This is a genomic window from Nostoc sp. LEGE 12454, assembly GCF_056620565.1.
On sequence record NZ_JBWQXL010000003.1, the window covers coordinates 287320 to 344990 of the forward strand.

Sequence of the window (57671 nt, forward strand, 5' to 3'; positions counted from 1 at the left end):
ACCGCAGCCAAAGTTGAAATCGCAAATACAGGAATATCTAACTGTTGCCCTAAAGTACGAGCAGTAACAACACCAATTCGAGTTCCTGTAAAGCCGCCGGGGCCTTTTGCAACTGCGATAAAGGACAAATCTGCCCAAGTTTGTGGTTTAATAAATTCAATTAAATATTGATGCACTAAGCTAGATAAATCACGCCCCAAATTCCAAATTTGAGAGCGAGTTTCACCTGCAAAATTACTAATTGCCAAACCTAATTCAGGAGTGGTGGTGTGTAGTGCTAAAGCGGATTTATTTATTGCAAGGTCTTCTAGTTCCGTTGTCAAAGTTACTTAAAATATCTATTTTTATAGAGTTAACGTGATTTATTAAGCATATAACATAGCGGTTCTTAATTGAAAAACTACTGAGTAATAATCAGTCAAACGGTCTTGTTACAAGGTTTGTGAGAGCCAATGCTGTTGACTTTCTAATAGCGATCGCTGATGGAAAAAATCTCATTACAGCAGAGATCGTGTATTGTAACCATATCTGTTGTAGGGGCGCAAGACTTTGCGCCCCTAGCGCGTGGTCTATTTACCTGAAAATAACTGTAAGATACACCAATCATTTTCTATCAAGTCGGCACTAATTCACCAGGACGCAACTTCGACCACTTACCTGTTTCTCGTTTAAAGCTCAGACAACCAACAACATCCCATTCCATTTCAATCACATCATCTTTAGTCCGAATATTGACATTGATAGAAGGTTCATTGGGATCAAAATCTGGGGTTTCAGTCAAGTGAGGCTGTTGGTGCTGCCCTTCTACGGCATGATAGGTAACACAGCTGTCTACATAGTGGCAATTCACGCAAATACACATAATAGAACCAACTCCAGGGGCCTTTATTGTTAATCTAACGTAAGCCCAACTGTTATTCATGAGTTGCTGGGTTGATTTTTATTACAATGCACGAATCAATTCCTTCTACCCTCGCTCCCGAAAATTGGCCTTTCAGCTTGGAATTCTTGCCACAACCCGCTTACATGGTAGGTGGCGCTGTCCGAGATGCGATCCTTGGCAGAACTCGCGAATATCTGGATCTAGATTTTGTTATACCATCCGAGGCGGTAAAGGTAGCGAGAGCGATCGCTCATCATTACAAAGCTGGTTTTGTGTTACTCGATGCAAAACGACAAATTGCGCGTGTGGTTTTTCCCCACGCCACGGCTGATTTTGCCCAACAGGAAGGAAATAGTTTAGAAGTTGATTTGCACAGACGGGACTTTACGGTAAATGCGATCGCTTATAATCCCCATACGCAAGAAATTATCGATCCTCTGCAAGGTTATATAGACTTACAACAGGGCATTTTGCGAATGGTATCACCCGCAAACCTAGAAGATGACCCTTTGCGGTTAATGCGAGGTTATCGCCAAGCCGCCCAACTAGGTTTTACTATTGAGCCAGCTACCCAAGCCGCAATTCGTTCTTTGGCATCACATCTTAGCAAAGTTGCAGCCGAAAGAGTTAGGGTAGAAATTGGCTATCTACTGGCAAATTCTCAAGGTACTCCTTGGATTACAATGGCTTGGGAAGATGGTTTACTTGCCCCTTTCTTCAAAAATGCCACCCGTGAAAGCTTGCTCAAACTAGCAGCAGTTGACACAGCTGCCGCCTTACTCACAGAAAATTGGCAACAACTAGGCGTACAACTGCAACAATATGTCCGCGATAGTATTAAAACTACTTGGCTAGGTATTGCCAAACTTGCTTGTCTCGTCAATCCAGATCCAGAATTAGCAGAAATAGAGCTACAGGAACTAACTTATAGCCGTGCCGAAATCCGCGGTGTAACTACTGCTTTGAAACTGTTACCGCAATTTCAAGTAGTTGAGATGTCGTTGCGAGAACAATACTTTTTGTTTCATGATGCAGATATTGTGTTCCCCACTACGGCAGTGCTAGCTGTAGCAATTAATAATTTGGTAGAGGCAATATCTGGTGACAAGCCACTACACACAGCAGTGGAAACTAAAGCAATGAGCTACCAAGTCTTAGCACCTTTGATCGACCGCTACCTTAACCCTGATGATGCGATCGCTCATCCCACTCCTCTAGTAAGCGGCAAGGAGTTGATTACAACATTAGATATTCCAGCTTCGCCAATTATCGGTCAACTGCTAACTGAAATTGGGGTAGCACAAGCTGAGGGGAAAGTTTCAACTCCAACAGAGGCGATCGCTTATGCACGTCAGTTACTTGATGGTTAAATATACTTAATTAATTTATGGTAATGTAACAAAGGCGATGCCTACGTAATTTGGGCACTCTTGGCTAAGGCTGGTAAATCTGCAACTTTAAGTACCTTAAGTATCCCTTACTTACCATAAAATACCGATCTTTATAGCCAATCCTTGCAATCACATGCATCACTTATGCTAATATTTGCTTGATGTTATGACTGCTTTGCGATGTTATTTCCTAAAATTTAGCGCTGATGGACAACCGAACGAACTATATATTAACCTATTCATTTTTATGCTTTAGTTGGTCGTTCGTACATTCAATTAAACACTTGCTATAAACAAAGACTTTCAGGTTTTCCTAATGGGTGGAGTTTTTATAAATAGCTTTTCTTGGATAGGACTAACTGCTTATGAATGAACAGCCTTTAATTTTGGTTGTAGAACAGAGTTTACATGATTTAGAGCTACTTAATTCTCATTTAGGAATATTAAATTTTTCATGTATTTGTACCAAACAAGGGGTGAGGGCTGTGATGTTAGCACAAACTCATCAACCAGATTTAATTCTGCTAGATATGAAGCTATCTAATTTGAGTGCGAACCAAGTTATTGACGATCTCAAACATGACTCAAAAACTGCTACCATTCCAATCATTGCGGTCACACCTATAACAACGGTACAAGACGATCGCTCCACAATGCTCACAGCGTTTGATGATTGCATTACTAAACCCTATGATTTTAATCAATTAGAAGTGGTAATCAATCGCCACATCAGTCAGCTAATTTCCTAATATTTATCTTGGGAATAGGTTCGGGATTACGAACTTCAGGTAATTCTTTGAGAATTACAACAATCCCAGTACGACCTGTTATTAAATTTGTGTTTGTCATCAGGTAGAGGACAGGTTGACCAATAATTTCCTCAATCAAATTTTTTAAATCTGGTTTAATTATTTTTTCTAAATATAATCGTACTTGTTCAGCTAAAGTATCATAACCTCCTTTCAGTAAAGTTTGTTCAGCTTGGGTAACAGAGTTTTCTATAGAAATTACGATTTCTGTATCAAAAAAATGACAAATGATTTGGCTAGGAGACTTTCCTAACCTATCATTATATAAATTTATGATTCGCTGTGATATTTCTGTTTCTAATTGTCCGATAGTCGGTTGTATCATTAGTACCTACTATGTAATATTTATCGTTATAATCGGGAAATTAAAGTATCCAACATTATAGTAGATGATTATAGAATAGCTAAAAAAACTATTCACTATTTTATATAAAGTTAATGTATCAATGTGATGTATTTAGTATGTATTTATTTAAGAATATATGAAGTAAAATTTGTTAACTCACGATTTGTGCAGTGTTAGGTTAATAACTGGATTTGATCGTCATTTGATCGGGGTAATTAGCTTATTTTGTATTACATAAGCTTAGGCGTAGCCCACCGTGCCTGTATCTCACAACCCAGTACTTAATTAGCCATGTTTATTAAAATGGTCATCAATAACAGAGGCATATAGTACCACCTCGGAATGTAATGTACATTACAAGATTCTCTATACCTTCCGGTGCAGCTAGTAAGCAGATAAATTTAGGTTCTAGTAAAGAGTATATTAGCAACTAAGATAATTTGTGAAAAATCGATACAACATATTCGGCATTAATTCTTAGAAGCCGATCGCATTCTGTATGGGCAAAGCAACTGTGATTCTGTAATGTCATAACGCTTAGTAATTACTGGTAAATACCAAAGTGGCTCAACTGTGGCTTTGGTAATAACCAAATTACCCCCTGGTTTCATAATCTTGCCATCTACCTGCAAACAACCTTTGTCTACTGCATATTGCAGTTCTGGTATATTGATGTCGCCAAAGGGAGCTGCTAGCTACCTTAGTCAGTTTTATTTTTATGACTCTAAATATCTAGTGTGGTATTAGTCATATTGTTGAACACAATAAATCACACATAAATTTCATAATCAGCAATTAATCACGGTTAATTTAAAGATGACTTTAAAAATGATTTAATCGATGTATTTTGTGAGAAAGTTAATACAAAGGTATATTCACTGATCTCAAATTCATGGATTCTTTATTTATCAATTCCTTACTTGAAGAGTTGAAAAACCCGGATGCCACAGTGCGCGACAAGGCAACCAGAAAAATCTGGCGGATCTGGTTTCAGCAAAAGGGAATCTATGGGCTGGAAATAATTGACCGCAGTCAAAAGCTACTAGATGCAGGTGAAATTGCTGAAGCGGAAACAGCGCTGACAGCATTAATTAAAGACCAGCCAGATTTTGCCGAAGCTTGGAATCGTCGAGCTTTCCTCTATTACAGTATTGGTGATTATCAAAAATCTCTGGCTGATTGTCAGATGGTTGTACAGATAAATCCAATACATTTTGGGGCGCTTCATGGTATGGGCTTATGTTATGCAGCAATAGGAGAGTATAGTCAAGCTATCCGAGCTTTTCAACGTGCTTTAGAAATTCAGCCCTATTCCCTAGTGAATCAAAAGTTGATTCTAGAATGTACATTTAGATTCAGCTACAACGGCAGATAGGAGAGAACATCATACTGTTTTATGAATCTGTTATCATCCTCATCAACAACAATTCATCGCCTTACTCACCATAGTTTTATTCAATACGCTTCTAGCTGAATTAATAGCAGCGTTATTGCTGCTTGTACTAACAGCAACCAACTGTCAACTAACAATTCTCGGTTGAATAAAGTTAACTTTAGTACAAACTAGATAGCAGAAGCAGAACATGGTGGATTTTACTAAACGATGTCTACGATGGTTTACGCCCTTGCCACTGGTATTTACAAAGACTACGGTTTAGATGTAACTATCAAGGAGGAGTGGTCTCTAGGTTCTCAGTGGTACTCAATTGTTGATGGGGATACAGTAGATTTCTTTATGAGTTATGGTATGGATGCCGTGAATGCCATAGCCACAGTTTCAGCAGTTTTCAAGAAAGACCCCTGGCGTCTGATTGCACATCCCAACTCAGCAATTAACATTTTTGCCGATCTTATCTTTTTTACTCTGTTAAGCTAAAGGTTTTTCTAACTATAGTAATCCTAAATGAGTTGTCAAAATCGAGAGACTAAGAGGATATAGAGGTTTTGTATTATGTTGTTTACAATCCCAACGCCGGAGAAAACCACCTTTAGAAGTTTATCGCTTTGTAAATGGTGAATATGTATTGCAACCAGGAAATTTCGTTTGGTTATCAGAGATAGGTTTACCAATTGGTTATGAATGAGGAACCTATCAGGGAATTACGCGGGATTGGTTGTATTGGTATGACAAAGAATGAGTCAGATATTTAACACTAGAAGAACGAGCGATCGCTGCTGAAGAACGCACTCAAAGACTGGCAGAAGAATTACGAAGATTGGGGATAGATCCAGATTCTTTGAGTTGAGCGTAAATATAGGGCGATTACAGTTGATTTAGGTTGTGTTTGGCGAATACAAGCGTGCTTCGTTAATCTTATATTTGAGAAGTAGGATCTTAGCAGTTACTTTTACTAATGGCATTTAATTTTCTTAAAATACACGCATTGCATTATTTATCTAAATTACAATTTTCTAAGAAACACTATATTTTTAAAGTGATTTATAATGGCACATCCTAATATTTATCAAAGAAGGACTTATGTCAAAATATTACTAGATAAAGGTGTATATATCGATTTCAAAATGAAACTAGAAATTGGTATTATTTTTGCTTGTAGTCATAGTGCAATAACAGCCGATATTTTAGCTCTCACTAGAAATCCAAATTTGCCTACACCGCATGTCTCACAAAATATGAGAAAGAAAATTCGCCAACGTGATGGTATTTTATGCCAATATTGTGGAACTAAATCCTTACATAAAGAATATGTGGTCGAACATGTTATACCTGCCTCAAGAGGTGGAGTAGCAAAGCCTTATAATCTTGTAATAGCTTGCCAGTCCTGTAATAGTATAAAAGGAAAATCTGTTTGGATACCAAATAACATTGAGGCAATTACAAAAGATTATTCTGAATGGCGTATATATATTATGGAACTTGCTACAAACTATCAAAAAATTATATAAGTTCAACAATAAAAAACTTAAATATTTAAAAGATTAATATAAACTTTTTGACGGTAAAAATTAATATAATAATTATCTAACTATTTTAACTTTTCCCTGACATAAGCACGAAATGATTTGAGCAAAGCAATTTCTCTCATACTTTTACTTTGCTCAATAAATCTGCTTATCTCGCTCACTGATACTAGAGGAAAGGCAATACTAAAATTACACTTAACATATTGCCCCTCTATCAATTGATAAAATTTTAAATTTTGTCCATCATATCTCCAAAGTTCAGTTACACCCAACGCTGAATAAATTCCCAATTTGTTAACTGAACTACTGGTAATGTCAATCTCAATTGCTAAGTCAGGCGGCGGATCATTTTCTAAATCTAAAGTTTGCTTACCCCTAATAGCTAGTTCATTCTGGATATAGTAGCAAGTATCTGGTTCTATTCCCCGCTTTGATATTTTCCGCTTCAATGTTGTTGAACCAGCACTTCTAATTTCAATTCCTAATTCTTCAGCTAAGACTAGAATAAATCGGTCAAACTGAATTTTGGGGTTTTCGTGTTCAAAAAGTGGAGTCATGATTTCTAAAACACCGCAGTCATAAGCAAAGCGAGAACCTCTATCTTCACCTGTATCTCTCAGCAAGGCTTCAAAGGTTTCCCAGCTAATGTTCTGTAGCACTGTTCTTTGTTCAGCAGCCGTTGACTTGACAAGCATATTACAATACTTCTTCTGTCAGGATGTTAGATAAAATACCGATAATTTTACCTATGTCATTAATATAATATTCGCTCAAGTCAATTTCAACCATTTGACCAATGAGCTTCAAAACTTTAGTTTCTCCTATAAATAATCCAGATAATTAAATTGTGCCAAATATTAGCAATATATCTTGCTGATAATTGGCACAATTACTATCTGAATATTTTGTAAATTTAAGCAAGTAAACCCGCAAAAAAGTCCAGAGTTTCTTTCAGTGCTTTGATGAAAATATCAATTTCCTCGCGGGTGTTGTAGAAAGATAGACTTGCTCGTGCGGTTGCAGCAAGACCTAAGTAACGGTGTAATGGTTGTGTGCAGTGGTGTCCAGAACGGATGGCAACGCCTTCTTGATCTAATAATGTAGATAAGTCGTTAGCGTGAACTTCTCCGGCTGTGAACGACGCAAGAGCGGCTCTACCTTCACCTTTTGCATTTGGTTTGGGGCCGTAAATTCTAATTTGGGGAATTTGCTCTAATTGTTGGAACAAATAAGCTGTTAATTCTGCTTCGTAGGCGTGGATTTTATCCATACCGATACTGCTAAGATAATCTATCGCAGCACCAAGTGCGATCGCTTCTCCAATTGCAGGTGTACCAGCTTCAAATTTATGCGGTAATTCTGCGTATGTGGAATGGTCTAAATACACCTCTGCAATCATCTCACCACCACCAAAAAATGGTGGCATTGATTCTAGCAATTCCAACTTGCCATACAGAAATCCTATCCCAGTTGGAGCGCACATTTTATGACCAGAAGCTACCAACCAGTCACAATCTATTTTCTGTACATCGACAGGGAAGTGGGGAACACTTTGGCAAGCATCAACTAAGAATTTAGCACCGTAGCTGTGAGCGATCGCACCAATTTCTTCAACTGGATTAATGCAACCTAAAGCATTAGAAATATGCACCACCGACACTAACTTTGTTTTTTCGCAAATCAGCTTTTTAAACTGTTCCAAATCAAAAGTTTCTTCTGGTGTTAATTCTACAAATTTCAGTACTGCGCCCGTTTTTTGCGACACCAATTGCCAAGGCACAATATTACTGTGGTGTTCCATCACCGACAGAATAATTTCATCCCCAGGCTGCAAATTATTCATTCCCCAGCTATAAGCGACTAGGTTAATCGCTTCACTTGCGTTGCGGGTGTAGACGATTTCCTGACGCGATGCAGCATTGATGAATTTGGTAACTTTATCTCTAGCACCTTCATAAGCATCAGTAGCTTTAGCACTCAGAGAATGAGCGCCTCGATGGACGTTAGCATTATATTGCTCGTAATAATCCCGTAGGGTATTTAATACGAACAAAGGCTTTTGTGATGTCGCAGCATTATCGAGATAAACCAAGGGTTTCTCGTTGACTTCCTGATGCAATATCGGGAAGTCAGCGCGAACTTTATCAGCAAGGGTTTTGGTAGGAGTAAAAGTCATTGGTAGATTAGTTATTACTCATTAGTCATTAGTCATTTGTCACTCGTACTGAGCGAAGCCGAAGTATTACTCATTAGTCAGGGACTTGAGATTATTCACTGTGTTTAAAAGGATTTCTCGCAGAGAGGGAATCGGTATTTGGTTGATAACTTCAGCAGCGAAGGCGTTAATTAACAACTTCCGAGCATCGTTTTCATCAATTCCCCGACTTTGCAAATAGAATATTTCGTCATCTTCTAATTGGCTAACGGTAGCACCGTGAGCGCATTTCACATTATCTGCAGTAATTTCCAATTGGGGTTTGGTATCAACTCTGGCTTTAGACGATAGCAGTAAATTGCGATTCAACTGGGATGCATTTGTTAACTGCGCTAATTTGGGTACAAAAACTTTACCATTGAACACCGCATGAGCGCGATCGCCTACAATACATTTATGCAATTGGTCACTTGTACCGTGAGGATAGTTGAGTGCGATCGCACTGTGAGTATCAGACAACTGCTTACCAGAAATTATCGTCAACCCATTGAGAGTAGTTTGTGTCTGCTCGCCAGTTTGCAAAATCTCCAAATTATGCCGCGACAACTTAGCACCTAAAGTTATGGCATGACAAGTATATCGGCTATCACGAGCCTGTGCGATCGCAGTTTTCCCAATATGAAAAGCCTCTGCACCTTCTTGCTCAACCCTAGTGTGACTCACTTGGGCATTGTCACCAACCCAAACTTCCGTAACCGCGTTAGTTAAGTAAACTTCTTCCTTCGCGCCCTTCGCGCCTTCGCGGTTCGTATACTCCTCAACCAACGTCACTTGCGAACCACTTTCCGCCACCACCAAACAACGCGGCTGCGAAATCATCGCCGTTTCCCCCGCAACCGAAATAAACACCAAATGAATTGGCGTTTCAACTACCACATTCTTCTTCACCCACACCACAGCTGCATCAGTTATCCCAGCCGTATTGAGAGCAGTAAAAACCTCCTGCGCTCCCTCAGCTTGAGCTAAATACTGCTGTACAGCTTGATGCTCAACCGCAGACAAACCAGCCAAATTACTCACCACAATTCCAGATGGTAAATCTGAAACTGCGGATAACTCCGGCGCAAAAACGCCGTTGACAAATACCAAACGACTATTAGCTGCTTCTGGCAAAATATCCAATTCTACAGACGCGACAGACGCGACAGACGCGACAGACGCGAAATTTCGCGTCTCTACATTAAATTGCACCTTTCGTAGAGACGACAAATCAGTAAATCGCCATTCTTCCTCGCGGGTAGTCGGGATAATCGAGTGACGTACCCAATTCGCAGCACTTTGGCGTAATTCCTGCAACCAACCTTCTGTTTTAGTTGCTGTTACTTGATTTAACAACCCAGTCAGATAATCATCTCTATCTAACATTGATGTCAAACTGACTGCATTTGAATTAGGTATTGGACTAGGAGATACTTGAATATTCATTACACACCCACCTCAGCAGCCGCAAATTCTTCTAGCACCCAGTCATAACCGCGAGACTCTAATTCCAGCGCCAGTTCTTTACCACCACTTGTAATAATCTGCCCTTGTGCCATTACATGCACAAAATCAGGCACAATATAATCGAGTAATCGCTGATAGTGAGTAATCAAAATTGTCGAATTATCTGGACTTGCCAGTTGATTTACCCCATTCGCCACAATTCGGAGCGCGTCAATATCCAAACCCGAATCTGTTTCATCCAGAATTCCTAACTTTGGTTCCAGCAACGCCATTTGCAGAATTTCATTCCGCTTCTTCTCGCCACCAGAAAACCCTTCATTCAAACTCCGACTGAGAAAACTGGGATTCATCTTCACCACATCCAGCTTTTCCTCAATCAAATCGTCAAAATCAAAAGCGTCTATTTCCTCTAAACCTTGCGCCTTGCGCCGGGAATTGTACGCCACCCGCAAGAAATCCAAATTGCTCACACCCGGAATTTCTAACGGATACTGAAACGCCAAAAATACACCACTTCTGGCGCGTTCCTCCGGCTCCAACTCCAACAAATTTTGCCCCTGGAAAATTACCTCACCGCCAGTCACCTCATACGCCGGATGCCCAGCCAACACCTTAGAAAAAGTACTCTTACCAGAACCATTCGGCCCCATGATCGCATGAATTTCACCCGATCGCACCTCCAGATTCACACCTTTCAAAATCGGTGTCCCATCAACATTAGCCGTCAGATTCCGTACTGACAGCACAACTTCACTATTTTCAATAATCATCTTCTCTCCCTTCTCTCTTCGCGCCCTTTGCGGTTCGTCATTATTCCAAAAGATAAACACAGAACGCGGATGTCTCTGTGTTTATCCTTGCTGCCATTTATCCAACACTGCCTTCCAACTTCAAACTCAACAACTTATCAGCTTCCACAGCAAACTCCATCGGTAGCTGATTGAAAACATCCTTACAGAAGCCGCTAATCATCATCGAAATAGCATCTTCTGAAGAAATACCTCGTTGAGCAAAGTAAAATAACTGATCTTCCCCAATCTTAGAAGTAGAAGCTTCATGCTCCACCTTCGCACCGTTATTTTGCACTTGAATATAAGGGAAAGTGTTGGCATGGGCATTATCCCCAATCAGCATTGAGTCACACTGAGAATAATTTCTCGCCCCTTTTGCCGTCGGGTTAACTTTCACCAAACCCCGGTAACTATTACTAGAATTACCTGCGGAGATTCCTTTAGAAATAATTGTACTGCGGGTATTCTTACCTACGTGAATCATCTTACTACCCGTATCAGCTTGCTGCTGATGATTTGTCAGCGCCACCGAGTAAAACTCACCCACAGAGTTATCACCCACCAACACACAGCTAGGATATTTCCAAGTAATTGCTGAACCTGTTTCTACTTGAGTCCAGGAAATCTTGGAATTTACACCCTGACACAAACCGCGCTTGGTGACAAAGTTGTAAATACCGCCTTTACCGTTGGCATCGCCAGCGTACCAGTTTTGCACAGTGGAGTATTTAATTTCGGCGTTGTCGAGGGCAACGAGTTCCACAACTGCGGCGTGCAATTGGTTGCTGTCATACATCGGTGCGGTGCAACCTTCGAGGTAAGAAACATAACTACCTTCTTCGGCGACAATCAAAGTCCGCTCAAATTGTCCCGTATCACCAGAGTTGATGCGGAAGTAGGTAGACAGTTCCATTGGGCATTTTACGCCTTTAGGAATATAGACAAAAGAACCATCGCTAAATACGGCGGCGTTCAAGGCGGCAAAATAATTGTCAGCTATAGGAACAACGCTACCCAAATATTTTTTGATCAGTTCTGGGTGTTCTTGTAACGCTTCCGAAAACGAACAGAAAATAACGCCATCTTCCGCTAGCTTTTCTTTAAATGTAGTGGCGACAGAAACGCTATCGAAAATTGCATCAACAGCGACATTTGCCAACCGCTTCTGTTCAGATAGAGAAATGCCTAACTTCTCAAAGGTTTCTAAAAGGGTTGGATCGACTTCATCCAAGCTGTTTAGTTTTTCTTTCTTGCGTTTTGGCGCTGAGTAATAAATGATATCCTGATAATTAATTGGCGGATACTTGACATTCGGCCAAGTTGGTTCCGTCATTTTTTGCCACTGGCGATAAGCTCTGAGGCGGAAGTCCAGCATGAACTGCGGCTCGTTCTTCTTAGATGAGATCAAGCGAACAACGTCCTCGTCTAGTCCACGCGGAATAGTGTCGGCTTCAATATCTGTAATAAAGCCGTACTTGTAGGGTTGGTTGACTAAGGTTTTGACAGTGGCACTCATCAGTAATAATCTCTCGTGTTCTGAACTCTTTTAGGATGGGAGACGGGCTGCGGCTAACCGATTTCCATCTCCCGTTACGGAATGGTTACACGCCTGCTAGAATAGTGGTGGAGAGTAAAACAACAGCTATGTTGTTTAATCTATCTTCATTTTACGCTAAATTAACAACAACAATGTTGTCTAAGTCAAACAATTTTGGGTTTTAGATTTGCAATTTTAGATTCAAAAAGACTACAAAGGTGCTTGGCTCAAGGATTTTAGATTGACAATAGCGTAGCGGGGCATATACCAGAAAACTTTTTTAATCCAAAATCGTTCGACTGAGCGAAGTCGAAGTCCAAAATCCAAAATCGGCACAGTCAAATTTTCCAAGAAATTAATTTTTGGGGCGTTCGCTGAACGTCTCGCACCACATGAAGATGGCGACTACCCACCAGTCCTCAACCAAGCAAGATATCCTAGAATATCTGCACAAACACGAAAAAGCAACGGCTTTGGAGCTAGCTGAAGTTTTAGACGTTACCCCTCAAGCGATTCGTCGCCATCTCAAAGATTTGGAGACGGAGGAGCTAGTTTTGTATTCGACATCAGTGCAGGCGGCGGGGATGGGGCGGCCGCAGCATCTTTATCAACTGAGTCGTCAGGGACGCGATCGCTTGCATCGAACAATGAGCGATCGCTTTGGTGATGCAAGCGGAAATTTTGCGGTTTCGTTGCTAGACACCTTAGCCGAAACGGTAGGACACGACCAATTTAAATCGATTTTAGAGAAACAGTGGCAGCGCAAAGCCAAAGAATACCGCGATCGCGTCGGTAACGGTTCGCTGCGAGAACGTGTAGCCAACTTAGTAGAGTTGAGAAAAGCAGAAGGCTTCATGGCAGAGTATCACGCTGTTGATGTGAATGACAGCTTTGAGAGCGATCGCTTTATCTTAATGGAGCATAACTGCGCCATTTCCAACGTTGCCGAGTCTTTCCCCAGCATTTGTGGTCACGAATTAGAAATGTTTGCAGCCGTCTTACCCGATTGTACCGTAGAACGCACCCACTGGATTATTGATGGCGAACACCGTTGTGGCTATTTGGTACAAGCTCGTCATTAGTCATTAGTTATTTGTCATTTGTCCTTTTTTTAATAACTAATGCTCAATGCCCAATACTTCTCTACGAGAGGCTACGCCAACGACTTCGCTCAGTACAAGTGTCCAATGCCCAATGCCCAACTAACTTTGAGATAGCATTTCATTTTTTCATTTATGGATGTATCACCACAGCAACCATCAACACAATTTTTAACCCTGGAAGAGTCAGCAAAAGTAGATGCGGCGTTGTTGTCTTCCCCAGAAAAGTTTTTAACAAGACTGACAATTTCATCACTGAAGCTTTTGAAGCATATTGCCCAAGAGTATGGTGTCGCTATTGAAGATTTGACAGCGCAGCAAGTAATTGCCTGGTTTGAAAAAGATGGAAAAATTCGTCGTGAGCAGGGAATTGAAGGTTCATATCTGAAATGGTGATCTGCGGTAGTAAAGTTTTCGTTACATTTATTTAGAAAAAAATAACTATACAAAATATCGCGCTTTTAAAGAACAGAAATGTTTTTTAGAAGCGTGATATTCACAGATAAGATATGTTGACAATTTTGCCTAAAGTCCAATATTGAATCTAGAACCTTTTAAGCACCCGACGATGAGTCTATTTATTTTTGTGACTTTGCCGGCCGGCCTCAGCATGTTGTTCTCGTGTACCTCCTTGAGTACCCTTCTCTTCACTATCGCCATCATCACTATCTTGATTCCGACCGCCGCTGTGAGAACTCTTGCCTCCCTCACGACCGATTTCAGCCATGTGTTCTCTATCCTGACTTACAGCTTTACCACCTTTGTGTCCAGCCTCACGAGCTTCTTCAGATGTAAAATTTTTTACTTTTTTAGCAAGCGAAAACCTGGTCTAGGTTTTCTATTTCATCAATTAATTGACCTTTTTAAATTAGCTAATCAAATATTCGATATTCACGACTCTTTGGAAAGAAACATTCAATACTGATACTTAACTTTGGATATACAACTAAAGGTATCAGTAAAGAGTAATTTTACGATATAAGAATTAATCGGACACTAGAAACGCCAACCTTAAATAATAAATAAAAAGCACCTTGAAAAAGGTGCTTATATTTGAAAATAAATAACATTTTATTTGTCAAACAATTAATTATTTAAGCATTGTAAGTGTTGGTACGAGGACTACGAGCGCCAGTTACAGCTCCAATCATTGAGGCTATTAAACCCAACAAAGAACCAAACACAAACCACCACAATCCCGAACGCAAATTAGCTGCCGCTTCACGAGTTTGTTGGGCACTTATGTTCGCTTGTGGTACATTAACACCACCTTGCTGTTGTACCTGGTTTATGACTTCTCCTGCGTTAGAAGCAGCAACGCCAAAAGCACCAGTTACTCCACTTGCTAAAAGCCATGAGCTAACTGCCAAAGTCGTTGCCCAAAGAATTGCGCCGTTAAGAAGAGCTGTATTGCGGTTCATCGGCCCACAAGCACGGGCTGTTACCCAACCACCAGTAAATAGGGAAATTAGTAAAGCGATAGTTGACCAAAGCCCCGCATTACCCGCAGCGTTAGGAGCAATTGTTCTGGGCGCACCTGAACTTTCAACTGTGCCTGCCGCAACCGCAGCAATGATAGAACTCAAAATTAATTGTGTAGCCAAAGAAACCAACAAACCAGCAATAATTGGCCCCCAGCGAACACGGTCGTGATATTCGGCTACTCGACCTGTTGCCACAGTATCAGTAGATATAACGTCATTGCCTGTCCGATTTACGTATGACATCGTTTATGTTCTCCAGTGCTGTTTCAGCAAAGTTTTTGCTCAGGTATATTCATCTTTATGCTTCAAATTAAATAACTAAATGTTCTATTTTCATCTCTATCGATAGAAAGATTTAATGAGTCTATCTTTAGTCAGAAAAAATAGATTTGCTTTCACAACTTTTAATATAATTTAGTACTTATTTATGCATTAAAAATTTTTTCTAAATTTTCCATATAAATAAATAAAAATTCTTAACTTAAGATTGCAAATATTAGCTAGCTATCATCTATTAGATAGCTATCATAGACCAGCTTTAGTTATGTATGAACTAGACTTAATCTAATTAAAACTTTGTAATGATTGTCAAAAGCAAAAATCATCAAAAACTAACGTATCCTCACAGCAGTGCCTGTGGCAGTAATCAGCAAAAGCACTCCTGACTGGTCAATATTTATTGTGCCAGTATCAATTTCAATCCCAATTACAGCATTTGCTCCTAAACGTTGTGCGCGTTGTTCTAATTCCTCTAGTGCCTTGCGTTGACCCTGCTCAAATAAACGCTCATAGCTACCGGTGCGTCCACCGATAATATCTCGAATACCAGCTAAAAAATCCCGCAAGAAATTGCTGCCGTACACGACTTCTGCTGTCACAATGCCTAGATATGACTCAATCACGGCTCCTTGAATTACATCAGTGGTAGTTATAATCATAAATTAACCTCCTATATGGAATATATCTTGATATCTATTATTAAAGTATTTTGATAAATATTTTAATAATTGTAACTATTATTACATAATACAGGTTTGAGAAACATCCTCTCATACAATTTTAGATTGCGCTTTGGGATTAGTGTTGTCCTAAACAGATTAATGTAACATTTTACAGTTTAAATTTATCTTATCTTTGAATGACCAAAAAAGGATGTAAATGCCTGGATGATCGCTTCTCAAAGGGTAGTATCAAGGATTAAAAATGTCATAAAATTGGATACAGAGTCAGCAAACTCTGAAATGAAATAAAAATAGAAATAAATGTCAAGCCTATAAGCTTGCTGTATCAGAATCTATGATTAAGTCAGATTCCTGTTGAGTTTTTCTGGGTAACACGTATAACTACTGATTAAAAAATGTGTAGTTTTGCTATAGTACTGGTTTATATGTAGAGTATCTTCACCTGCCTTCGATCGCTGACACTTCATCCTTCAGTAAAAACTCTGTTATGTAGTGCTAAATGTAAACGAAAAGAAAATGAACTATTAACATCTGAATCAATACGAAGAAATACAGTTTTCAAAAGCCCATATTTTTGTTTTAATGTACAAGAAAAAAGTCCTCTAAAATTTCAGGAAATTTACTGTGTACAAACCAACATCATTCGTGTTTAGTGTGGTGTTACTAGGATGTTTTACTTTCACCATACCTTCAGTAGCTCAGGCTCAGGTATTAGTGGCGCAAGCCAAAAACCCAGAGCTAAAGCAATTACTGGAGGAAGGACGGAGGTTAGTGAATGCTGGGGATTATGGTGGTGCGATCGCTGTTTATCAGCAAGCAGCTAGTATAGATCCGAAGAATGCTAAAATCCATTCAGGTATTGGGTATTTATACGCTCAACAGGGAAATTACCAGGCAGCATTAGCAGCTTATCGTAAAGCGATCGGTATCAACCCAAACAATAGTGATTTTTACTACGCTGTGGGTTACATCAAAGCCAATTTGGGCGACACACGTGGGGCAAAGGAAGGTTATCGTCGTGCAATACAGCTGAACCGTAACAACGTCAACGCCTATTTAGGATTGGCTGTAACCCAATCCCGTATGGGAGACTATAATGCTGCTACCTGGGCATACCAACAAGCAATCGATTTAGATAAAAACAACGCCCAGACTTATGAGTTGATGGGTTCGATGTATAAACAGCGACGACAAGCCAAACAAGCAAACAGCTTGCTTCAGAAAGCTCGTGACTTGTACAAACGGCGCAATGACTCAGATGGCGTAGAGAGGGTAGAAGCTATGCTGCGGCAGTTAGGAGGATGAGGTTAATCTAACTGGCGTCCCGTTAATTCCACAAAAATATCTTCCAGATTAGAGGGACGCACCATCATTCCGGTTTTATCGGGCTGTTCATTCAAATAGATATTTGCTGCTTCCAAGGATGGGAAAAACAGATATTCCCAATTACGAGCGCCATCACTTCCGACATTAGATACACCTAATTGTTTCATCACCAAACCTTCACCGTGAGCAGAACGCAGCTGTTGTAAAGTTCCCAAAGAAATCAGCTTACCGCTATCCATAATACCGATGCGTCCTGGCTTGGTAGAACCAAAGGCATCGCACAAAAATTCGACCTCATCCATATAATGGGTCGTCAGTAGCATCGTCATCCCTTGTTTATTTAAATCCCGAATAATTTCCCAGAGGCGTCGCCTAGTCTGGGGGTCTAGTCCCACCGTTGGTTCATCTAAAAACAAAATTTGCGGTTGATGCAATAAGGCTCTCGCAATCTGCAACCGTCGTTTCATACCCCCAGACAGGGTTTTTACCAAATCATCACGTTTTTCTGCTAGCTCAACATACTCTAGCCATTGATTAATCAATTTTTGTCGCTGCGGGTTACTAATGTGATGTAGTCTCCCGTGCAATTCCATATTTTCCCAGACGGTTAAATCGTTATCTACACTGACTTGTTGCAAGACAACGCCAATACTCTGTTTTGCCAACGTTGCTTGGCTTGTCACATCATATCCACCTACTTCTATGCGTCCTTGGGACGGTTTCGTGAGTGTAGTCAGCATCCGAATTGTGGTTGATTTACCCGCACCGTTTGGGCCAAGTAGAGCAAATATTTCCCCCGCTTCAATTTGGAATGACAGGTCATTGACTACAGGTACATTGTTGTAAAACTTGTAGACATTTTCTAGAAAGACAGCAGCAGTCACGTCGCTTCGCTCCGAATTAAAAATTAAAAATTAAAAATTAACCAGTTCATAAATAAATTTAGTTGCTCTGTATCCTTTTCTGTTCGGTCATGAATAAATTTGCTCACACCAGTTCATAATCAAGACTACCATTCTGATTACATCAAACTAAATATATTTTATTAACCCTTAGATAACTCAATCTTTACTCGTTGTGATAACAAGGTGTGGTAAACACTTATCCTGTAATACTTTAGTTTAAGGTTGCTGTTATTTAGTATGGAATCTCATCACCCATTGAAGCTAAATCGGCGTCAGTTTTTGCTACATTCAGCTATCACGGCTGGTGGAATTATTTCCACAAATTTTGTCGCTAAATCACCAGTTTTTGGCGAAGCACCTGCAATTATCACCTCTGATCAAATGCGTCCTGGCATACCTTATGGTGTAGCAAGTGGAGATATATCTAACGATAGCATTGTGATTTGGAGTCGGAGCGATCGCCCCGCCAAAATGATTGTAGAATATTCTACCAGCGAATCTTTTCGCAATGTGCAGCGAGTTGTCGGGCCTAATGCTTTAAAGAATAGCGACTTTACAGCACGACTTTATCTGAAGAATCTACCACCAGACCAAAAATTATTTTATCGGGTGATTTTCCAAGATTTAGATTATCAACGCACCTACAGCGCTCCTTTTTATGGTACTTTCCGAACTCCCCCCAAATCTGGACGAGATATATTCTTTGTTTGGGGTGGCGACACTGCCGGTCAAGGATGGGGGATTAATCCTGATTTCGGTGGGATGAAAATTTACGAAACTATGCGCCAACTTCATCCCGATTTTTTCATCCATTCTGGCGATAATATTTATGCTGATGGCCCGATTCAATCAGAAGTAACTTTAGACGACGGCACTATTTGGAAAAATATCACCACACCAGAAAAATCAAAAATAGCAGAAACTCTCACAGAATATCGCGGTAACTATATCTACAATTTGCTTGATGAAAATATCAAGCGTTTCAATGCTGAAGTTCCCATATTGGCACAGTGGGACGACCACGAAACAAGAAACAATTGGTATCCTGGGCAAATTATCCTCAACGATGACCGTTATACAGTTAAGGATGTTAACTTACTAGCTCAAAGGGCAAGACAAGCCTTTTTAGAATATCTGCCTATTGGATATGAAAGCAATAATCCAGATAAAGCGAAAATTTATCGCTCTTTCAACTATGGCCCATTATTAGACATTTTCATGCTGGATGAGCGCACCTACCGGGGGCCAAATTCCCCCAATAATCAGCCAGTAGCAAGTAAAGAAACAGACTTTTTGAGCAAAAAACAAGTACAATGGTTGAAAAGGCAATTACTGTCATCAAAAGCAACATGGAAAGTGATTGCTAGTGATATGCCTTTGGGACTGCTAGTTAAAGACGGTACCACTGATTTTGAAGCTTGGGCTAATGGAGATGGACCAGCTTTAGGAAGAGAATTAGAACTTGCCGATTTACTACGATTTATCAAAAATAAGAATATCCAGAATGTTGTTTGGTTAACTGCTGATGTACATTATGCAGCAGCTCACTATTACGACCCCGCCAAAGCACAGTTTACCGACTTTAAGCCTTTTTGGGAGTTTGTCGCTGGGCCGCTTAACTCTGGTACATTTGGGCCAAACGAATTAGAGAATACCTTTGGGCCACAATTAGTATTTCAAAGCCTTCCTCCAGCTACAAAAGCAAATCGACCGCCTAGTGAAGGTTTACAATTTTTTGGAGGAGTTAAAATTGATGGAAATACAAAGGTGATGACGGTAACATTGCATAACTTGGCTGGGAAGACTGTTTACAGTGTAGATTTACCGCCAGAAAAATAAATCGCGAAAATCATAGGGAGATGTAGCCAGTTAGATAGAGTAATTACGCAATTTTTTACTTTGTCTGCTGGCTTTGCTGTTTTTTGGGTGGGATATTGAAGGATGAAAAAATTGTGCGATACCTGCGGTGGGCTTTGCCAACGCCACTGTTAGGAGCTAAATTTAAGTAAGTAGAGTTTTGGAGTTGGTCATGCTTAAGCAACTCATTCTGGAAAATTGGAAAAGTTTCCGTTATGCGGAGCTTCCACTTGACCCATTGACTGTTCTGATTGGTACAAATGCAAGTGGTAAATCTAATGTAGTTGAAGCTTTGGAGTTTTTACAAAGAATCGCTAGAGGTGAGAATATTGAAGCAGCTTTAGCCGGAGATAAAATACTTTCATCTATTCGTGGTGGTGTAGAGTGGGCTGCATTTAAACCAGAAAAAGGATTTACATTAAAAGCGTTGGTTGCAGGCGAAGATGAAAAAACTGATTATTTATATGTTATAAAAATTCAAACGATACCTGAAACTAGAGTTATAGAAGAATATATCGAACCTCAAATATTAAGTAAAAGTTTTGTAAATAATTATTCAAATAAAATTAGCACTAAAAGTTTACATTTTCAAACTAGAAGTGGATTAAAAGAATTGAACCCTCCTATTAATATAGATGAAATGATAAATTTTAAAAAATATTTAGACATAAATAATATTTCTACAGATATATCCATTTCAAATGAAGAATTTCCAAACATATATAATGAATATATAACTTTAAATCAAAAAGTTAAAGATTGTGTAATTTCTAAGTTAGAAAACATATTAATTCTCAATCCCGTACCTTCAAAAATGCGTGATTACTCCCGCCTATCTGACGATTTTGAAAGTGATGCATCTAATATTGCGGGTGTGCTAGCAACATTACCTGATGAGCGGAAAACAGAAGTAGAATCAACGCTATCTAACTACGTCAAAGATTTACCAGAACGTGATATTCAAAAAGTATGGGCAGAAAAAGTGGGTAGATTTGGCACTGATGCAATGCTCTATTGTCAAGAAAAATGGAAACCTGATCAAGATCCAACCCCGATTGATGCTCGAACTATGTCTGATGGAACTTTACGCTTTCTAGCAATTATCACAGCACTACTTACTCGGCCAGAAGGTAGTCAAATAGTAATTGAAGAAATAGATAACGGGCTTCATCCCTCGCGTGCAGGATTGTTGGTAAGAATACTGCGAGAGATTGGTCAGAAAAGAAAAATTGATATATTACTTACCACTCATAACCCAGCTTTACTTGATGCTTTAGGCCCAGAGATAGTTCCTTTTGTGGTTGTCGCACACCGCGATAAAGAAACTGGAGAAAGTAAGCTTACTCTTTTAGAAGATATTGATAATTTTTCTAAGCTCTTTGCATCATATTCTTTGGGCGATATGACAACTAAGGGTGCAATTGAAAGAAGCCTTTCTCATAATGAATAGTTACTAATATGAGAAAGGTGCTACTAATCGATACATCGCTTTTATGCGTTTGGTTACAAGTTCCAGGTAGAGAAACTGCTGGTAATAATGATTGGGATTATCAGCGTGTAAATCATAAAATTGAGGCAGAAATTGCCAAATCAACAACGCTGGTACTTCCTTTAGCTGCTGTTATAGAAACAGGTAATCACATTGCACAGGCTAAAACAGCAAATTCAGAAAGTAAACGTATTGCAGCTCAAAAATTTGCCGAAATTATGACTTATGCAGCTGATGAAACTACACCTTGGGCTAAGTTCCGTGAGCAAATTGTTCTTTGGGAAGAGGAAGAATTAAAAAACTTAGCCGCTAAATTCCCCAATCAAGCTGTAGAAAAGACTTCTATGGGTGATGCTAGTATTGTCATCTTGGGTTGGCACTATCACCAAAAGGGTTTCCATGTAGAATTTTTAACTGATGATGACAAGCTAAAATCTCAAGAACCACCGCCACCGCAGCCACCTACACGGCGAAGCAGTCGAACAAAAAGGTAAAATATCCTTGAGCGATTACTAGTTACCCAAAATAGAGATTTTTTAACTAACTTGTCAGGAATTAAGTTCGACAGGAATTGTAATAACAAACTCGGTTCCTTCTTTTACGGTAGATATACATTGCAGTTGACCACAATGTTTTTCTACAACAATTTGATAGCTAATGGATAGTCCCAATCCAGTACCTTTACCGACGGGTTTAGTAGTGAAGAATGGGTCAAATAATCGCTTTTGTATATCCTTGGGAATTCCAGTACCATTATCGGCAATGCGAATAACTACTTGCCGATTGTCTGTGACTGCAGTTAAAAATTCTAGTTCCATTTCTGCGATCGCAGCTTCAATTTCTGTCACTGGTGCAGGATAATGGTGTTGGTATAAGCTAATTAATTGTAGTAAATATTGAGTGTAGTTGAGTGCATAAACTAGGTTGCCAGCGATAAAGTTTACAGGGTTATTGATTTCGTGTGCAATGCCAGCAACGAGTTGTCCCAAAGCTGCCATTTTTTCATTTTGAATTAATCGCGCATAGTTATTCTTAAGGGTACGAAAACCTACTTTAGTGATTCTAGATTGTTCTTCTACTTTCTCTAGTTGAGCTAATGTTAAAATATGAATTTGGGAATAAGCTAAAAGTAAATGATGGAAATCGAGTAGCTTATAACTACCTAACTGAGTTGCTATTAAAATCGGCTCATATACAAATTGAGGCTCTCGCTGCAATGCTACCTTATTTGCTTCTACAATCAGCGTATCCTCAGAAATGATACACACATCTGGCTGAAGAAAGTTAATCAGATTGATTACAGGTCGTTTAGAAAATAGTGGAAAACTATAGGGACGACTCATGTGTTCAAAAAATCTTTGTCGAGAAATCATCCCCAGATAGTCATGATTTTTCACCAGGATAATACCTGGTAGTAAAGGTTCTTGCTTAAAGAGTGTATTCAAATCATTTGCTGGACTATCTGCTTCGACGTAAACAAACCAAAGTGGTAATTCTTGCAAAGTAGACTCTAATCGCAAGTTCAGATTATTAGCATTCGTCATGGTATGTATAGATAACATACTTTAAATCCTTAACCTTGAGTTAACATTTCTGATAACACCCCGAATCAGCATCGCGATAATTGCAAAGTTAATCAAACTTATATTTCCCTGATTCCTGCTGAAAATCACAGTTATGCTGTAAAACTGCTGATGTTAGCGCATCCGATTATTTTCTATACTGGAAAATTGATACTAATTAAAATCCCCTGTTACCTATTCGCTAAACCTTGTGACGTTATAATTCTTGTTTATTTAAAATATTTAAAATTATTTTGGGATGCGCTCTTACCAATGGTTAATAAAGAACTTAAACCTCAGTTATAAGCAACACTAAAACTGCATCAATGGCAGTCAGCAACATTGCTCCTGAAGTGAAAGAGAAAGTAATTAAAAAGGATTTTGGAAATTTGGTTATCTCTCAGACTGCTGCTTACAGTTACAGGCTACTGTTGAGAGAAGTAAAGCATTCTCTTGTACAATCAACGACTAATAGCTCCCCTAGATGGGGAGTTATTTGATATAGCAATCCTATTTGAGTTGTGAAAAATATAGATTAGAAAACGAACCGCCAAGGACGCCATCGCGTAGCGTCTCGTTAGAGAAGGACGCAAAGGAAAGAAAGAAGAAAGAGAAATATAATTTTCACGAATGATTTAGGACTGCTATATCAGTTAGCTAGCTAAAATGAAATTGGTACATTTTTAAATGCGGCTGTATCTGGCACAAAAATGTCCAAATTATTGATACCATCGGGAACTCTTAGCCAGATATAAGCATCTGCGGAGGCTTGTGGGCGTACCTGAAACAAAGAAACGCTTCCTGTTGAGCGATTAAGAGCAACTCCTTTGTAGGTTACGCTAGTGTCAGGATTGCGGGCTGTTGTACTAGCCACCGAGATAATATCGCTACCAACAACTCCGTCTGTGGCAAGGCGACGAATCCGCATTTGCAGATTTACCACATCACGGTTTCCAGTTTCGGGATCTTTAATTCGTTTTGCTGAAAGTAACTCAACTTCTGCCTTTTTGCCAAAAGCAGGCTGCACAAATTGGCCAGGACTAATTGCTGATGTTGTAGCACTAGCTGGGGATGGTGAGGCTGTTGCTTGTGGAGAAGTTGTAGCTGTCAGACTTGGCACTTGAGCGGGAATGGTGTTACTGGCTGTACTAGTAGCATTTAGTGTCTGCCGCAACGTAAAAACTTCATAAGCTACATAGCCGCTACATCCCAAAGCCAAAGTAGAGAGTAATACAGCTACACCAGATAAAAATGTACTCACACCATTGCCTCGATTTCGTATTTCTGTATATGCAGGTTGACTTGGGTTTCTATTTTGTAGTCCCATAATTTATGTTTGTGCGTAGGCGCAGCCCGTCGTAGACATCGCCCATCTATGAAACATGTGAACATCTTCCTTATACTAATTAAGTAACTTTACTGAGCCAATTCTTCTGTCTCCGGAAGGAAATTGTTTGCAAGGTAAAAATATCTGTCTTTGGGATAAGGAAAATTGGTGAGACTTAAGACTTTAAATCAACCACTGGGTGTTTTATTAATATTTTTGACTAGCCAGATAGGATTTAGTTCTATTGCGAAAGCACAAACCCCAGTTGCACCAACAACTACCACAAAATCAATTTGCTCTAGCCAACTGGCAACAGCTATAGATGCTGTAATCAATCGTCCTTTATTTAGTCGGGTGCGCTGGGGAATTTTGGTACAATCCCTGTCACCCGGACAAACTCTTTACAGTCGAGATGCTCAGAAATATTTTACTCCTGCGTCTAACCTCAAATTGCTGACAACAGCAGCTGCGTTGCAGGAATTAGGTGCTAATTTTCGGATTCGCACCTCTATTTATCAGAATGGCAATGGTATTTTACGTGTTGTCGGCAGGGGAGATCCTAGTTTAAGTGATACAGAACTGCAAAAATTGGCACAGCAGTTAAAACAGAAAGGTATTACTCAAATTCAGCAGTTGAGTGCTGATGATAGTTATATTCAAGGTGATATTGTTAATCCCACCTGGCAATGGGAAGATGTGCAGTCAAGTGATGGCGTACCAGTCAGCAGCTTTATTCTGAATAAAAATATTTTTAGCTTCAAACTTGTACCACAGGCTGTAGGTAAATCTTTGCAAGTGCTGTGGCTCGATGCTGGCGAAGCGAAACAGTGGCGGATAATTAATCAGTCAATAACCGTTCCTCAAAATCAACCGAGCTACGTCAATGTCACCCGTGAATTATCAGGAACAGTATTACGAATTCAAGGACAACTGACAACGAATTCTGAAGAATCTTTAATAGATTTGCCTGTAGTTGACCCTAATTATTATTTCTTACGACGTTTCCGTACTGCTTTAGCAACAGAAAAAATTAACTTGGGACAAACATTAGTAGCAAATGGTGGTGTGAATCAACAGGAAATAGCATTTGTAGAGTCGCCACCTTTAGCTGAATTATTAGCAGAAACTAATTTAAATAGTAATAATCTTTATGCTGAAGCATTGCTGAGAGCATTAGCTGTGAAAAAACTCAGAGTGAAAACTCAGACTAGTGCTGATGTCGGTTTAGAAGTTGTCAAAGCAAGTTTAACTAAATTGGGGGTCGATCCAGCTAATTACATTTTGGTCGATGGTTCAGGTTTATCACGTCGTGACTTAGTGACACCAGAAGCTTTTGTCCAAACTCTGCGGGGAATGGCAAAAACCCCAACTGCATATATATATCGTGCATCTTTACCGGTGGCTGGTAAAAGTGGAACTCTGAAAAGCCGCTTTCAAGGTACGCCTGCTGAGGGCATTGTGCAAGCAAAAACAGGTACGTTAACGGGTGTAGTTTCTCTATCTGGATATATAAATGCACCGAAATATGAGCCGCTAGTTTTTAGTATTATCGTCAATCAGTCAAATCAGTCTGCAACAGTTATACGGCAGGCAATTGATGAGGTTGTTGTGTTGTTAACACAGTTGCAGCATTGTTAATATTATACTTTTCACTCCTAACTTGTTTCATGCCAGCCAAAATCTTACCACCGCCCTTAAAACCTGGAGACTTACTACGAGTAATTGCCCCTAGTGGTGCTTTGCGAGAATTTGAGGAATTTAAACAGAGTCTAGAAATTTGGCGATCGCGTGGTTATCAATTAAAAGTCAGTCCCCAGATAGATGACAAATGGGGTTATCTAGCTGGGACAGACGAAAATCGCCGTCAACAGCTAGCAGCAGCATGGCAAGATCCTGATTGTCGTGGTATTCTCTGTGCCAGAGGTGGTTTTGGCAGCACCCGCATTTTAGAAAGTTGGAATTGGCCAAACTCAGGGCCTCCCAAGTGGCTTATAGGCTTTTCTGATATCACAGCTTTATTATGGAGCCTTTATACAGCAGGGATTTCCGGCGTCCACGGCCCTGTAATGACAACTTTGGCAGATGAATCAGATTGGTCTATTAAGCGATTATTCGATTGGGTAGAAGGTGGTTCTTTCACCCCTCTCAAAGGTTGCGGTTGGGGTGGTGGTGTGGTTACTGGTACTTTATTGCCAGGTAATCTCACGGTGGCTACTCACCTTTTGGGTACACCAATATTGCCACATCTTGATGGTGTAATTCTGGCCTTTGAAGATGTTACGGAAGCACCTTATCGCATCGATAGGATGCTAACACAGTGGCGTTTGAGTGGTGCTTTGTCACAAGTCTGCGGTATTGCGTTGGGTGGTTTTACTCGCTGTGAAGCGCCACCAACTATATCTAGTTTTAGCGTAGAAGAAGTATTGCGCGATCGCTTGGGTGATTTGGGGATTCCCATTGTCTCTGATTTACCTTTTGGCCATGATAATCCCAATGCAGCCTTACCAGTGGGTGTAGAGGTAACTTTAGATGGAGATGCGGGAATATTAGCGATTGCGCCATAATTTCCCGCAAATATTTTTATCACAAAAAGTTTGGATGGTACATAAAATCAAATAATATCCAAGTTAAAGGACATTACTACTATTCATTTTTTCAAGATTTTTTGAAACCATTCTTCTAGGCGATCGCCCATAGCTTGTAGAGAGTATAAAGTTTCTGCTCGTTGACGACAGGCACGACGGTCAATTTCATTTAGGCGGTAAATGGCTTCTACTAAACCTTTGACACTATCTGGCTCAACCAAAAAGCCAGTTTCGCCATCTTTGACAATTTCTGCCAACCCACCGCGAGAATAGGCAATCAATGGCACTCCACAAGCAAGCGCTTCCAGTGTCACGGTAGGATAAGCATCTATCCATCGGGGAGTTGCTAAGAATGCCCGGCACTTACCTAATTGTTTTTGTAGCTCATTTGTCTGTAAAAATCCGATGTATTCAATTGGCGCATCGGGGTATTCTTGACAAATTTGCTCCCAGTAAGCTTCATTTTGTCGCAGTCCAAAGATTTTTAGGGGAATGCCTGTGATTTTTGCTGCTGCAACTGCATCTTCTAGCCCTTTTTCAGGTGCTATCCGGCCTGCCCATGCCAAAACTGAACTTGGTTCATTACAAAACTGATAAGCAGATATATCTACACAATTAGATAGATAGGTAAATTGCTCTGGAAATCTAAAAGTAGATGCTTGAATTTTACCTTGAACAGCAACAGTTCCAGGGAAATTATTTACTAGCTTTTCGATCATCTGATCTATCGCATCTGTCAAAGAACTCATACTTATGAAATGCGCGATCGGACGATTAAAAAATGGTGTTAAATACAATGGCAGCCAATCATAAGCAAAGTTAAGAATCAAATCATAATCTTCTTGAACTTGGCGAGCATAATCCCACATATTCGCCAAAACAGAATTATTTGGTATGTAAACTGGGTCAGTACGGGATTGAGTTTGTCCTGGTATTTGAAGTTCTCCAGGGATTTCTTTGATAGACAATGAACCCATAGCTGACCCAAGCGGTGCTACAACCTCGACTTTATGCCCTCGCCGCAGTAATTCTTGAGCGTAATTAAATAAGATTAACTCCACTCCCCCACCTAATCCTGTACCTAGCGCACCAACTGGAGTAGACATAAACAATAATTTATGGTACATTTTCGTCGTTAATCTATTTTCAGATCATTTTTTCACGTGAACAACGTCCTTATTGGGTTTCGCTGTGGCTCCACCCAAAAGAAATGAAATTAAATTCAACTTTGTTTACGGTAGCAGCGGGTTGTAATTAGGTAAGGATGAAAAACCTCTAAGAAGTGACTGTGAAGTGTATGAAAAAATGTTTCTACTACTTTAGGATCGTCTAAATGAAAAGGATATTCTTGGTTAAAACCTTTAAAGAAATACCAATTCAGTATCATCTTACCTTCAAAATTCAAAGCTTGATAAAATTGTAATAACTGCTGGCTAGGATCTAACAAATGCTCTAAAACATCAAAGCATAAAATCGTATCAAATTTCTCTTTTTCAGGCATTTCAAGCGCAAAAACTATTTTTTTGTCCAGTCCCAATTTTTCAGATCGATACTGAACAAAATCACGATTTATCGGATTAATATCATAATAGATTACTTGCTCAACTTGTGGGCAAAGAGCAGCTCCAAGGGCATGAGTTCCTATTCCACCACCAAAATCTAAGACTCGACCTTGGGCAGAATCTGCAATCAACCGCAACATATCTCCAATATACTCATGACTTGACAGATGCCAAGCCCCCAATTCAAATAAGTAAAGTTCTCCTACTTTATCACGATAGAAAGCACTTGCTTCTTGCCAATTAAAATCTTTGTGTCCTAATGTTTTTATTTCTTCTTGTTCTGCTGCTAACTTTGTCTCTACGGTTTCTGGATCTAGATGTAGAAAATCTTGTAGATGATGCTTGAAGTGAAATGAATTGTCTAAAAAGCCGCTTAAGAAATAAGGCGTGGTAGAGCTTACCATAAAATTTATGTCGCAATGGAATAAACGTATTATACTATACAATAAATGTCTATCAATTTAACTTATTAGCACTCGTGAAGATTGGGATAAAATGTAGTATATTGTTTGTTGCAGCAATTTTTTTAAAATGGAGATAAGAGAAATTTTTTAATTAAAATCCCCTTAGTTGCTGGAGATTATATTCCTAGACCTCCCTTATCAAATTCTATTTGAACTTTGATGCAAAAGGATAAATATTTTTTATAGAAGATTCGGAATTAAATAGATATTTTTAGCTATAAAGATGTTAATTCACTCATAAATAAAATAAATATAGATATCTTCAATACCCTTTATGAGGGTATTGTTTTTAATTGCATGATTCAGGTGGATGACTACGGTCATCGGGATGGTTCTCAAAAAGCCTTACATGATTTTGAATGTTTGAGAGTGGAGCAGTTTAATGCTCATAGAATTGACTACACGGCAGTATGGTTTAAGCAGGGTGAAGCGATAGATGCCCAACAAATCTAAAAATTGACATGAAAGTTACCCTCTTCCAATCCCAAATTCAAAAATTTCCTCGCCAGTTGACCAATTCTGCTTGGCGGCTTTCGCTGATGGGAATTATTCTGAGTATATTTTTCTTATTCTTATATGGTTGTCAGGGGACAGTCCAGAAGAATGACGGAGTAATTCATCTGAGTTTATGGCAATCAATCAATCCCCCTACTAATCGGGATGTGTTTAACAAACTAGTAGCTAAATTTAATCAGACTCATACTGATGTTCAGGTGCAATCTATCTTCATAGGCCAACCCCAATTGCCAAAAATACTAACAGCAGTTGTGGGCAATGCGCCTCCAGATATTCTGTCATTCAATCCTCAATTGACAGGTCAGTTTATGGAACTAGGGGCAATTCGACCTTTAGAAGAATGGCTGGACAAATTGCCATTAAAGTCAGAAATTAGCCCCAACCTATGGGAAGAATTAAAATTAGATGATCGTATTTGGTCAATACCACTTTACACGAGCAATCTAGGCATTTTTTACCGACCTAAACTTTTCCAAGCTGCGGGAATTACGCAAATTCCTAAGACTTGGGAAGAGTTGAGGGAAGTTGCCAAAAAGTTGACTATAGACCGCAATGGCGACAATCGACCTGAACAATACGGAATGTTGCTGCCTTTAGGAAAAGAAGAATGGACTGTCTTTAGTTGGTTTCCTTTTTTATTGAGCGCTGGTGGAGAGATTGTAACAAATAACCGCCCAAATTTGACGAATGCAGCTGCGATCGCAGCCCTACAATTTTGGCAAAACCTGTTAAAAGATGGTTCAGTAGCCCTTTCTTCCCCAGAGCGAGGTTATGAAGAAGACGCTTTTATTTCAGGCCGCGTTGCAATGCAAATCACAGGCCCTTGGACTTATATCATGAAGTCCAATGTTGACTTTAAAGTATTCCCCATACCTACAAGTGTGAAACCTGCTACGGTGACAGCCACTGGAGATATATATTTGATGAAGACTACACCAGAAAGGGAGCAAGCCGCACTCAAATTTTTAGAGTATGTTTTAAGTGAAGAATTCCAAACAGAATGGAGTATAGGGACGGGTTTTTTACCAGTTAACATTAAATCAGCCAAAAGTCAGGCTTATCAAGAATTCCTCCAGCAAAAACCTGTCTTGAAAGTCTTTATTGACCAAATGTCTGTATCAGGTTCTCGACCAATCATTCCTGGCTATAGTCGCTTGTCTGACAGTTTAGGTCGAGCCATCGAAGCCACCATGCTAGGGACATCCCCAGAAATAGCACTCAAAAAAGCTCAAGCAAACCTCGATTCAATTTGGGATTCCCTACAATCCAGATGAAATCTAAAATCCTAACTAAGGCTTCCTTTTTACTTAGCCTTGCAAAAATTAGGTTTCAAACTCGATGGTTAATTATGATTAGGGACTTCCAGTTAAAAAAATATCCGATTGTAGGAGCGCAAGGCTTTGCGCCCCTACAAATATACAAATAATTTGGGATAATTTATTTTTTGCAAGTCCCTTAACTAGAAATTCCACTCCGGCGATGTGAATTTCTTTTCAAGGTACATAAGCCAATTGCTGGTATAATTCCCAAAATTAGTGCTGTAAATCCTTGTCCACTCCAATACAAAATAAAAGTACGGTTAGCTTCTGGAATCAAATTTTGCACAATAAAAAGCAACCAAACCAAAATAGCGATCGAAAAGAAAGAGATTGAGGGTACAAAATTCCACCACCAAATGTCTGCTGTATATCGCCTCAATACCAGCCATTGGCAAATTCCTAGCCAAATTCCAGAAATTATATATGCGATCGCAGACAAAAATCCGAAAATAAAAGTATCTTCAGAAGAAGATGAGGCAATGGTTGAAATGTAGTTAATCCAGGCTGTAGAAACACCATTGGCAATCAACCAACCTACACTAGTAGCAAATAGCCACTGCCAACCCGGTAAATATCGGTAAAGGACAAAGGCTTGGTCAGCAGCGAAAATCACGGCAAATATAACATTACTAAGACTTCTAACCAAAATGCTCCATGTTTGTGGTTGGATAGCAACCCCAGGGGAGAGACTTTGGAGAATAATTTTCTCTAAAGCGATACTAGCAACACCACCCACAACCCATCCGATCAGGGTCATTAAGGTAAACTGAATAAAGAATCTCTGTCGCTGCGATCGCGGAATCAAATACTTTCCTGGATTAGGCTCGTTATTAGTAGATGCAACACGATCGGGACTGTTAGAGTCAGTTTGCATAAGAAGTCAGGGGAGTGAGAGAATAGGGAGATCGCAAAGATAGGGGAGCAGCGGGAAAATAACTAATGCCCAATGCTCAATTAAATATTGATTCTTGTTTTACTCTATTTCTCAATCACCAGTCCCTATTTTCCATTCCCCACTCGCCACTTCCTCAAGGCGAGAATACTATGTCAATAATAACAGCCTATTCTCAATAGAATTTCATTACCTATTCTTCTTGCTAAAGATTCAGGGATAGCCCATCGTAGACATCTGTTTGAGTCTGGGAAACTAAACCAAACGATAAATGGTGATTTTTTGTTGCTTCTTGACCTTGGTTGCGATCGAGAGTAATTTAGATGGCTTTGTCCTGCCCACTACTTATTGCACAATATCCTTCACTTAATCTTTAAAGATATTTTAGTATATACACCGTATCTTTTCTGAGTTATAAAAATCAAAATAGGATTACAAGGCATCAAGATAAACTTACATCTTCGAGCTTGTCATACCCAACAAACGTCATATATAAAGGCCTAATAATCTTTGTAATTTTCTTTTAATTTGTTGGAGTCAGGAAACCGGTTTTTCATAGCTAGGTTTCAATAAAAGTTCAGTCTTAATTATCTTTGTGTTCTTCAAGGTTTATTACTAGAATGTTGCAAAAAATCTCCTTAGCTTTACTCGGAATAACTGCTGTAGTCATGAGTGCGAATCCAGCTAGTGCCGTAACTCTGCAAGTCAACAGTGGCCCGTTTTCTAGCTACGCTGATGCCAAAACTGTCACCTTTGATGATGGCACAGCACACGATCCTAATGGATTTGTTACTTACTCTAATGTTACTAGTAACATTGTTCAAGGTAGTGTATCTAGTCAATACGCCTCACCTTATGGAGATAACACAAAATTTCTAACAATTGCTCCAGTAGGTAGTAATGTTGCAGGCGACAGTGGTTTTGTCAATATTAAGTTCAAAGAAGCTGTTAATTACTTCGGTTTTTATGCAGGTTCATTAGATGATTACAACTTTGTCGACATTTACAAAGGCGATCAGTTATTAAAGACTTTTAGTGGTGCAGATGTGCCAACTGCTATAGCTAATGGTAGTTGGACTAGTACTCAAGCTAATATGTTTGTCAATCTTGTAGCTGATACAGGAGAAACATTTGACCGAGTTGTGATGCGCTCAAATGGTGTTGCCTTTGAAACAGATAACCACGCCTATAGACTAGCCAGCGTTCCTGAACCTAGTGGGATGTTAGGTGTGTTAGCAATAGGTGCTTGTGGTATGATGTCACTCTTCAAACGCTCACAACATAAAGCGATATTGAAAGGATAAATTTATCCACAACCCAGTTTAAAACCTTTAAGGATGTGTCTCTATACTATGCGTAGAGACACATTTGTTATTTGTTATGCAGTTTTCCTCATACGTTGCCTTGATGCAGAAGTGACAGGTGTATTTCTACGTGGAACTCAAAGCAATAATTTCATGGGATAAGCCAAAAAAACAATAAATGGTAGCGCTTGCTGGCATTAATACTGTAGTCAAGCCAACTGATAACTCATATTTAAAATATTATAAATATTATTATGCCCTGCTGTTCACCTTTTCCTGAAAACCTGCTGAAAAAGCGTAATCCCAGAATGATAAGCTAAACAGTGGCATAAAAGTTGTGACTTAGGATGAAGTGATAAATGGGTGTTTATTCAACGACTCCTCATCTCTTACGGGCTGCTCGTGGTGAAGTAGTAGATCGTCCCCCTGTATGGATGATGCGACAAGCGGGACGATATATGAAGGCATATCGAGACTTAAGAGAAAAGTATCCTTCGTTTCGCGATCGCTCGGAAATCCCAGAAGTAGCAATTGAAGTTTCTTTGCAACCCTGGAGAGCTTTCCAACCAGACGGAGTAATTTTGTTTTCTGATATTGTCACCCCATTACCTGGTTTGGGCATTGACATGGATATTGCCGAAGGTAAAGGGCCAATCATTCACTCGCCCCTCCGCACTCAAGAACAAATCGATGCTCTGCATCCTTTAGAACCAGAAGCAGCTCTACCATTTATCAAAACAATTTTGCAAGCGCTGCGTTCGGAAGTAGGCGATAAGTCAACGGTGTTAGGCTTTGTGGGTGCGCCGTGGACATTAGCAGCTTATGCAGTGGAAGGAAAAGGTTCTAAAACCTACTCCATCATCAAAAACATGGCATTTTCAGACCCGGTGATACTGCATCAATTATTAGCTAAATTAGCTGATGCGATCGCCATCTATGCCCGCTACCAAATTGACTGTGGCGCTCAAGTTGTGCAAATGTTCGATTCTTGGGCGGGTCAATTGAGTCCTCAAGATTATGACACCTTTGCTCTCCCCTATCAGCAGCGGGTTTTCCAGCAAGTCAAGCAAACCCATCCCGATACACCTTTGATTTTGCTAGTTAGCGGTAGTGCGGGTGTGTTGGAAAGAATGGGACAATCTGGCGCTGATATTGTCAGTGTAGACTGGGCAGTGGATATGGCAGACGCAAGAGCCAGATTGGGTAAACAAATGAAAGTTCAAGGAAATCTTGACCCAGGCGTGCTATTCGGCTCTAAACAGTTTATCCGCGATCGCATTCTCGATACGGTTCGCAAAGCTGGTAATTGGGGTCACATTCTCAATCTCGGTCATGGTGTCTTACCAGAAACTCCCGAAGAAAATGTCGCTTTCTTCTTTGAAACCGCAAAGGAATTGAATCTTGCAGGAGTTAAGGGTTAGGAGTCATACAATTTTAGATTTTAGATTTTAGATTTTAGATTTTTCCTGCAATCTAAAATCCAAAATTCAAAATCTAAAATTTCCAGAGTTATCAGTTGCGATTCGGAACTTTTAACTTTATTCTTAACTCTTTAGTTGTAACTCCTAACGTTTGATAAATTCTCTATGAGCCAGAAACGGATTTTAGTGACTGGTGCAAGTGGTTGTGTAGGTCATTATTTAACAGAAGCCTTAATCAAGGAAACAGATCGCGAACTGTATCTGCTAGTCAGGAACCCAAATAAACTGCAAGTCGATATTAAGGCACGTTCGGGTATCAACGTTTTGCAAGGTGATATGCAAAATATTCGCCAATTTGCCGATTTGCTATCCACAATTGATACGGCGGTACTCACAGCCACAGCTTGGGGTGGTGATGAGACATTTGATATTAATGTTGTCAAGACTATAGAGTTGCTCGAACTGCTAGATCCAGAACGTTGCCAACAGGTGATTTATTTTTCGACAGCTAGCGTTTTGGATCGCTACAATCAACCATTAAAAGAAGCCGGGGAAATTGGGACAGATTACATTCGTTCCAAATATGACTGCTTACAGAAAAAAGAAAAATTAGCGATCGCACCCAAAATTACCACAGTTTTTCCGACTGTAGTATTGGGCGGTGATGCGAATAAACCCTATTCTGCTGTCACTTCTGGTATTACAGAAGTGACGAAATATATCAATTTGATTCGCTTTTTAGAAGCAGATGGCAGTTTTCATTTTATCCACGCACGAGACATTGCCACTGTTGTGCAATATTTAATCGATCGTCCTGCTGAAAACGATCAACCACGTCGGCTTGTTTTAGGTCAAGCACCTTTAACAGCTAATCAAGCAGTTAAAGAAGTTTGTGCTTATTTGGGCAAAAAGATTTACTTTCGCATTCCCATATCTATAGCATTGGCTAATTTGATTATTGTTCTGTTCCGCATTCGCATGGCTGCTTGGGATCGGTTTTGCATGAACTATCGGCATTTTACTTATGAAAAATTCATCAATCCCGATAGTTTCGGCTTGCCAAATTATTGTGCAACCATGAGTGATGTTTTGAAAATTAGTGGTGTTGAAAAGGCTAAAAATTGATTATAATCTGTGGCTTTTGGCAACGCTTGAAAAATATTAGCAGAAAATTATCCTAATCTCGTAGAGAGCAATGGCGTCATTGGGTATGGGTGAAGAATGGAAAATTACCTCTTTCCTCTCTGCTCCCCAGTCCCTTGATTTGAGTTAAAAATATCAATGGTAAAATAAAACAACTTTAATAAAAAGTCAATAACTCTTTATTTTCGTTAGAGTGGGATAACAATCAAAGTGTGAGGATTGATACTACATGCGAATCTTGTTAGTGTATCCAATATTTCCCAAAACCTTTTGGTCTTATGAAAAAATCCTAGAGTTAGTCGATCGCAAGGTTTTATTACCACCTCTGGGTTTAGTAACAGTAGCGGCGATTCTGCCCCAAGAATGGGAATTCAAACTGGTAGATCGCAACATCCGTGCAGCAACAGAAGCAGAATGGGCATGGGCAGATGTGGTAATCCTCTCTGCGATGATTGTCCAGAAACAAGATTTACTTGACCAAATTCAGGAAGCAAAAAAACGTGGCAAACTAGTTGCAGTTGGCGGCCCCTACCCCACCTCTGTACCTCATGAAGTTGAAAATGTTGGCGCAGATTTTCTGATTCTGGATGAAGGGGAAATCACGCTGCCTATGTTTATTGAGGCAATAAAAAGGGGAGACACATCTGGCACTTTCCGCGCCACAGAAAAACCTGATGTCACCAGCACACCAATACCCCGTTTTGATTTATTAGAACTGAACGCTTATGACATGATGTCGGTACAGTTTTCGCGTGGTTGTCCCTTCCAGTGCGAATTTTGCGACATTATTGTTCTCTACGGGCGCAAACCGCGTACCAAAACCCCAGCGCAATTGTTAGCAGAGTTAGATTACCTCTATGAATTGGGTTGGCGGCGGGGTGTGTTCATGGTGGATGACAACTTTATTGGCAACAAGCGAAATGTAAAATTGTTGCTCAAAGAGTTAAAAGTCTGGATGGCAGAACACAAGTATCCCTTCCGGTTTGACACTGAAGCTTCTATTGACTTAGCCCAAGACTCAGAAATGTTGGAGTTGATGGTTGAGTGCGGTTTCTCGGCGGTGTTTTTGGGAATCGAAACGCCGGATGAGGATAGTTTGCAAATGACCAAGAAGTTTCAAAATACTCGCAGTTCTCTAACTGAGGCAGTGGAAACCATCATCAAAGCGGGATTGCGCCCAATGGCTGGGTTTATTATCGGCTTTGATGGCGAAAAAGCCGGCGCAGGCGATCGCATTGTCCGTTTTGCAGAACAAGCAGCAATTCCCTCAACGACTTTTGCAATGTTACAAGCGTTACCTAACACTGCGCTTTGGCATCGCCTGAAAAAGGAAGGACGATTACGGGAAAATCAAGATGGCAACATCAACCAAACAACATTGATGAACTTCCTGCCCACTCGTCCCCTGGAAGAACTTGCGCGAGAATATATTGAAGCGTTTTGTACTTTATACGACCCAATACAGTACTTAGATCGCACCTATCGCTGTTTCTTGATGATGGGTTTGCCGAGTTGGAAAGCCCCAGCAAAAATGCCAGAGTGGATAGTTATAAAAGCGTTGCTAATTGTGATTTGGCGACAAGGAATCAAACGGGAAACCCGCTGGAAATTCTGGCATCATTTGTTCAGCATTCTCAAGCATAACCCTGGAGTTATTGAACATTACATCGCTGCTTGTGCCCATAACGAGCATTTTCTAGAGTATCGCCAAATTGTGCGCGATCAAATTGAAAGTCAGCTAGCTGAGTATTTGGCACAAGGTGCAGAAACGCCTTATGTGCTAGTTAAGGAAAAAGCTGAGGAAAAAGCTGAAGCAGTAGTTAGTTAAGGGTGGTAAATTGCAAACCGCAAATCCCCGATTTCTTTGATAAATCGGGGATTTTGTTCTAATACCATTTCTTTGTGAGGCTGCGCCAAACCCTTTTAACCTCTTCTTTCTTTGTGTCCAACTCTTACGAGACGCTGCGCGAATGCGCCCTTCTCCCAAGGGGAGACGCTAACGCGAATGCGGTTCGTTTTTTTATTTTGCTTTTCCAATCCCAGTGATTTGAAAAATTAACTCTGCCGCTTTACTCATTAACGAAGTGTTAATTTCAAGTTGATAATTCCCCTGTTTTAAAACCTCTATCACAACTTTACTGAAATCTGCGTTACCTTTCCTCGCACCTAAACCATTAATTGCACATTCAATTTGCCTCACACCACAACTTAAAGCAATGAGTGAATTATCTACCGCCATACCCAAATCATCATGACAGTGTACTGAAACTACAACTTCGTTAATATTGGGTACTCGATTAAAAATCATTTGCAGAAGTTGCGAAAACTCTTCTGGCGATGCCAAACCTAAGCTATCAGGAATACTAACAGTCGTAGCACCACTCTTTATGGCAGTTTCAATAGATTTACACAAAAAATCTGGCTCACTTCTGGGAGCATCAAAAGCGCTCCATTCTACATCATCACAGTAATTGCGTGCCAGAGAAACACTCTCTTTGATTGTTGCTAATACTTCCTCTTTGCTGAATTTAGACTGATTTTTCAGATTTACCGGAGTATAAGTGTGAATTCTACCTTTTATCGCTGGTTTAATTGCTTCAGCAAGAGTGATTATTTCATTTGAATTTGAACTAGCTAGCCCACAAATAGTACAATTTTTAGTTATTTTAGAAATATTGAAGACTTCATCAAAATCTTTTTGAGAACTTCCTGGATAACCAACTTCAATAATATCTACTCCCATTTCTTCGAGCAATTGGGAGATAGTAATTTTTTGTTGCAAATTCATCTTTACACCAGGCGTCAATTCTCCATCACGCATGGTGGTATCAAAAATAATTACTTTTTGATTATTTTCTGACATATTGGCTAGAGATAGCGATCGCCTACATCAAATGCAATATTAAGGAATATCCTCACTTAAGAAAACTGTCTCTAAATCTCGATAACCACTGACAATACGTACAACTTCCACACCGCCATCAATGGGACGATAAAATATTAAATAATCTTCTACTGGAAAACTCCGTAACCCGCGGATAAAACTATCGAAACTTTGCCCCAGATTAGGAAAATCGGCCAACAGTTTGCACTGCTGTTTAATTTTTTCGTTGAGTCTTCGAGCCGCATTAGGATTGTAGCGGATAATATAGCGATTAATTTCTTTGAGGTCTTGCTTGGCTGGAATTGTTAAAACGTACCGACTCATTATTTAGCGGCTTCTGCTTGTTGCATTTGAGCTTCAGCACGTCGGATATCTTCTTCAATTTCTGCAAAGACCTCTTCACCATCAACTACTTCACCACGCTCTGAGGCTTCAATACCTTCTTGGATTTTAGCTTTCAATTCTGCTAAACGTTTTTCTTGAACGCGATCGCGTTCATCTAGCAATCTCAATGCTTCGCCCATCACCTCACTCACTGAGTGATATCGACCACTATTAACTTTATCCTTAACCAACTGCTCTAGTTCTGGGGTCAAAGATACATTCACAATTATTACCTCATTCCATTTACTCTATATAGTAACCGAAAGCAATTGGAGCAAGGTTAAAATAATTTGTAATTGATAATACTAGGCGATTATTACTAATGACAAATGACAAATTAGTTAATTCGCCGCTGTTTGGGCTTCTTGATAAATTATTTCTTGAAACTGGATCATATCTTTTTGGGGATCGGCGTGGCTAACTTTCACCACTATCTGTTCGCCCAACTTCACAGAACGTTTGAAAGCCATTGGCAACTGCAAGCCCAAATCTTCTAATAAAATTAGGGCTAAGTTGCTGTCTTCTCGCAGCCACATCAACACTGTCACATCCCAAGTTTCCTCTGGATGACGGCGTAAATACTCTAGAGCATAATATCTATTAGTTTGTCGTTCCACCATCGTCACTTCTTGGGTGATGCTGGTGACAGTCATCATCACTTCTTTAAGTTGATCTGCGGAAAATGGCAGAACTTCACCCCGCAAATGGGCTTTAATTTGAAAGTGGGTGAGTAAGTCACTGTAGCGGCGGATGGGAGAAGTTGCTTGGGTATAAGTATCCAAGCCCAAACCAGCATGACGCAAAGGTGTAATGCTCATTTCACTCTTGGGCATACAGCGACGCATGGCGCAAGCGCGAACGAATCCGGCTGGAAGTAGAAGCAATTCCTCATCTGGAGGTAATTCTGGTTGCGGTTGACCGCGAAAAGGCAAAGGTATGTTATGAGTTTTACCATAACGAGCCGCAACTTCACCGGCAACAATCATCATTTCTGCTACCAATTGCCGCGATGGGGAATCATCCAAAATATCAATGTGGATCTCCTCATCTTTGACTTTGATCGTCGCTTCCGGCATGGTGATGCTAATTGCCCCTTGAGCGTAACGCCAAGCTTTACGCCGTTGTGCCCAAGTTGCGATTGCAGCAATTTCCGGTTCTGCTTGTACCCGTAATTGCAGCATTTCATCTACATCTTCGTAGGTGAGGCGATAAGTCGGCTTAATCAAGCTGGTATGAATGCTGTAATCTTCTACTCCCCCACTTGTCCCTAAAATAATCCCGAAACTGAGGGCGCAACAAACCTTTCCCTGGATCAGACTCATTGGCCCAGTTGCCAATACTTCTGGAAACATGGGAATCATTCCCGTCGGTAAATAGACTGTACTACCCCGCTTTCTGGCTTCCAAATCTAATTCATCTTCCGGTACTAACCACCTAGTGGGATCGGCAATATGCACCCACAAGCGTTCCCGTCCATCGGGCAGTACTTCCCAACTTAGACCATCGTCGATCTCTGTGGTAGTTTCATCATCAATGGTGTAAACCTTCAGGTGAGTCAGATCAAGGCGGTTTGTATCTGAGTCAATCGGCGGGAAATCCAAACGCTGTTGCGCCACTTCTAATACCTTATGAGGAAATTGAATCGGAATTGAAGAACGACGCAGGAACAAGTTTTCATAAGGACTCCAGCAACCCAAATCCACCAATAGTTGAAAGGCTCCTTGGGGTGTTGTGGGCCGTCCCAGCATGGTCATAGTTTCTAATACTGGAGCGCTAGGCGGATAAGCGCGAGCCAAGGAGTCATAATTAACCCCCGTCCGCACGGTGTCAGCTATGAGCGCTGCGTATTTTTCTAGTCCTTCTAAGCGCTGGCGATCGTGGCGCTGCCACTCTACTGCTTCACCTTTGAGCGCCTGCTCTACACGAGTTAAAAATTCCTGCTGTCCTTTAGCTTTTAGTGCCTCTACTTCCAGTTGGTGCTTGCGTTCTGCCACTTGAGCAGCAGTTCTCGGCTCGTAAGCGTCTCCTTTTTGCTTGAAATAAAGTTTGTCGTCTGATAACAAGCAATGGGCGGCGTAACAAGCAGGCGCGGCTGATTCTGAAAATAGCAGATTCGCCATTTGGTCTGGGGTAACTGTTTCGCCATCTTCAACCAGTAATTCCCAAGCCACTTCTAAACTAGATGGGTCTAAATAAGGCTCGATCTGCTCCAAAAAGCTGGCAATCTCAGAAGCCTTGTAAGTCTGTCCGGTAACTGTATAGCTTATTTGTCTAGGCGCGAGGCTGTGGGATTGACCGCGTTCGTCTACCACAAACCAGCGGGTTTTACCGTCTGGACGTTCTACGATGCCCAGACGGCGATCGCCTTGAACCCTAAATTCAACTAGCGTCCCCTTCTCCACAACTCTCGCACTCTAATTTGGTGAACAGTTTAAATAGTTTTAAGTTAGGAGTTAGGAGTTAGGAGTTTTGATTCTTAACTCCTGTACAGACGCGATTAATCGCGTCTCTCCTGTACAGACGCGATTAATCGCGTCTCTCCTCTTTTTAGCCTTCCGCATTGATAAATGGCAACAAAGCCACAATCCGCGAACGTTTAATTGCTAATGTCAACTCTCGCTGTTGCTGAGATGTCAGCCCAGTAATCCGACGTGGCAGTATCTTTCCCCGCTCGGTGACAAACTTACGCAATAAATCAACATCTTTATAATCGATTGGTTCTCCTGGCTTGATCGGAGAAAGGCGACGACGGAAATAACTCATCTCTACTTAATTTCCTTGTGAACGGTATGTTTGTTGCAGTGGGTGCAGAACTTTTTCAGTTCTAGCCTGTTGGTGGTGTTGCGGCGATTCTTAGTACTGGTATAACGGTTAACACCAGCAGAACGCTTATCTGGATTTGTCCGGCACTCAGTACACTCTAGTGTGATAATAATGCGGGCACCTTTACTCTTAGCCATAATCTTACAAACAGTGAAGCCTGAAGAGAATTAACACAAATGACTATCTTCTCACATTCCGCCGCATATTTTCAACTAATCTTTTAATTTTTATATCGAGCGAGTAGCCACGACGCGACGAAACGATGAAAGTTCCACAATAGCGATCGTGTAAAGCCTGCCGCATCTGGGTATCAGAGAAGGCAGTCCCGCAATCAATTGCTAGGGGAATTACTAGCAGTATAGCAGTGGGATTGGCTCTAATATTGCTCAGGGCAATTGACACTAATAAAGCACCCAAGCCGATAATCGCCTCTCGCTTCACCAGTGAGAGCAAATCGGGAATTCTGCCCACTACTTCTCCATCTTCAACTTCCAACACCTTTAAATCGAACGCCCAACGCCCTAAACTTTGCCCTTGATTGTTGTATACCACCACTACCCGCAAAAACAGCCAAAGTATTACAAAAACTAAGATTTCAACAAATTGAATCCCGATATTGCTGCCTCCCAGTAGAGAACTGACTAACCAGACACCAAGGAAATCAAGTCCCAATGCCATACCTCGCCGCCCAATCTCAGCTTTGGGATAGTGTTTTTGGGGAAGTCGTTCGATAGTCATACAAAATAGGTATTTTTATTTAGGGGTTGGGAAATAGCGATCGCTCCTGTTTTTAATATTAAGATGATGGCTCGGCTAGTTGCTGCGCTGTAAAGGAACAAAAATCAGCCAACAAAAATTTGTACAACTGGCAACTGCATGACTCAAAAATAGGATTAAGCACTTAGGGGACTTTTGATACCCTGTGGGTACTTGGTTGGCATCTCATAGAGTAGCCGCTACACGTCATGGATGCAAACAGTAGGGTTGTACATCTATATTGTATTGTTGTAGAAACTTCATCTTAATTAATTTGGAAGTTGTATCTATGACACATCTGTTTACTAAAACAGCTCTTAGTCTGGTGACGACTACTGCTTTAACGTTAGCGATCGCCATAAACACCAACAACCTAGCTCATGCTGCTGAGTTCAACTTTAACTGGAAAGGAGACACTGGTTATTCAGCGAAAGGTTCATTTAACTACGATACAACAACTGCTCCCAGCGTTATTTCTGAAACAGGCTTGGGAGCTACGAAGAACTTGCAATCTCTCTCAATTTCCTTCTTCGATCCCTTGAGTAATCTGATAAATAGTTTCACTCCAGTGCTTGGTGGGGTATCTAACTACGGCTTTTTGAGATTCAACTTTGATAGCACTACCGAGCAAATCTTTGGCCCCTTTGATGTAGGGAAGGATGATGAGCTTCCTAGTGACACATGGCTTAATAATAATCTCGCACTCATAGATGAAGGTTTTAGTGATGAGGTTCTAGCAAAAGAATTTGGTTTTAACAATAGGGATGCAGCAGGCACAAAGCAAATCCTAGATTTAAGTAACAATTCGGTTCAGGTATCCAAAGTGCCCGAAGGAAGCATAATTATCGGTTTAGTAGCAGTGTGTAGCTTGGGATTTACCCTCAAGCAGAAATCAATCCAAAATCCAAAATCAAGCAGCTTTCAAAAAATCAGAATCATTAGAACAAAATGCTCTCTTGATTGAGTCCTCAATGTTACTTTACAGGGATAAAGAAAAAAGTCGGAGGCGATCGCTATGTTATCAGTCAGCGATGCAGAAGCAATTATTTTAAATTTAGTACAACCGTTGGATCGTCAACGGGATATAGAAGTTGTAGATTTATTGACAGCCGATAGTCGCATTTTGGCAACGCCTGTTACCAGTCCGCTAGATTTTCCCCATTGGGATAATTCGGCAATGGATGGCTACGCAGTTCGCTACGAAGATGTACAGCACTCCAGCACCGAACAACCGACTATTTTAGAAATTGTTGAAGAGATTCCGGCTGGGTATCAGCCCAAGTCTACGATTCAATCAGGGCAAGCCGCACGAATTTTTACAGGTGCGCTAATCCCAGCACGTGCGGATACTGTAGTCATGCAAGAGAAAACACGCCGCGAGGAAAACCGCGTATTTATTCTAGCTGCACCAAAACTGCAAGAATTTGTCAGACACCAAGCATCTTTTTATCAAGCTGGAACACAACTACTACCAGCAGGAATTAAGTTAAATGCCTCAGAAATTGCCGTATTGGCAGCAGCACAGTGTCCGCAATTAAGTGTTTACCGCCGTCCGCGTGTGGCAATTTTTTCCACAGGTGATGAGTTGGTGACAGTCGATCAACCGTTGCAACCAGGGCAAATTGTGGATTCTAATCAGTATGCGCTGGCAGCTTTGGTGAGACAAAGTGGCGCAGAACCGTTAATTTTAGGCATTGTGAAAGACGATCCAGTTGCTCTGGAGAAAGTCATTGCTCACGCCATTGCGATCGCTGATATAGTTCTCTCTTCTGGTGGTGTCTCAGTGGGAGATTATGACTATGTTGACAAAATTCTAGAGTCACTACAAGCAAAAATCCACATTCGGGCTGTGGAAATCAGTCCAGGAAAACCTCTCACTGTCGCCACTTTCCCCAGTACAGACGCGATTAATCGCGTCTCTCCCCAATCTGCACTATACTTTGGTTTACCAGGAAACCCTGCTGCTGTGTTGGTGACATTTTGGCGATTTGTGTTACCAGCAATTAAGAAACTTTCGGGAATTACTGAAAGTTGGGAACCAGCATTTTTGAAAGTGCGATCGCATGATGAATTGCGATCGAACGGCAAACGTGAAACTTACCTTTGGGGTAAATTGCATTTAATTGATGGAGTTTATGAATTTCACAAAGCTGCTGGTAGTCACAGTTCTGGCAATTTAATTAATCTAGCTCAAACTAATGCCTTAGCTGTTCTACCTGTAGGTCAAACAGTAATTTTGCCACAAGAAGAAGTGCAAGTTTTACAGCTTAGTAATGGTCAAAATAATTCGTAATTCGTAATTCGTAATTCGTAATTAAAACAGTTATATAAGGGAATTTATACCTGTGTAAAATAAAATCATGAATAGACGATCGCGTAGCGTCTTTATAGGGAAATTAAATCCCAATGTGCTTGGTTTTGTGAGATTTATCTGTTAAGGCAGGTAGGGTGAGCAAGGGTAAAAAAAGGTCTAATCCAAGCGTCTGGAATTAAACCCGCTAATTACGAATTACGAATTACGAATTACGAATTAGTTAAAATATTTGCTCAAAAGCCTTAATCAAGTTGTTAACTTCCTCAAGGGTGTTGTAATGCACCATACTTACCCGGACTATTCCACCTTGGGACGCTAACCCCAAGTATTCAATCAGCCGTTTGGCATAAAAGTCTCCGTAGCGAATCCCAATATAATGTTGGTCAACTTTTGCCGGAATAGTTGAGCTATTTATGCCATCGACAACAAAAGATATAGTTGGTACACGGGTTTGGCGGTCAGCCTTTGCTTGACCAATCACTCGCACATTCGGCTTACTGTTGAGGTAATTTAAGAGGCGATCGCTAATATGTTCTTCATGTATGCTAATTAAATCAAATGCTTGCACCATTTGATTTCTCAAATCAGTTGCAGTTTCATTCCCATAGTGCAGTTGTGCTAATTCACTTAAATAATCACATAAACCTAACATTCCATAACTTAATTCAAAATTGACATTCCCTAATTGAAATTTATAAGGTATGTCTGTCTGGTCAATAAAATAATGGTTAAGACCAGGCAATCTTAATAAATGTTCTTCTTTGCCATAAAGTAAGGCATGGTGAGGCCCATAGACTTTATAAAAACTCAAAGTATAAAAATCAACATCTAAATCTTGGACATCAACTAATCTGTGAGGTGCATAAGCTACACCATCTACACAAATCATGGCATTGCGATCGTGCACAAATGCAGCAATTTCTTTGATTGGATTGATGGTTCCCAGAACATTAGAAGCATGAGTTAAGGCTACTAGTTTTGTGCGCTGACTCATCAATGGTTCTAAATCTGCTAAATGAAGTTCTAAAGTATCTGGGCGAACTTTCCACACTTTAACCTTCATTCCTTGTTTTTCAAGAGCGACCCAAGCACCAATATTGGCCTCATGGTCACAATTAGTAACAATAATTCCATCACCAGGCGTAAAGGTTTGACCAAGACACATTGAAAGAACTTTCAACATCATTGTAGTAGATGGGCCCATAACCACTTCTTTATCAGAATTAGCATTAATGAAAGTAGCCATTCCCCTAGTTGCTAAAGCCAATCGTTCTCCAGCCAGTTGAGAGATTCCATAAGAAGCTCCCAACTGGACATCAGAAGTTAAGAGAAATTCGCTAATTCTATCTACTACTTTTTTCAAGGTTTGTGACCCACCAGCATTATCAAAAAAAGTCCACTCACTAGCTAGAGCCGGAAAATATTGACGAACTTTATCAAGATTCAGGAGCATAATATAATTTTTCTAGAGAATGTTCTTTACCCTAGCCTACCTTTTGACAAGTCGCCCAGAGAACATCTACATTCTCTTTTGATGTTTGTAGCTTGTTATGCCAGCCTTCTTACTCTAGAAATCTGCTGAAAAAGAATGGAGAAAGATGTAGCAGTGCTATGTGTCTATAAGGGTTCTAGATAATGTATATTATTTAATTTCTGGAGATATCTTCTACAAAAACCTATCTAAAGAGGGTATACTTAAACCCATAAAGAGTATTTTACTATTTGTAACTATACAAGTCACATCCCTCCCCAACCCTCACTCCACTTGCTTTCATAGCGGGAAGGTTAAGAGCGAACAAGTCAGTCGGGGCGACCAACGTAGTGGCAACCCTTATAAACGGGAAAGTGGTTGGGTCTTTTTGTATCTCATGTTGGCGTAGCCTCTGCCTCCAACGCACTGTTCGCGTTTCTAGAGAAGTTGAAATCTCCTGTATTTAACTTCCAGCAACTATTAATGTCTTGATTCTTCACAATTCTCCCCAATTTTATTTGATAAGTTTAAGGAAGAGTCAAAGCAACTATTGTTTTGAGTCTTAATTCCTTGATTGAAAATAAAGGAACGACTTATGAATACTACGGTTAAATATGACATTCAAGTTATCAAAGAAGAAGCACTTCAACTTGTTAAGAAGAGACTTGTTAACCGTCAGCAGCCAATTTATACCCTCTGTAAATATATTCCTCATCGCGACTGGGTTAATTTTGAACTTGAGTTAGAAAAAAATGAATTTCTACTCAGAGATAGAATTATCGATTTACTAAATCACGAATCTTGGGAAGATGATTGAGGCTGCATCAGGCTAAACACGATTAGCTGCATCCCAATAAAATCAAAATTACAAATTCATTTTTTTAGATTAAAAACTCTCGAATTAATCGGGGGCTATAAGCAAGAGATTATTAAAGTAAGCAATAAATCTTGATGGATAGCTTTGGTTTGAAAAGATAAGAGAACCATCGCTAGCGTCATAATTCTCTGTTAAGTAAGTTGGCACAATAAAAACAAGCTGTGTAAAGAAAAGTAAATAAAGCTCAAACCCTTTTTCTACCTTCTTTATCTCAACAATAATTATTTACACCGAGCTACGGTGTACACGCAAGTTTTTGAGAGTTGTCCTACAAACTTACCATTGTCCTCTCGTTTGCCTACTCTGCATGGGAATGGTTAATTAAGGGTTGCTACCTCCAGTCAGACATAGCCTAACCTCAGAAGCAACCTCACCTCTTTGGCTGTGGGTTTGAGAAACTTTTCTGTCTTCTTTCTCTAAAAGTGTCAATTGATACCTAATAGCTAGACTGTAGTCTCACATTTTTGAGCAATTAATTACTGAAATCAAGAAAAACAATTAGACTAATCGGTTTCAGTAAATTGGATTAGGTAGATAACTCTTCTAGCCCAATCCATTCGGTAATCGATTGCCATTGGCTTGCGTAAACAATAGTACTTTTACGTTTTTCTTTCTGAGGCTTTCTAGGTAGTTTTCCCATGACAACATCAGCAAATGAACTGGATTCGTTCCTATTATAAATAGGCATTTCCTGCCAGCACTGACGACAAAACCAGTAAGTCTCTGCACCGCGTACATGTTCTAAAAGCAAACTTGAGCAGCAAGGACAGTAATTCATATTTTTCTCAAATCCTGTTTATAAAAGTGTTATTGCGATTTAGGGCAGCTACTTGAGAAGCCCGTAGATATTAAAAAGAAACTGTCTATATTTTGACTATAGTCTTTAAATATGAGGAAGTTGTGAGGATAGTCAAAATACTTAATAGTTTAGCAAAACTTATACACATTTCTTAAGTAATACTTTCAGGCTAATTTAGCGGTTTTTTCACAAGTTCCTCAAATTATCTTCGTATAAATTCTTATAACTATAAATTTGGTAAACACACCATTAATTTTATTTATTCCTCACGAAGACCGCCAGACTTTTAACACTCGACTAATTAATAAACAGCAGGAACAGAAGTGGGAAGCTTACTTAAAACCACGGGGAGGTACAGCTTTCCCGGCTAGTATTAAAGCCGCTGCCATGTACGATTCAAAGGGTAAGCAAGTTGGCTGGCGCTGGTTACTTTGCGATATTAGCGAACGCCACCAGGCAAAGGAATCACTACGCCAAGCTTACGAGGAGTCAGAACAACGAGTGGCGGAACAGACAGCAGAACTTGTGATGTCCAATGTCCTGTTGCAACAAGAAATTACCGATCGCCAACGCGCAGAAGGTGCATTACGTCAGAGCGAAAACCTCTATCGTCAACTCGTGGAAAGCCAAACTGACATAATTATCCGCATTGATTTGCAAGGGCAGATTACCTTTGCCAATGTAGCTGCTTGTCAAACCTTCGGTTGGAAACAAGATGAGTTTCGCGATCGGTCATTTTTCCAATTCCTTCATCCAGATGACTTGCCTGAAGTGATGGAAGATATGGCAGCTTTAGGATCTTCATTCCATCCCTTGATTAATCGCGAGCGACGTGCATTGACAGTCAACGGTATCCGCTGGTTTCAATGGAATGCGATCGCAATTCGTAACGACAAAAGAGAGGTTGTTGAAATCCAAGAGGTAGGTAGAGATATAACCGAACAGCAAGCTACGCTACACGAATGCCAAGTTGCCGAAGCAGCACTGCGCCAAAGTGAGGAGAAATTTTGCAAATTTGCCGAAAACACCCACGCAGTTATCTGGATTGCCAGCATAGATTCATTCCGAACCTTGTATGTTAGTCCTGCTTATGAAAAAATTTGGGGTCGCTCTTGCCAAAGTCTATTGGAGCGGCCTGAGTCTTGGATAGACTCCGTTCATCCAGACGATCGCGATCGCGCTTTACGCCCAATACGAGTATCAAATCAATGCCGTATTGATGGATATAATAATGCCAGAAATGGATGGAATCATCGCTATTCGCACCTTGCGAAGAATGAATATGCAGGTTCAAATTATTGCCTGTAGCGGACTCAACTCAATGGAAGTCTTTGCTCAATCTGCTGATGCTAATGTACAAGCAGTTTTATTAAAACCCTATACGGCCGGAGAATTATTAAAAACCTTACACAACTTATTCAGAGGCTAGTAACGCAAGGCGGAATTAAAAATTAAAAATTAAAAATGAATACAGCATAAGGGTTTCGTTGATTTGGAATGATTGGTTTATTTCCGCTTTGTACTAGTAGCACAAGGCGGAAGTCAAAAGCCACGTATGCTTAATGCTCCAATTCTTTAGACTTTGATGATTTCCTCACAAGTTCCTCAAATTGCTTTGCTAGGGTTAGAGCTTGGGCAATGTCGGCAAAATGGAGTTAATCCGGCTGATGAACATTATTAGGGAAATTAATCATGAGTTAGCGATCACAGGGCAAATTACACTAGATCAGATGCAACAAATAGCTGATGAGGGTTATAAGTCTGTAGTGAATCTACGTTTGGCTGACGAAACAGGCTTACTGGCTAATGAACAGGAAAAGACTGAGCTTTTAGGATTGTATTATGTTAATTTTCCAACTCAATCTGAAGATATTAATCATCAATGTATGCTCCAGATATATAAGATCGTCACTGAACTACCTAAACCGACTCTGATACATTGTGATAATTCAATTCGTTCAGCTGCAATAGTATTTTTGTATATCGCTCTTAAACAGGGTATAGGCTTTGAAAAAGCCTTACAAAAAGTTATTAATATAGGCTTGATATAAGACTAGTACCGCAAGGCGGAAGTCAAAAGTCAAAAGTCAAAATAATTATATTCCAAGCTTAATAGCGATCGCTCCAATTTTGCTTTAGTACTTAATTGAAAATAGTGTTTTATACCTGATTGAGAAAGAAACTCGTTCAATCAATAATTTTCCCTTGTCTGCCTTCGTCTACTTCCTCATCCCATAGATTTGAAGTTCTTACAGCCTTTCATCCCAGAGCTAGACGCAAAGATTTTTATAGCAATTTACGATGGTTTGGGGAATATACCTCAGCAAACCGAAAACTGGAAAGAAAAATGAGGTTGTTACCTAGCTAAATTTCTGGAATTCGTCATCATGTATGAACTAGTTCAAGCTCTCTCCAACGGCGATGAGAAAACTGCTCTACATCAGTTGATTTATACGTTGAGTGCTTCAGGTAAGAATTACTTCCTAAGAAATGAGATTTTGCAAGCTTTTGCTGATTACTGTCATCAATCCCAAAAGCCAGCTTATTTTTACTACTCTTCTTCTGTTGGCAAACTAATACAATATACCCACGAAATAATTCTTGAAGAGAAAAGCACTTGGTTCGTGATTCGACCGAGGATTGCGAATCAAGAAGTTTGGCAACTGACAGCTGATTTTAGTAGGTTCGAGCAGATGACGCCTCAAGCACTGCTAGATGTGAGAGATCGTCTAGTCAACCGCTACCAACCTCATATCCTCGAAATCGACCTCCACCCCTTCTATGAGAGTTCTCCAAGAATTGACGACGCGAGAAATATTGGTCAAGGTTTAGCCTTCCTCAACCGTTACCTGTGCAATCAATTGTTGACTGACCCCCAATATTGGGTAGAAATGTTATTTCAAGCATTACATGGGCTGCAATGTAATGGTATTCGTCTGTTATTGAGCGATCGCATTCCCTCCGGTATTCAGTTAGCCAAACAAATTAAGCAAGCGCTCAAATTCCTGAGCGAGCGATCGCCTGATGAACCCTATGAAAAATTCCGCTTTGACCTCCAAGAACTCGGCTTTGAGCCGGGTTGGGGTAACACTGCGGCGCGAGTCTCCGAAACCTTAGAACTTCTCGACCGACTTATTTACTCTCCAGAACCTGCCATTTTAGAAGCTTTTGTGGCCCGCGTCCCCGCCGTTTTTCGCGTCGTCCTCGTTTCCGTCCACGGCTGGGTTGGACAGGAGGATGTTTTGGGAAGAGATGAAACACTCGGTCAAGTTATCTACGTTCTCGAACAAGCTCGCAGCCTAGAAAACGAACTACGCGAACAAATCAAACTCGCTGGACTCGAACAGCTAGGTATTAAACCCCATATAATTATTCTGACTCGATTAATCCCTAACTGTGAAGGCACATTTTGTAACCTGCCCTTAGAAAAAGTCCAAGATACTGAAAATGCTTGGATATTGCGCGTTCCTTTTGGTGAATTCAATCCAGAGATTACGAATAATTGGATTTCTAAATTTGAGATTTGGCCTTATTTAGAACAATTTGCGATAGATGCACAAAGAGAATTACTAGCTCAATTCCAAGGAAAACCTAATTTAGTTGTTGGCAATTACAGCGACGGTAATTTAGTAGCCTTTCTGCTATCTCGCCGCATGAAAGTTACCCAGTGTAACATTGCCCATTCTTTGGAAAAACCTAAATATCTATTTAGCAATTTATATTGGCAAGATTTAGAAGATAAATATCATTTTTCGGCACAATTTACCGCCGATTTGATTAGCATGAATGCAGCTGACTTTATCATCACATCGTCCTATCAAGAAATTGTCGGTACGCCCGATACCATAGGTCAATACGAGTCATACAAGTGGTTTACGATGCCGCAGTTGTATCATGTAGTTGATGGCATTGATTTGTTTAGTCCTAAATTTAACTTAGTGCCGCCGGGAATAAATGAAAATATTTTCTTTCCCTACAGCCAAAAAGGAAACCGAGATCCTAGCCTTTGCACGCAAGTCCACGACTTACTCTTTACCCGCGAAGATCCACAAATTCTTGGTCATTTAGAGCGATCTAATAAGCGACCAATCTTTGCCCTTGATACCATCAATTCAATCAAAAATTTCACTGGTTTAGCTGAATGTTTTGGTAAAAGTCAGGCGTTGCAAGAGCGTTGTAACCTGATTTTATTAACTACTAAACTGCATTTACATGAAGCTAGCAACCCAGAAGAAGCAGAAGAAATTCAAAAACTCCACGAGATTATCGACCAATATCATCTCGATGGCAAGATTCGCTGGGTGGGGATGCGTGTCCCTAGCAGGGACATCGGCGAAGCCTACCGAGTAGTTGCAGATTCTCAAGGAATTTATGTCCATTTTGCGCGTTTTGAATCTTTCGGTCGGAGTATTTTGGAAGCGATGATTTCTGGTTTGCCAACTTTTGCTACTCAATTTGGCGGTTCTTTAGAAATTATCGAGAACAAAGAAAACCAATTTAATGTTAATCCTACAAACTTAGAAGGAACAGCAACGAAAATTTTAGATTTCCTTGAACAATGCGATACTCATACTGAATACTGGCAAGAAGTTTCCGAATGGATGAGTCAGCGAATTCATCACAAATATAATTGGCATTTACATAGCAATCAATTACTACTGCTTGCGAAAATGTTTAGTTTTTGGAACTTTGTTGCTCCTGAAAATAACGAAGCTAGAGATCGGTACATGGAAACTTTATTTCATCTCATTTATAAACCCAGAGTCGAAAAGATTTTGGAAAAGCATAAGGGGGGATGAGGGAGTGGGGAGTGGGGAGCAGGGGAGCAGGGGAGCAGGGGAGAGTTATAACTGGATGAATCCACCTCTGAACTGGATGAATCCACCTCAGAACTCCGTTCATCCACCTCTGAACTGGATGAATCCACCTCAGAACTCCGTTCATCCACCTCGGAACTGGATGAATCCACCTCAGAACTCCGTTCATCCACCTCTGAACTGGATGAATCCACCTCAGAACTCCGTTCATCCACCTTGGAACTGGATGAATCCACCTCGGAACTCCGTTCATCCACCTCTGAACTGGATGAATCCACCTCAGAACTCCGTTCATCCACCTTGGAACTGGATGAATCCACCTCAGAACTCCGTTCATCCACCTTAGATACTCGTTCATCTAGCTCAAAGACTCAAAATCTCTATTCCCAACTTATGCAAACAAAAGGTTGTTCTCGTCATTTTATTTACACAGACTGGATATTAATCGAAACCCAGTTTGACCCTGAGCAATTGCACTCCAAAGAAACCGTCTTTACAATCGGCAATGGATACCTGGGAACAAGAGGCAGTTTTGAGGAAGGTTATCCTCATGCATTGCCAGCTACTTTTATTCACGGTGTCTATGATGATGTGCCTGTGGTATACACCGAACTGGTAAATTGCCCTGACTGGCTACCCTTGATAGTGATTGTAAATGGCGATCGCTTCCGTCTCGATCAAGGTGAGATATTGCGCTACGATCGCCAGCTTGATTTACGCCAAGGACTACTGATTCGGGTTTTGCGTTGGCGCTCTCCCAGTGGGAACACCATAGACATCAGCTTTGAACGCTTTGCTAGCCTTGCAGATCCTCACGTGTTGGCGCTACGCTGCCATTTAACACCAATAGATTTTGAAGGGTTAATCGAAGTTCAAGCTAGCATCAATGGCTATCCAGAAAATCAGGGTTTCAATCATTGGGAAGAATTAGACCAAGGCAAGATTGACCAAGGAATCTGGTTGCAACGTCGCACGCGCAACTCTCGAATTGAACTCGGTATGGCAGCTAAGTTGACAATATTAGGCACTGAAGCATCTTTGCAAGTCAATACCGCACCTGGTTATCCTACCTTGAGTACAACCTTCTTGGCTAAAGCGCAGCAGACCGTAACAGTCGAAAAACTTGTTACCGTTTTTACCTCGCGAGAGATTGAAACACCAGTTCCAGCAGCTCGAGAAAAACTCGCAAACCTGCCAGATTATGCAACATTACTAAAAGCTAATGAGCAGGCATGGGATGAGGTTTGGCAGCAAAGTGACATCCTGATTGAGGGGGATAGTACGGCTACTTTTGCTGTTCGCTACAATCTGTTTCAACTGCTGATTGCTGCCCCACGGGATGATGATAGGGTGAGCATTCCCGCTAAAACCCTTTCGGGGTTTGGCTATCGCGGTCATGTCTTTTGGGATACGGAAATTTTTATGCAGCCTTTGTTTCTGTTTACCCAACCAGCGATCGCCCGCAACTTACTCAGTTACCGTTGGCACACCTTACCAGGAGCTAGACGCAAGGCAGGCCATTACAGATATAAAGGAGCAATGTTTGCTTGGGAAAGTGCTGATACCGGAGATGAAGTGACACCGCGTTGGTCTATCGGCAGTGATTTTTATGGTGAAGACGTGCGGATTTGGTGTCGCGATCGCGAAATTCATATCAATGCAGATATCCCCTACGCAGTCTGGAACTACTGGCAAGCCACTGGTGATGATGACTGGATGCAAAAGTGCGGCGTAGAGATTATCCTAGATGCCGCGATCTTTTGGGGTAGTCGAGTCGAATTCAATCCTGAGCGCTCACGGTATGAAATCCGGGGAGTAATCGGAGCGGATGAATACCATGAATTAGTCCACAACAACGCCTTTACCAACCGGATGGCGCAATGGCATCTAGAGAAAGCGATCGCCGTCTATGATTGGTTGGCTGACAAATTCCCCGAACGAGCCACCGAACTAGAACAGAAACTAAAGCTTACCCCAGAGGAGCGATCGCACTGGCAAGATATCGTCGCCAAAATATTGTTTTTCTATGACCCATCAACAGAACTAATCGAGCAGTTCGAGGGATTTTTCCAATTGGAAGATATCAACTTAGCAGATTATGAACCACGCGATCGCTCCATGCAACCGATCTTAGGTATTGATAAAACCAACAAATCTCAAGTACTCAAACAGCCAGATGTATTAATGCTCCTATATTTAATGCGGGAATCAGCAGATTTTCCCTACAACGAAAAAGCATTGCAGACAAATTGGGACTACTACGCACCCCGCACTGATATTACTTATGGGTCGTCCCTTGGCCCAGCAGTTCAAGCCATTTTAGCTTCCGATTTGGGCAAATCAGCTGAAGCTTACGAACAATTTATGCGGGCGTTAATGGTGGATCTTGAAGATAACCGAGGTAACACCAACGATGGAATTCACGGTGCTAGTGCTGGTGGGATTTGGCAAGCTGTAATTTTTGGGTTCGGCGGCATCCAATTAACTGAAAATGGCCCTGTAGCCAACCCCCACCTACCCCCTGGCTGGACGCGTCTAAAGTTTAAACTGCACTGGCGCGGGAAATGGCACGACTTCGATCTACATCAGGAAAAAGTCGCCCAAGACAGAACTCGTCAACTAGAATTTCTCCAACTTTCCCTCTCCCCCGATCCCCCCTCATTGAAGGAGGCAGGGGGCAGGGGGCAGGAGGCAGGAGGCAGGGGGCAGGAGGCAGGAGGCAGGGGGCAGGGGGCAGAGGGCAGGGGGCAGGAGGTCACTGAGCGTAGTCGAAGTGACCCAGGAGGTAGGAGTTCTTCTTTATCTCCTTCATCTTCCCCACTCCCTACTCCCCACAACCCCAACGTCCAAGGATTTATCTTCGATTTAGATGGTGTGCTAACAGATACAGCAGAACTTCACTATCTCGCTTGGCAGAAGCTAGCTGATGAAGAGGGTATACCGTTTAATCGAGAAGCTAACGAAGCCCTGCGGGGTGTATCCCGTCGTGCTTCTCTAATGGTGATTATTGGGGATAGAGCGTATTCGGAAGCACAAATTGAGGAGATGATGGAGCGCAAAAATCGCTACTATGTGGAATTGATCCAAAACATGACATCCCACGATTTGTTACCAGGGGCGATCGCCTTGTTGGATGAACTGCGGCAAGCTGGTATTAAGATCGGTATTGGTTCAGCGAGCAAAAATGCCCAGACTGTGATCGAGCGATTGGGCATTGCTGATAAAATAGATGCGATCGCAGATGGTTACAGCGTACAAGAACCCAAGCCAGCACCGGATCTATTTCTGTACGCAGCCAAGCAACTAGGAATCGAACCAGCGCAATCTGTAGTTGTAGAAGATGCCGCAGCCGGTGTTGAAGCCGCTCTAGCTGGTGGTATGTGGGCAATAGGACTCGGGCCTGTTGAGCGAGTTGGAGCCGCTCATATTGTTTTACCCAGCCTAGAAGGTATTAAATGGGCAGACCTTCGAGAGCAATTGAGTAACATTTCCAAACGAAACCATTAAACAAACGAGAACTGCTTGATTACTTACAGCAGATTTCAAGGAAGGTGAAATACACAAAGATTCGTCTTAAAGCCAGGTAAAAAGAGTATTTTACTTCTGTTATGCGTAGCCCATTCACCAATTTTTACTCCTGAATTCTGCTGTATTAAGCCCTAATCACCCCAAAGAACTAAAACTACCTAAAACTACATTGAAATTGCTGATAACTGCTAAACTCCAAAAGCTAAGATCGTCTAAGTAGGGAATCTAAAACAAAACCCCACTTTAGAAATTAGGAGCAAGAGCGTGAATTTGGACGATTTAGCTTTGCAGATAGAGAACATGCGTAAGCGCGTCGCCCTCTTGCAACGCCAAAGCGAACAGCAAAAAGCACAAGCAGATATTGAACTCGTTACCGCAGTATTCCAAGAAGTTTACCTGGCTTTGGAAGAACTTCAAGTAGTAAATGAAGATTTAAAGCAGCAAAATGAAGAATTATCCAAAACTCAACAGGCTTTGGTAGCAGAAAGTCAACGCTACCAAGAATTATTTGAGGAAGTACCAGACGCTTATTTTGTGACTGATACAAAAGGGATAATTCAGGAAGCTAACTCAGCAGCCACCACTCTGCTTAACATTTCCAAAAGTTTGTTGTTGGGTAAATCCATAGGGAATTTTGTGCTTGAGAAAGAAATAATTGCTTTTCATTTGAAACTAACTCATTTGCGCGATCGCACCCAATTCCCAGACTGGAAAATGCAAGAGTGGGAAGTAAATTTGCGACCGCGTGACAAAACACCTATTATGGCTGCGGTTAAGGTGGTTGCTATCCGTAATCAATCTAGTGAATTAGTTAGTCTGCGCTGGATATTGCGGGACATTAGCGAAAGCAAGCGAACCCAAGCCAAGCTGCAATGGGCAGAACAGGCGATGCGACAAGCGCTTGCCAAAGAAAGGGAGTTTAGCGAACTTAAATCCCGCTTGCTCACCATCACTTCCCATGAGTTTCGCACCCCTTTGGCTACTATCCACTCTTCTGCGGAACTACTAGAACATTATCGCCACCTCTGGAGCGAACAGCGACAACAGACCCACCTGCGTCGCATTCAAAAATCAGTTATGCATATAACCCAGTTATTAAATGATGTATTGGTGGTGAGTCAGGATGAAACAGGCAAGTTAGAGTTTAATCCAACACCTATAAATTTAGTGGAATTTTGCCGCGATTTATTAGAAGAATTACAACAGAGCGATCGCTCACAACATGCGATCGTTTTTAGCAGTGAGTGCCAATCTACAAGAGCTAATTTAGACGCCAAACTACTACGGCAAATCTTAAGTAATTTATTCTCGAATTGTCTAAAATACTCTCCCATTGGTAGTACAGTTAGGTTTTCTCTAACCACTACCAACGAGCAAGCTATATTTCAGACTCAAGACTCTGGTATTGGCATTCCCCCTTCTGACATTGAACACATCTTTGAACCCTTCCATCGCGC

Annotated in this window: 54 protein-coding genes and 3 pseudogenes (2 of these 57 only partly in view); 30 read left to right on the top strand and 27 right to left on the bottom strand. The window is 40.7% G+C overall.

The genetic code is table 11. The features are described from left to right. Together tsaB and AC1F2U_RS05185 are read right to left on the bottom strand one after the other, a co-directional pair. Positions 1-323, bottom strand: the beginning of a protein-coding gene (tsaB, locus tag AC1F2U_RS05180) for a tRNA (adenosine(37)-N6)-threonylcarbamoyltransferase complex dimerization subunit type 1 TsaB (protein WP_480260126.1). Its footprint begins 334 nt before the window's first position; only the first 323 of its 657 coding nucleotides appear in the window; its start codon is at positions 321-323; its stop codon lies beyond the left edge, outside the window. A gap of 290 nt (positions 324-613) precedes the next feature. After that, on the bottom strand, positions 614-862 hold the full coding sequence (locus AC1F2U_RS05185) for a Ycf34 family protein (protein ID WP_251960287.1): 249 nt from the start codon (positions 860-862) through the stop codon (positions 614-616). 86 nt (positions 863-948) lie between these two features. Here AC1F2U_RS05185 and AC1F2U_RS05190 point away from each other — a divergent pair, with 86 nt between their 5' ends. Next, on the top strand, positions 949-2253 hold the full coding sequence (locus AC1F2U_RS05190) for a tRNA nucleotidyltransferase/poly(A) polymerase-related protein (RefSeq protein WP_480260127.1): 1305 nt from the start codon (positions 949-951) through the stop codon (positions 2251-2253). Positions 2254-2639: 386 nt separating this feature from the next. Then, entirely contained in the window at positions 2640-3023 is a 384-nt protein-coding gene (locus tag AC1F2U_RS05195) for a response regulator (RefSeq protein ID WP_480260128.1), read from the top strand. Here the strand turns inward: AC1F2U_RS05195 and AC1F2U_RS05200 are convergent. Together AC1F2U_RS05200 and AC1F2U_RS05205 are read right to left on the bottom strand one after the other, a co-directional pair. Next, complete coding sequence (locus AC1F2U_RS05200) at positions 3004-3408, bottom strand: Na-translocating system protein MpsC family protein (RefSeq protein WP_480260129.1); 405 nt, start codon at positions 3406-3408, stop codon at positions 3004-3006. The two genes, AC1F2U_RS05195 and AC1F2U_RS05200, sit on opposite strands and share 20 nt — an antisense overlap. 530 nt (positions 3409-3938) lie before the next feature. Then, a pseudogene (locus AC1F2U_RS05205) lies at positions 3939-4103 on the bottom strand (GTP cyclohydrolase II); the annotation flags it as partial. Between the two features lie 218 nt (positions 4104-4321). On the opposite strand from AC1F2U_RS05205, the gene AC1F2U_RS05210 reads away from it, so the two are divergent. The 4 genes and pseudogenes from AC1F2U_RS05210 (at position 4322) to AC1F2U_RS05225 (ending at position 6336) form a co-directional block, all read left to right on the top strand. Beyond that, positions 4322-4804 (top strand): tetratricopeptide repeat protein, encoded by a 483-nt coding sequence (locus tag AC1F2U_RS05210; RefSeq protein ID WP_445626375.1) that lies wholly within the window; start codon positions 4322-4324, stop codon positions 4802-4804. A gap of 228 nt (positions 4805-5032) precedes the next feature. Further along, positions 5033-5305 carry a hypothetical protein gene (locus AC1F2U_RS05215; protein ID WP_480260130.1) on the top strand — a complete coding sequence of 91 codons (273 nt, stop codon included), beginning with the start codon at positions 5033-5035 and terminating at the stop codon, positions 5303-5305. 56 nt (positions 5306-5361) lie between these two features. Further along, positions 5362-5675, top strand: a pseudogene (locus tag AC1F2U_RS05220) (hypothetical protein); the annotation flags it as partial. Positions 5676-5874: 199 nt separating this feature from the next. Further along, a complete protein-coding gene (locus tag AC1F2U_RS05225; RefSeq protein ID WP_480260131.1) occupies positions 5875-6336 on the top strand; it encodes an HNH endonuclease in 462 nt (153 codons plus the stop codon). An 80-nt stretch (positions 6337-6416) separates the two neighbouring features. On the opposite strand, the gene AC1F2U_RS05230 is transcribed toward AC1F2U_RS05225, so the two are convergent. The 5 genes from AC1F2U_RS05230 to sufB all read right to left on the bottom strand — a co-directional run bounded on the left by AC1F2U_RS05230 (position 6417) and on the right by sufB (position 12322). Further along, complete coding sequence (locus tag AC1F2U_RS05230) at positions 6417-7049, bottom strand: Uma2 family endonuclease (RefSeq protein ID WP_480260133.1); 633 nt, start codon at positions 7047-7049, stop codon at positions 6417-6419. A gap of 218 nt (positions 7050-7267) precedes the next feature. Further along, on the bottom strand, positions 7268-8530 hold the full coding sequence (locus AC1F2U_RS05235; RefSeq protein ID WP_480260134.1) for a cysteine desulfurase: 1263 nt from the start codon (positions 8528-8530) through the stop codon (positions 7268-7270). A 66-nt stretch (positions 8531-8596) separates the two neighbouring features. Beyond that, positions 8597-9994: a Fe-S cluster assembly protein SufD gene (gene sufD, locus AC1F2U_RS05240; RefSeq protein ID WP_480260135.1), complete on the bottom strand. Its 1398-nt coding sequence runs from the start codon at positions 9992-9994 to the stop codon at positions 8597-8599. After that, positions 9994-10785, bottom strand: coding sequence for a Fe-S cluster assembly ATPase SufC (gene sufC, locus AC1F2U_RS05245; protein WP_334715163.1), 792 nt, complete (start codon positions 10783-10785; stop codon positions 9994-9996). The genes sufD and sufC overlap by 1 nt, the downstream gene beginning before the upstream one ends. A 97-nt stretch (positions 10786-10882) precedes the next feature. Beyond that, positions 10883-12322 carry a Fe-S cluster assembly protein SufB gene (gene sufB, locus AC1F2U_RS05250; protein WP_099103157.1) on the bottom strand — a complete coding sequence of 480 codons (1440 nt, stop codon included), beginning with the start codon at positions 12320-12322 and terminating at the stop codon, positions 10883-10885. 419 nt (positions 12323-12741) lie between these two features. On the opposite strand from sufB, the gene sufR reads away from it, so the two are divergent. Both sufR and AC1F2U_RS05260 read left to right on the top strand, forming a co-directional pair. Continuing rightward, positions 12742-13425, top strand: a complete 684-nt coding sequence (gene sufR / locus AC1F2U_RS05255; protein ID WP_480260136.1) for an iron-sulfur cluster biosynthesis transcriptional regulator SufR — start codon at positions 12742-12744, stop codon at positions 13423-13425. Positions 13426-13578: 153 nt separating this feature from the next. Next, on the top strand, positions 13579-13839 hold the full coding sequence (locus AC1F2U_RS05260; protein ID WP_322672636.1) for a hypothetical protein: 261 nt from the start codon (positions 13579-13581) through the stop codon (positions 13837-13839). A 178-nt stretch (positions 13840-14017) separates the two neighbouring features. Here the strand turns inward: AC1F2U_RS05260 and AC1F2U_RS05265 are convergent. The 3 genes and pseudogenes from AC1F2U_RS05265 to AC1F2U_RS05275 all read right to left on the bottom strand — a co-directional run. Then, positions 14018-14239, bottom strand: a pseudogene (locus tag AC1F2U_RS05265) (KGG domain-containing protein); the annotation flags it as partial. Positions 14240-14537: 298 nt separating this feature from the next. Then, positions 14538-15170, bottom strand: coding sequence for a hypothetical protein (locus AC1F2U_RS05270; RefSeq protein WP_480260137.1), 633 nt, complete (start codon positions 15168-15170; stop codon positions 14538-14540). 368 nt (positions 15171-15538) lie between these two features. Then, positions 15539-15865, bottom strand: coding sequence for a YbjQ family protein (locus AC1F2U_RS05275; protein ID WP_480260138.1), 327 nt, complete (start codon positions 15863-15865; stop codon positions 15539-15541). Positions 15866-16513: 648 nt separating this feature from the next. On the opposite strand from AC1F2U_RS05275, the gene AC1F2U_RS05280 reads away from it, so the two are divergent. Continuing rightward, a complete protein-coding gene (locus AC1F2U_RS05280; RefSeq protein ID WP_335200577.1) occupies positions 16514-17194 on the top strand; it encodes a tetratricopeptide repeat protein in 681 nt (226 codons plus the stop codon). A gap of 2 nt (positions 17195-17196) precedes the next feature. On the opposite strand, the gene AC1F2U_RS05285 is transcribed toward AC1F2U_RS05280, so the two are convergent. Beyond that, positions 17197-18099 (bottom strand): ABC transporter ATP-binding protein, encoded by a 903-nt coding sequence (locus tag AC1F2U_RS05285; protein WP_322636619.1) that lies wholly within the window; start codon positions 18097-18099, stop codon positions 17197-17199. 258 nt (positions 18100-18357) lie between these two features. On the opposite strand from AC1F2U_RS05285, the gene AC1F2U_RS05290 reads away from it, so the two are divergent. The 3 genes from AC1F2U_RS05290 to AC1F2U_RS05300 all read left to right on the top strand — a co-directional run bounded on the left by AC1F2U_RS05290 (position 18358) and on the right by AC1F2U_RS05300 (position 21960). Next, positions 18358-19959, top strand: coding sequence for an alkaline phosphatase D family protein (locus AC1F2U_RS05290; protein ID WP_480260139.1), 1602 nt, complete (start codon positions 18358-18360; stop codon positions 19957-19959). A gap of 190 nt (positions 19960-20149) precedes the next feature. Continuing rightward, on the top strand, positions 20150-21427 hold the full coding sequence (locus AC1F2U_RS05295) for an AAA family ATPase (RefSeq protein WP_480260140.1): 1278 nt from the start codon (positions 20150-20152) through the stop codon (positions 21425-21427). 8 nt (positions 21428-21435) lie between these two features. Beyond that, positions 21436-21960, top strand: coding sequence for a hypothetical protein (locus tag AC1F2U_RS05300; protein ID WP_480260141.1), 525 nt, complete (start codon positions 21436-21438; stop codon positions 21958-21960). 54 nt (positions 21961-22014) lie between these two features. Here AC1F2U_RS05300 and AC1F2U_RS05305 read toward each other — a convergent pair whose 3' ends face one another. Both AC1F2U_RS05305 and AC1F2U_RS05310 read right to left on the bottom strand, forming a co-directional pair. Beyond that, the gene (locus tag AC1F2U_RS05305; RefSeq protein WP_480260142.1) at positions 22015-23028 is read right to left on the bottom strand and encodes a sensor histidine kinase; all 1014 of its coding nucleotides are present in this window, start codon (positions 23026-23028) and stop codon (positions 22015-22017) included. 661 nt (positions 23029-23689) lie between these two features. After that, positions 23690-24289: a hypothetical protein gene (locus AC1F2U_RS05310; RefSeq protein WP_334842134.1), complete on the bottom strand. Its 600-nt coding sequence runs from the start codon at positions 24287-24289 to the stop codon at positions 23690-23692. 234 nt (positions 24290-24523) lie between these two features. On the opposite strand from AC1F2U_RS05310, the gene dacB reads away from it, so the two are divergent. Together dacB and AC1F2U_RS05320 are read left to right on the top strand one after the other, a co-directional pair. Further along, a complete protein-coding gene (gene dacB / locus AC1F2U_RS05315) occupies positions 24524-25993 on the top strand; it encodes a D-alanyl-D-alanine carboxypeptidase/D-alanyl-D-alanine endopeptidase (protein WP_480260143.1) in 1470 nt (489 codons plus the stop codon). Positions 25994-26022: 29 nt separating this feature from the next. Continuing rightward, positions 26023-26919, top strand: coding sequence for a S66 peptidase family protein (locus tag AC1F2U_RS05320; protein WP_480260144.1), 897 nt, complete (start codon positions 26023-26025; stop codon positions 26917-26919). 83 nt (positions 26920-27002) lie between these two features. Here the strand turns inward: AC1F2U_RS05320 and AC1F2U_RS05325 are convergent, their stop codons facing one another. Beyond that, positions 27003-28046 (bottom strand): glycosyltransferase family 4 protein, encoded by a 1044-nt coding sequence (locus tag AC1F2U_RS05325; protein WP_480260145.1) that lies wholly within the window; start codon positions 28044-28046, stop codon positions 27003-27005. A gap of 116 nt (positions 28047-28162) precedes the next feature. Then, complete coding sequence (locus AC1F2U_RS05330) at positions 28163-28906, bottom strand: class I SAM-dependent methyltransferase (protein ID WP_480260146.1); 744 nt, start codon at positions 28904-28906, stop codon at positions 28163-28165. Positions 28907-29263: 357 nt separating this feature from the next. On the opposite strand from AC1F2U_RS05330, the gene AC1F2U_RS05335 reads away from it, so the two are divergent. Both AC1F2U_RS05335 and AC1F2U_RS05340 read left to right on the top strand, forming a co-directional pair. Continuing rightward, positions 29264-29419: a hypothetical protein gene (locus AC1F2U_RS05335; RefSeq protein ID WP_480260147.1), complete on the top strand. Its 156-nt coding sequence runs from the start codon at positions 29264-29266 to the stop codon at positions 29417-29419. Positions 29420-29427: 8 nt separating this feature from the next. Then, positions 29428-30756 carry an ABC transporter substrate-binding protein gene (locus tag AC1F2U_RS05340; protein WP_480260148.1) on the top strand — a complete coding sequence of 443 codons (1329 nt, stop codon included), beginning with the start codon at positions 29428-29430 and terminating at the stop codon, positions 30754-30756. 181 nt (positions 30757-30937) lie between these two features. Here AC1F2U_RS05340 and AC1F2U_RS05345 read toward each other — a convergent pair whose 3' ends face one another. After that, positions 30938-31675 carry a hypothetical protein gene (locus AC1F2U_RS05345; RefSeq protein ID WP_480260149.1) on the bottom strand — a complete coding sequence of 246 codons (738 nt, stop codon included), beginning with the start codon at positions 31673-31675 and terminating at the stop codon, positions 30938-30940. Positions 31676-32313: 638 nt separating this feature from the next. Between AC1F2U_RS05345 and AC1F2U_RS05350 the strand changes: the two genes are divergently transcribed. From AC1F2U_RS05350 to AC1F2U_RS05365, 4 genes are all read left to right on the top strand, one after another. Further along, entirely contained in the window at positions 32314-32997 is a 684-nt protein-coding gene (locus AC1F2U_RS05350; protein WP_480260150.1) for an Npun_F0296 family exosortase-dependent surface protein, read from the top strand. A 359-nt stretch (positions 32998-33356) separates the two neighbouring features. Beyond that, complete coding sequence (gene hemE, locus AC1F2U_RS05355; protein WP_480260151.1) at positions 33357-34418, top strand: uroporphyrinogen decarboxylase; 1062 nt, start codon at positions 33357-33359, stop codon at positions 34416-34418. Between the two features lie 165 nt (positions 34419-34583). Further along, complete coding sequence (locus AC1F2U_RS05360; protein ID WP_480260152.1) at positions 34584-35543, top strand: NAD-dependent epimerase/dehydratase family protein; 960 nt, start codon at positions 34584-34586, stop codon at positions 35541-35543. A 247-nt stretch (positions 35544-35790) separates the two neighbouring features. After that, positions 35791-37389, top strand: coding sequence for a B12-binding domain-containing radical SAM protein (locus AC1F2U_RS05365; RefSeq protein ID WP_480260153.1), 1599 nt, complete (start codon positions 35791-35793; stop codon positions 37387-37389). A gap of 192 nt (positions 37390-37581) precedes the next feature. Here the strand turns inward: AC1F2U_RS05365 and AC1F2U_RS05370 are convergent, their stop codons facing one another. The 7 genes from AC1F2U_RS05370 to AC1F2U_RS05400 all read right to left on the bottom strand — a co-directional run bounded on the left by AC1F2U_RS05370 (position 37582) and on the right by AC1F2U_RS05400 (position 42390). Then, positions 37582-38424, bottom strand: coding sequence for a beta/alpha barrel domain-containing protein (locus AC1F2U_RS05370; RefSeq protein ID WP_480260154.1), 843 nt, complete (start codon positions 38422-38424; stop codon positions 37582-37584). A gap of 39 nt (positions 38425-38463) precedes the next feature. Beyond that, a complete protein-coding gene (locus tag AC1F2U_RS05375; RefSeq protein ID WP_480260155.1) occupies positions 38464-38769 on the bottom strand; it encodes a type II toxin-antitoxin system RelE/ParE family toxin in 306 nt (101 codons plus the stop codon). Continuing rightward, positions 38769-39053, bottom strand: a complete 285-nt coding sequence (locus AC1F2U_RS05380; RefSeq protein WP_480260156.1) for a type II toxin-antitoxin system ParD family antitoxin — start codon at positions 39051-39053, stop codon at positions 38769-38771. The genes AC1F2U_RS05375 and AC1F2U_RS05380 overlap by 1 nt, the downstream gene beginning before the upstream one ends. A gap of 117 nt (positions 39054-39170) precedes the next feature. Then, on the bottom strand, positions 39171-41231 hold the full coding sequence (locus AC1F2U_RS05385; RefSeq protein WP_480260157.1) for a ribonuclease catalytic domain-containing protein: 2061 nt from the start codon (positions 41229-41231) through the stop codon (positions 39171-39173). Positions 41232-41376: 145 nt separating this feature from the next. Further along, positions 41377-41592, bottom strand: coding sequence for a 30S ribosomal protein S18 (gene rpsR / locus AC1F2U_RS05390; RefSeq protein WP_012411240.1), 216 nt, complete (start codon positions 41590-41592; stop codon positions 41377-41379). A 2-nt stretch (positions 41593-41594) separates the two neighbouring features. Beyond that, complete coding sequence (gene rpmG, locus AC1F2U_RS05395) at positions 41595-41789, bottom strand: 50S ribosomal protein L33 (RefSeq protein ID WP_069069844.1); 195 nt, start codon at positions 41787-41789, stop codon at positions 41595-41597. 43 nt (positions 41790-41832) lie between these two features. Next, on the bottom strand, positions 41833-42390 hold the full coding sequence (locus AC1F2U_RS05400) for an RDD family protein (protein WP_480260159.1): 558 nt from the start codon (positions 42388-42390) through the stop codon (positions 41833-41835). A gap of 307 nt (positions 42391-42697) precedes the next feature. Between AC1F2U_RS05400 and AC1F2U_RS05405 the strand changes: the two genes are divergently transcribed. Together AC1F2U_RS05405 and AC1F2U_RS05410 are read left to right on the top strand one after the other, a co-directional pair. Beyond that, on the top strand, positions 42698-43372 hold the full coding sequence (locus AC1F2U_RS05405; RefSeq protein ID WP_480260160.1) for a PEP-CTERM sorting domain-containing protein: 675 nt from the start codon (positions 42698-42700) through the stop codon (positions 43370-43372). Positions 43373-43423: 51 nt separating this feature from the next. Next, on the top strand, positions 43424-44701 hold the full coding sequence (locus tag AC1F2U_RS05410) for a molybdopterin molybdotransferase MoeA (RefSeq protein WP_480260162.1): 1278 nt from the start codon (positions 43424-43426) through the stop codon (positions 44699-44701). A 241-nt stretch (positions 44702-44942) separates the two neighbouring features. Here AC1F2U_RS05410 and AC1F2U_RS05415 read toward each other — a convergent pair whose 3' ends face one another. Next, positions 44943-46175, bottom strand: a complete 1233-nt coding sequence (locus AC1F2U_RS05415) for a cysteine desulfurase-like protein (protein WP_480260163.1) — start codon at positions 46173-46175, stop codon at positions 44943-44945. A gap of 613 nt (positions 46176-46788) precedes the next feature. Here AC1F2U_RS05415 and AC1F2U_RS05420 point away from each other — a divergent pair. Then, positions 46789-47010 carry a DUF4327 family protein gene (locus tag AC1F2U_RS05420; RefSeq protein WP_480260164.1) on the top strand — a complete coding sequence of 74 codons (222 nt, stop codon included), beginning with the start codon at positions 46789-46791 and terminating at the stop codon, positions 47008-47010. Positions 47011-47596: 586 nt separating this feature from the next. On the opposite strand, the gene AC1F2U_RS05425 is transcribed toward AC1F2U_RS05420, so the two are convergent. Continuing rightward, complete coding sequence (locus AC1F2U_RS05425) at positions 47597-47848, bottom strand: hypothetical protein (protein ID WP_480260165.1); 252 nt, start codon at positions 47846-47848, stop codon at positions 47597-47599. A 255-nt stretch (positions 47849-48103) separates the two neighbouring features. Between AC1F2U_RS05425 and AC1F2U_RS05430 the strand changes: the two genes are divergently transcribed. From AC1F2U_RS05430 to AC1F2U_RS05460, 7 genes are all read left to right on the top strand, one after another. Continuing rightward, positions 48104-49177, top strand: a complete 1074-nt coding sequence (locus AC1F2U_RS05430) for a PAS domain-containing protein (protein WP_480260166.1) — start codon at positions 48104-48106, stop codon at positions 49175-49177. Then, on the top strand, positions 49110-49298 hold the full coding sequence (locus AC1F2U_RS05435; RefSeq protein ID WP_480260167.1) for a response regulator: 189 nt from the start codon (positions 49110-49112) through the stop codon (positions 49296-49298). Before AC1F2U_RS05430 ends, AC1F2U_RS05435 begins: the two co-directional genes overlap by 68 nt. Positions 49299-49536: 238 nt before the next feature. Further along, positions 49537-49920 (top strand): protein tyrosine phosphatase family protein, encoded by a 384-nt coding sequence (locus tag AC1F2U_RS05440; protein WP_480260168.1) that lies wholly within the window; start codon positions 49537-49539, stop codon positions 49918-49920. A gap of 336 nt (positions 49921-50256) precedes the next feature. Next, positions 50257-52668: a sucrose synthase gene (locus AC1F2U_RS05445; protein ID WP_480260169.1), complete on the top strand. Its 2412-nt coding sequence runs from the start codon at positions 50257-50259 to the stop codon at positions 52666-52668. 4 nt (positions 52669-52672) lie between these two features. Next, a complete protein-coding gene (locus AC1F2U_RS05450; RefSeq protein ID WP_480260170.1) occupies positions 52673-53032 on the top strand; it encodes a hypothetical protein in 360 nt (119 codons plus the stop codon). Positions 53033-53079: 47 nt separating this feature from the next. Next, positions 53080-56193 carry a beta-phosphoglucomutase gene (pgmB, locus tag AC1F2U_RS05455; protein WP_480260186.1) on the top strand — a complete coding sequence of 1038 codons (3114 nt, stop codon included), beginning with the start codon at positions 53080-53082 and terminating at the stop codon, positions 56191-56193. A gap of 285 nt (positions 56194-56478) precedes the next feature. Next, positions 56479-57671: the 5' portion of a PAS domain-containing sensor histidine kinase gene (locus AC1F2U_RS05460; protein WP_480260171.1), read on the top strand. Its footprint extends 157 nt past the window's final position; only the first 1193 of its 1350 coding nucleotides appear in the window; the start codon lies at positions 56479-56481; its stop codon lies beyond the right edge, outside the window.

Excerpts from the sequence above, each read along its gene's own strand:
- AC1F2U_RS05185 (WP_251960287.1), bottom strand. The coding sequence starts at position 862 with ATGTGTATTTGCGTGAATTGCCACTATGTAGACAGCTGTGTTACCTAT.
- AC1F2U_RS05190 (WP_480260127.1), top strand. The coding sequence starts at position 949 with ATGCACGAATCAATTCCTTCTACCCTCGCTCCCGAAAATTGGCCTTTC.
- AC1F2U_RS05195 (WP_480260128.1), top strand. The coding sequence starts at position 2,640 with ATGAATGAACAGCCTTTAATTTTGGTTGTAGAACAGAGTTTACATGAT.
- AC1F2U_RS05200 (WP_480260129.1), bottom strand. The coding sequence starts at position 3,408 with ATGATACAACCGACTATCGGACAATTAGAAACAGAAATATCACAGCGA.
- AC1F2U_RS05210 (WP_445626375.1), top strand. The coding sequence starts at position 4,322 with ATGGATTCTTTATTTATCAATTCCTTACTTGAAGAGTTGAAAAACCCG.
- AC1F2U_RS05215 (WP_480260130.1), top strand. The coding sequence starts at position 5,033 with ATGTCTACGATGGTTTACGCCCTTGCCACTGGTATTTACAAAGACTAC.
- AC1F2U_RS05225 (WP_480260131.1), top strand. The coding sequence starts at position 5,875 with ATGGCACATCCTAATATTTATCAAAGAAGGACTTATGTCAAAATATTA.
- AC1F2U_RS05230 (WP_480260133.1), bottom strand. The coding sequence starts at position 7,049 with ATGCTTGTCAAGTCAACGGCTGCTGAACAAAGAACAGTGCTACAGAAC.
- AC1F2U_RS05235 (WP_480260134.1), bottom strand. The coding sequence starts at position 8,530 with ATGACTTTTACTCCTACCAAAACCCTTGCTGATAAAGTTCGCGCTGAC.
- sufD (WP_480260135.1), bottom strand. The coding sequence starts at position 9,994 with ATGAATATTCAAGTATCTCCTAGTCCAATACCTAATTCAAATGCAGTC.
- sufC (WP_334715163.1), bottom strand. The coding sequence starts at position 10,785 with ATGATTATTGAAAATAGTGAAGTTGTGCTGTCAGTACGGAATCTGACG.
- sufB (WP_099103157.1), bottom strand. The coding sequence starts at position 12,322 with ATGAGTGCCACTGTCAAAACCTTAGTCAACCAACCCTACAAGTACGGC.
- sufR (WP_480260136.1), top strand. The coding sequence starts at position 12,742 with ATGGCGACTACCCACCAGTCCTCAACCAAGCAAGATATCCTAGAATAT.
- AC1F2U_RS05260 (WP_322672636.1), top strand. The coding sequence starts at position 13,579 with ATGGATGTATCACCACAGCAACCATCAACACAATTTTTAACCCTGGAA.
- AC1F2U_RS05270 (WP_480260137.1), bottom strand. The coding sequence starts at position 15,170 with ATGTCATACGTAAATCGGACAGGCAATGACGTTATATCTACTGATACT.
- AC1F2U_RS05275 (WP_480260138.1), bottom strand. The coding sequence starts at position 15,865 with ATGATTATAACTACCACTGATGTAATTCAAGGAGCCGTGATTGAGTCA.
- AC1F2U_RS05290 (WP_480260139.1), top strand. The coding sequence starts at position 18,358 with ATGGAATCTCATCACCCATTGAAGCTAAATCGGCGTCAGTTTTTGCTA.
- AC1F2U_RS05295 (WP_480260140.1), top strand. The coding sequence starts at position 20,150 with ATGCTTAAGCAACTCATTCTGGAAAATTGGAAAAGTTTCCGTTATGCG.
- AC1F2U_RS05300 (WP_480260141.1), top strand. The coding sequence starts at position 21,436 with ATGAGAAAGGTGCTACTAATCGATACATCGCTTTTATGCGTTTGGTTA.
- AC1F2U_RS05305 (WP_480260142.1), bottom strand. The coding sequence starts at position 23,028 with ATGTTATCTATACATACCATGACGAATGCTAATAATCTGAACTTGCGA.
- AC1F2U_RS05320 (WP_480260144.1), top strand. The coding sequence starts at position 26,023 with ATGCCAGCCAAAATCTTACCACCGCCCTTAAAACCTGGAGACTTACTA.
- AC1F2U_RS05325 (WP_480260145.1), bottom strand. The coding sequence starts at position 28,046 with ATGTCTACTCCAGTTGGTGCGCTAGGTACAGGATTAGGTGGGGGAGTG.
- AC1F2U_RS05330 (WP_480260146.1), bottom strand. The coding sequence starts at position 28,906 with ATGGTAAGCTCTACCACGCCTTATTTCTTAAGCGGCTTTTTAGACAAT.
- AC1F2U_RS05335 (WP_480260147.1), top strand. The coding sequence starts at position 29,264 with ATGATTCAGGTGGATGACTACGGTCATCGGGATGGTTCTCAAAAAGCC.
- AC1F2U_RS05340 (WP_480260148.1), top strand. The coding sequence starts at position 29,428 with ATGAAAGTTACCCTCTTCCAATCCCAAATTCAAAAATTTCCTCGCCAG.
- AC1F2U_RS05345 (WP_480260149.1), bottom strand. The coding sequence starts at position 31,675 with ATGCAAACTGACTCTAACAGTCCCGATCGTGTTGCATCTACTAATAAC.
- AC1F2U_RS05350 (WP_480260150.1), top strand. The coding sequence starts at position 32,314 with ATGTTGCAAAAAATCTCCTTAGCTTTACTCGGAATAACTGCTGTAGTC.
- hemE (WP_480260151.1), top strand. The coding sequence starts at position 33,357 with ATGGGTGTTTATTCAACGACTCCTCATCTCTTACGGGCTGCTCGTGGT.
- AC1F2U_RS05360 (WP_480260152.1), top strand. The coding sequence starts at position 34,584 with ATGAGCCAGAAACGGATTTTAGTGACTGGTGCAAGTGGTTGTGTAGGT.
- AC1F2U_RS05365 (WP_480260153.1), top strand. The coding sequence starts at position 35,791 with ATGCGAATCTTGTTAGTGTATCCAATATTTCCCAAAACCTTTTGGTCT.
- AC1F2U_RS05370 (WP_480260154.1), bottom strand. The coding sequence starts at position 38,424 with ATGTCAGAAAATAATCAAAAAGTAATTATTTTTGATACCACCATGCGT.
- AC1F2U_RS05375 (WP_480260155.1), bottom strand. The coding sequence starts at position 38,769 with ATGAGTCGGTACGTTTTAACAATTCCAGCCAAGCAAGACCTCAAAGAA.
- rpsR (WP_012411240.1), bottom strand. The coding sequence starts at position 41,592 with ATGAGTTATTTCCGTCGTCGCCTTTCTCCGATCAAGCCAGGAGAACCA.
- rpmG (WP_069069844.1), bottom strand. The coding sequence starts at position 41,789 with ATGGCTAAGAGTAAAGGTGCCCGCATTATTATCACACTAGAGTGTACT.
- AC1F2U_RS05400 (WP_480260159.1), bottom strand. The coding sequence starts at position 42,390 with ATGACTATCGAACGACTTCCCCAAAAACACTATCCCAAAGCTGAGATT.
- AC1F2U_RS05405 (WP_480260160.1), top strand. The coding sequence starts at position 42,698 with ATGACACATCTGTTTACTAAAACAGCTCTTAGTCTGGTGACGACTACT.
- AC1F2U_RS05410 (WP_480260162.1), top strand. The coding sequence starts at position 43,424 with ATGTTATCAGTCAGCGATGCAGAAGCAATTATTTTAAATTTAGTACAA.
- AC1F2U_RS05415 (WP_480260163.1), bottom strand. The coding sequence starts at position 46,175 with ATGCTCCTGAATCTTGATAAAGTTCGTCAATATTTTCCGGCTCTAGCT.
- AC1F2U_RS05420 (WP_480260164.1), top strand. The coding sequence starts at position 46,789 with ATGAATACTACGGTTAAATATGACATTCAAGTTATCAAAGAAGAAGCA.
- AC1F2U_RS05425 (WP_480260165.1), bottom strand. The coding sequence starts at position 47,848 with ATGAATTACTGTCCTTGCTGCTCAAGTTTGCTTTTAGAACATGTACGC.
- AC1F2U_RS05435 (WP_480260167.1), top strand. The coding sequence starts at position 49,110 with ATGGATGGAATCATCGCTATTCGCACCTTGCGAAGAATGAATATGCAG.
- AC1F2U_RS05440 (WP_480260168.1), top strand. The coding sequence starts at position 49,537 with ATGAACATTATTAGGGAAATTAATCATGAGTTAGCGATCACAGGGCAA.
- AC1F2U_RS05445 (WP_480260169.1), top strand. The coding sequence starts at position 50,257 with ATGTATGAACTAGTTCAAGCTCTCTCCAACGGCGATGAGAAAACTGCT.
- pgmB (WP_480260186.1), top strand. The coding sequence starts at position 53,080 with ATGCAAACAAAAGGTTGTTCTCGTCATTTTATTTACACAGACTGGATA.